Raw genomic sequence first — 56,641 nt, 5'->3', positions numbered from 1 at the left:
CGCCTCGGGCTCAAGCCCGGCTGGGTCACCGACCGCACCCACCAGGAGGCGCACGACATGGTGGCGCGGTTCGTGGCCTACCGGTCCGCCGCCGAGCGCGACTGGGAGCGCGTCGGGATCGAGTCCGACTTCCGGGTCGAGGTGGGGCGCGCCGTCGTGGCCGGGCGCGTCGACCGCATCGAGCGCGACGCCGAGGGCCGCCTGCGCATCGTCGACCTCAAGACCGGCAAGTCCAAGCCGACCAAGGCCGAGCTGGCCCAGCACGGCCAGCTCGGGGCCTACCAGGTGGCCGTCGAGGAAGGCGGGTTCCACGCGCTCGGAGACCGCAGTGCCGGGGCGGCGCTCGCCTTCATCGGCAAGGGAGGGCTCTCCGGGCTCAAGCCGAGCGTGCTGCCACAGCCACCGCTCGCGAGCAGCGACGACCCGACGTGGGCACGGACGCTCGTGCAGGAGACCGCCGAGGGGATGGGGGCGGCCGAGTTCCGGGCTGCGCAGGGCAAGGCCTGCGAGACCTGCCCGGTGCGGTCGTCGTGCCCCGTCCAGCCCGAGGGAGACGCCCTGTGACGACGACCGAGGCGCGCCCCGCGACGACGGTGGCGCACAGTGCGTTCGACATCGCGACGGCGCTCGAGATGCCGCCGCCCACGGCCGAGCAGGCCGCCGTCATCGAGGCGGGTGCCCGCCCGCTGCTCGTCGTCGCCGGCGCGGGCTCGGGCAAGACCGAGACGATGGCGGCGCGCGTCGTGTGGCTCGTCGCCAACGGCCTCGTCGACCCTGACCAGGTGCTCGGCCTGACCTTCACGCGCAAGGCCGCGGCCGAGCTCTCCCAGCGCATCGCCAAGCGCCTGCGAGGCCTCGAGCGGGCCGGCATCTGGACGCCGCCCGCCGACGACGGCACGGGCGCCGAGGTGCTCGGCGGCACGCCCACCGTCTCCACCTACCACGCGTATGCCGGCCGGCTCGTCCGCGAGCACGCCCTCCGGGTGGGCATCGAGCCGGAGTTCCGCATCCTCACCGAGGCCGGGGCGTGGCAGCTGGCTGCCGAGGCGGTGTCGCGCTGGGACGGTCCGATGGACGACGTCGTCAAGAGCGAGGCGACCGTCATCCAGGCCGTCATGGCGCTCGCCGGCGAGATGGCCGAGCACGTGCGCACGCCCGTCGACGTGATGGACCATCTTGACGCCGTGCTCGCGCGCCTCGACGCCCTGCCCGACGGCGAGGGCCGTGGGTCGCTCACCGCCGCGCGAGACGCGGTCGCCGTCCTGCGCGAGCGCCGCACGGTCCTGCCGATCGTCGAGGCCTTCCTCGCGCTCAAGCGCGAGCGCGAGTCCCTCGACTTCGCCGACCAGATGGCCATCGCGGCCCGGCTCACCCGTTCGGTGCCGGCCGTCGGCGAGATCGAGCGCGAGCGGTTCCGGGCCGTGCTGCTCGACGAGTTCCAGGACACGTCCGAGGCGCAGCTCGAGCTGCTCCGCTCGCTCTTCCACCACTCCGGGGTGGCGCTGACCGCCGTCGGCGACCCCAACCAGTCGATCTACGGCTGGCGCGGCGCGAGCGCGACCACCCTGCTGCGCTTCCCGTCCGAGTTCGGCGGCGACGAGGGCCCCGCCGACGTCCTGCCGCTGTCGACGAGCTGGCGCAACGACTCGCTCATCCTCGATGCGGCCAACGCCGTGGCCGCGCCGCTCGCGACCGAGCACGTGCAGCCGCTGCGGCCTCGGCCGGGCGCCGGGGGGGGCACGATCGAGGTGGCGCGGCTCGGGACCGCCGAGGAGGAGGCCGACCACCTCGCGGCCTGGATCGCCGCGCAGTGGTTCAGCCCGAGCGGCCGGCGCACCGGCCGCAGCGCGGCCGTGCTGTGCCGGCGACGCTCGACCTTCCCCGTCGTCCTCGAGGCGCTGCGCCGCCACCAGCTGCCCGTCGAGGTCGTCGGCCTCGGTGGCCTGCTCGTCACCCCCGAGGTCAGCGACCTCGTCGCCGCTCTGTGGGTGGTGCAGGACCCCAGCCGCGGCGACCAGCTGATGCGCCTGTTGACCGGGCCCGTCGTCCGTCTCGGCGCGGCCGACCTGGCCGGGCTGTGGGCGTGGGCGCGTGAGCTGCACCGGCGAACGCCCCGCGTCGGGGCCGCCACCTCGACCGCACCCGACCAGCCGGCGCCCGGCGGCCCCGGCGCAGTCGCCGCGCAGGGGAGCCCGGGATCCGGGCCCTCCGGAGGCCAGACACCCACGGGCGACGGCGCTCCGGCGGACGGCGTCGTGGCGGAGGTGGCGGGTGCCGCTGGCGGCACGGCGTCAGCCGATGACCGCCGGGGCTCCGACCTCGCGGCCGACAGTGCCGACACCGCCACGCTCGTCGAGGCCCTCGACGACCTGCCTCGCGCCGGGTGGACCGGACGCGACGGCGCCCGCATCGGCGACGAGGCACTGGCCCGGCTGCACGACCTCGGCGACGTCGTGCGGCGGCTCCGTCGGCTCACGGCGCTGCCCCTCGTCGACCTCGTCGCTGAGGCCGAGGTCGCGATCGGGCTCGACATCGAGGTGCTCTCGCGGCCCGAACACACGGCCTCGACCGCCCGCGTGCACCTCGACGCCTTCGCCGACGTCGCGGCGCGCTATGCCACGACCGCCGATCGACCCACCCTGTCCGGCTTCCTCAGCTGGCTCGACGCCGCCCGCGACCAGGAGCGCGGTCTCGACGCCGGGCACACCGAGTCCGACGCCGACGCCGTCCAGGTCCTGACCGTGCACGCGGCCAAGGGGCTCGAGTGGGACGTCGTCGCGGTCCCGACCCTCGTCGAGGGAGTCTTCCCCGCGCACGGCGCGACAGCGGTGGCGCCCGTCGCCGACAGCGAGCCCACGGCATACGCCTGCTCGGGGGAGGTCAAGGACAAGGGCTGGCTCATCGGGCTCGACTCGCTGCCCTACGACCTGCGCGGCGACCGAGCCGGCCTGCCGCACCTCGACTGGCGCGGGGTGCCCGACCGCAAGGCGCTGAGCGCCGCCATCGACGCGTTCGTGCTCGACGGTGGGCGTCATGCCGTGGCCGAGGAGCGGCGCCTCGCCTACGTCGCGCTGACGCGCGCACGGTCCGCGATGCTCCTGACGACCCACCTGTGGGGCTCGGCGAAGAAGACGCTGTCGGTGCCGTCACGCTTCATCACCGAGGTCGAGGAGACCCTGCCCGGATCCGTCGTGCGCACCGCCTGGGCGCCGGACCCCGAGCCGGTCGTCGACGACAAGGGCAAGGCGTCGGCACCGACCAACCCGCACCTGGCCGTCCCGATCTCACAGCTGTGGCCGCATGACCCGATGGGGGCGAGGCGCGCCGGCCTGCTCGACGCGCACCGACGGATCGCCGCCCTCGTGGACGCGGGTCCTACTGTGCCGCAAGGGGATCCGCGCGTCGACGACCTTCGCATTCTGCTCGCCGAGCAGGCGGCCCGGCGGTCTCGTGATGAGTCCGTCGTCGACGTCCCGCGCCACCTCTCGGCGTCCGCGGTCGTCTCGCTGGCCCGGGACGCGGAGGCGTTCGCGATGTCCCTCCGGCGTCCGATGCCGAGCCCGCCGGCCGTCGCCGCGCGGCAGGGCACGGCCTTCCACGCGTGGATCGAGGAGCACTACGCGCGCGCCGCGTTCGTCGACCTGCTCGACCTCCCAGGCAGCGCCGACGAGGGGGCAGCCGACGACGGCGACCTGGACGGGATGAAGGAGCGCTTCCTCGCCAGCGAGTGGGCCGACCGCATCCCCGAGGAGATCGAGATGTCGATCGAGACGGTCATCGACGGGATCGCCGTCCGCGGCCGGGTCGACGCCGTCTTCCCTCGCGACGACGGCGGTTGGACGGTCGTCGACTGGAAGACGGGCGCCAGGCCGACCGGGCGCGACGCGACCGTCCGCGCGCTCCAGCTCGCGGCGTATGCCGTCGCCTTCGCCCGGCTGCGCGGCGTCGACCCGTCGCTCGTCGACGCGGCGTTCTACTACGCGGGCGAAGGTGTCACGGTGCGTCCCGACCTCCCGGGCGAGGGCGTCCTCGTCGACCTGCTCCGCACCCTCCCCGACTAGCTCACTCGAGTGAGCGCCCCGTCCCACTCGAGTGGCCGCCCCGTCACACCGATCCGGTCCGTCCGTGTGGGACCGGTGGGGTGCCGGGGCCACTCGACGGGAGTGACGGGTGGGGTCTCGGGGCCACTCGACGACGCGGCCTGGGCCCGTCAGCTGCGCGCGTCGTGCGCGGGGTGCTCGGGACGGTGCTCGACCGGCACGAAGTCGGAGGCGCCCTCGTGGAGGTCGAGCACGCCGTCGGCGTCCTCGGGCAGGGCCTCGACCTCGTCGATCTCGAAGGTGGAGGCGTCGGCGTCCGCGGCCGTGAGCGGCACGGGCTGGGACTCCTCGACGGTCTCGTCGTGCCACGGTGACCGGTCCGGCTCGGCCGTCCCGTCGGGGACCGCTGGCATGTCGTCGGCGGCGACGGCGTCACCCGGTGCCGCATCGGCCGTCTCCGGCGACGTCGTGGGCGCCTCGGCGTCCCCGGCGGTCCAGTCATCGGGGGCCTCCGGCTCGTCGAGCAGCGAGGTCATCGAGATCGCCTGGGTCGCGCCGAGCATCGGGAAGGGCACGTGCGGCTGGGTCGCGTCCCACTCGGGCTCGGGCCGCTCGGGGTCGTCGGGGTCGAGGACCGCTGCGGCGCGCTCTCGCGCCTGTCGGGTGCGCTCGCTGCGCTCGGCGTCCTCCTGCGCGTGACGACGGTCGTCGTCCTCGACCTGGCCGTCGAGGGCGCGCAGCTCGTCGGCGGTGCGCTCGACGACGTCGAGCTGGCCCGAGGCGAGGGCCTGGAGCAGGGTCCGCAGCGGCGCCATCTCGGCCGCGAGCCGGGCCCGGCGCACGAGGTGCACGTCAGGTCGCTCGATGCGCGACTCGGCGTAGGCCTCGAGCACGGCATCGAGCGTCTCGGCCGGCGCGAGACTGGCGAGCTCGGCGAAGTCGTCCGCCGGGTCGCCGATGCGGCTGGCCTCCCAGGCCAGGACGCCACGCACGTGACCGCTCGACGAGTCGTCGTCGTCGTCGAACGACGCGAGGACGTTCTCGCCGGTGAAGGTGCCGTGGACCGTGCTCGGCGCGAAGCGCCACAGCGAGACGTCCTCGAGCGCGTGCTCCCACCGCGTGAGGAGCCCGGTGGGCACGTGCCCCGTCGCCGCGGCCCGGTCGAGCTCGGAGAGCTGGCGGCGGCGGTACGCCTCGGCGTCGTACGAGGGTCGCCCGGCCTCCTCGTAGAGCAGGTGCTCGACGTTGTGGATGTGCGCGAGGGTGCGACCCACCTCGGCCGTCAACGGGCCAGGACGGAGCCCCGCGAAGTCGAGGGGTCGACCGGGCACGCGCAGGTAGACGGCCGCTCGGCCCTCCGGCACCTGGGCGAGGCCGCGGACCATCGGCATGGCCACGTCGAGCCGGCGCCCGAGCAGGCCAGACAGGGCGGAGATGTCGTCGAGCATCGCGCCGGCCGCCGACGTGCACGGCGCCTTGACGACCCAGCGGCGGTCCTGGCTGTCCTGGACGTAGGCGATCTCGAAGTGGTCGCCGGGACGGCCCGGGACACCCTCCACCGTCACCGGGTCGAGGCCCGGCACGGCCGAGCTCGCCAGGGCGGCGAGGAAGAGCGGGCTGCGCGTCACGTGTCCACCGTAGGTCGAGCAGCGCGCCGAGCGTGGGAGGCGACGCCCGCGCCGGTCGGTTCGGTGCAGGCTCGACACCGGTGCGCCGGTGCCGGCTCGCCGCCCTAGGGTGGGTCGCGTGGCAGTGACCGACGAGACCCTGGCCGACCTCGCGCTCTCGCGCAGCTCACTGGACCGGGTGGCGCTCGAGCGTCGGCGGCCCGAGGTCCTCACCGAGCTGCTCGACGACCCGCAGACCCGGGTCGCCGAGGTCCGGGGTGACCGCATGCAGGTGTCGGCTCCAGACGGCGCAGAGGCGGCCGGTGACGACGGTCTGACGCTCGTCCTGCGCGCCCCCGAGCCCGAGGACCACGCCCGGCTCGGACTGCACCTCGGCCGCGACGGCGACGGGACGGCATACGTGGGCGTCGTCTCGACGGACGACGGGAGCGCGGCCGACGAGGACCGGCCGCCGGAAGGCTGGCTCACGCTGCGTCAGGCGGGCGAGGCGCTCGCACCCCGCGACGCAGGCGTCTTCACGACCGCGCTGGCACTGGCCAACTGGCACGCGACGCACCGCTTCTGCCCTCGCTGTGGCGCCCCGACCCATCCCCGCCAGGGTGGCTGGGTGCGGCGCTGCGAGCGCGAGGGCAGCGAGCACTATCCGCGCACCGACCCGGCGGTCATCATGTCGGTCGTCGACCCGGACGACCGGCTGCTGCTGGGGCGGGGGGCGCACTGGCCGGAGGGTCGTTTCTCGGTGCTCGCCGGCTTCGTCGAGCCGGGGGAGTCGTTCGAGTCCGCGGTCGCCCGCGAGGTCGCCGAGGAGGTCGGCATCTCCGTCGAGGCGGCGCACTACCTCGGCAACCAGCCGTGGCCGTTCCCCTCGTCGGTGATGATCGGATTCCAGGCGACGACGCGCGAGACCGAGCTGACGATCGACCCCGTCGAGATGGCCGAGGCGCGCTGGGTGAGCCGTGAGGAGTACCGCGACCTGCTCCGCGACGGCTCGATCCGCACGCCGAGCGGCATCTCGATCGCCAAGCGGATCATCGAGCACTGGCTCGGCCAGACGGTCGAGTCCGTCGTCGAGCCGGGCACGCGGACGAGCTTCTGAGCCCGGTGGGTTGTACCCGTCAGCCCGCGAGGCGCGAACGGACCTCGGCGAGCGAGGGGTTCGTCGCGGCCGAGCCGTCGGGGAAGACGACGGTCGGGACCGTGCGGTTGCCGCCGTTGACGTGCTCGACGAAGTCGACGTGCTCGGGATTGGCCTCGAGGTCGATCTCGGTGAACGGCACGCCCTCGCGGGTCAGCTGGCCCTTGAGGCGTGTGCAGTAGCCGCACCACGTGGTCGTGAACATCGTGATCGAGCCCTCGTCGGGCGTGACCTGCGTGGACTGGGGCATCGGTTCCTACTCGTGTCGCGACGTCGTGCGTGGTGGTGGGGACGGCTCCCACGGGCGTCGTCCCTCGGTGCAAGGATGACCCCATGGCCAAGCGCGGCGCAAAACGATCCCCGAGGATGGACCTCGACGTCTACGAGACCGAGGTCCGTCGGCTGCAGGCCGAGCTCGTCGCGTTCCAGGAGTGGGTGCGTTCGACGGGTCAGCGGGTCGTCGTCGTCTTCGAGGGGCGCGATGCCGCCGGCAAGGGATCGGCGATCAAGCGGATCACCGAGTACCTCAGCCCTCGCGTCGCCCGGATCGCGGCCCTCCCGGCCCCGACCGATCGCGAGAAGACACAGTGGTACTTCCAGCGCTACATCGCCCACCTGCCCGCGGCCGGAGAGGTCGTGCTCTTCGACCGGTCCTGGTACAACCGCGCCGGCGTCGAGCGGGTCATGGGCTTCTGCACCGACGAGCAGTACGCCCGGTTCCTCGAGCAGGCCCCGCTCTTCGAGCAGATGCTCGTCGATGACGGCGTCATCCTGCGCAAGTACTGGTTCAGCGTCTCCGACGTCGAGCAGGAGCGCCGGTTCCGCAGCCGCGCCAAGGACCCCATGCGCCAGTGGAAGCTCTCGCCGATGGACCTCGAGTCCATCACCCGGTGGGAGGACTACTCCGAGGCCAAGGACATCATGATGGCCGCGACGAGCACCGACTGGGCGCCGTGGCACGTCGTCGAGTCGGAGGACAAGCGGCGCTCGCGGGTCAACGTCATGCACCACCTGCTCAGCTCCATCCCGCACGCCGCGGTCGCGCCCGTCGTGCCGCCCGTCCCCAAGCGCCCCGCTCCGCGCGGCTACGAGCGCCCGCCGCAGCACGAGCAGAACTACGTGCCGGACCACGCCGCGAGCGTGCTGGCCGCCTCGAAGGGTGATCGCTCCTGAGCGCAGTACCGTCCGCCGACGAGATCCTCGCCGGGCTCGACCCGGAGCAACGCGAGGTCGCGATGGCCCCGCCGGGCCCCCTGTGCATCCTCGCGGGTGCGGGCACGGGCAAGACGCGCGCCATCACCCACCGCATCGCGTATGCCGTCCACTCGGGTGCGCAGCAGCCGCAGCGGGTGCTCGCGCTGACCTTCACGGCCCGCGCCGCCGGGGAGATGCGCACGCGCCTGCGCGGGCTCGGGGTGCAGGGCGTCCAGGCCCGCACCTTCCACGCCGCCGCGCTCCGGCAGCTGCACTTCTTCTGGCCGCAGGCCATCGGCGGCGCGGCCCCCGAGGTGATGAGCCACAAGGCGGCGGCCGTCGCCGAGGCGGCGAGCCGGCTGCGCATGCAGTTCGACCGCACGACCGTCCGCGACCTCGCCGCCGAGATCGAGTGGGCCAAGGTCAACCTCCTGACGCCGCAGTCGTATGCCGCCCGCGCCCGTGAGCAGCGACGCGAGCCCCCGGGCCTCGACCTCACCGCCATGGCCCGGCTCTTCGAGGCGTACGAGGACGTCAAGCAGCGTCGCGGCGTCATCGACTTCGAGGACGTCCTGCTCCTCACCGTCGGCATCCTCGACGAGCGCGAGGACATCGCCCGAACCGTCCGCGGCCAGTACCGCCAGTTCGTCGTCGACGAGTACCAGGACGTCAACGACCTCCAGCAGCGGCTCCTCGACCAGTGGCTGGGGGAGCGCAAGGACCTCTGCGTCGTCGGTGACCCCGCCCAGACGATCTACTCCTTCACTGGGGCCAGCCCGCGACACCTCGTCGGCTTCCCCCAGCGCTTCCCGGGGGCGCAGGTCGTGCGTCTCGTGCGCAACTACCGCTCCACACCGCAGATCGTCGGGCTCGCCAACACCATCGTCGCGTCCGGCACCCAGGCAGCGCGCGACGGGGCGGTGCGCCTCCTCGCACAGTCCGACCCGGGTCCCGCGCCCGAGCTGACGAGCTATCCCGACGACCCGGCCGAGGCTGCCGCCGTCGCTGACCGCATCCGCACGCTCGTCGCCGGCGGGCACCAGGCGGCCGAGATCGCCATCCTCTTCCGCACCAACGCCCAGTCCGAGGCCTTCGAGTCGGCTCTCACCGACGCCGGGGTGGCCTACCTCGTGCGGGGTGGCGACCGCTTCTTCGCTCGCAAGGAGGTGCGCGATGCGGTCCTGCTGCTGCGCGGCGCCGCCCGCAGCGACGACGGCGAGAAGCCGCTCGGCGAGATCACCCGCGACGTCATCACCGGCGCGGGTTGGTCGCATCAGCCCCCGTCGGGCAGCGGAGCCACCCGTGAGCGGTGGGAGTCGCTGACCGCGCTCGCGACGCTCGCCGACGACATCGCGGCAGCGGCCCCCGACGCCCGGCTGCCCGAGCTCGTCGCCGAGCTCGAGCGGCGGGCGGCCGAGCAGCACGCGCCGGCCGTGCAGGGCGTGACGCTCGCCAGCCTGCACGCCGCCAAGGGCCTGGAGTGGGACACCGTCTTCCTCGTCGGCGCCTCCGACGGCCTCATGCCCATCTCGATGGCCGAGGGTCCCGACGCCGTCGAGGAGGAGCGACGCCTGCTCTACGTCGGGCTCACGCGCGCCCGCAGACAGCTCTTCCTGTCGTGGTCCGGCGCGCGCACGCCGGGAGCCCGGGCCACGCGCCGCGTCTCGAGGTTCCTCGCGCCGGCGGCCGACATCCTCGGTCAGGGCGCCCGCAGCGAGGCGAGGTCGGGCGGGTCCAAGCGGTCCGCGCCGAAGGTGGCACCCCGCGCGCACTGCCGCGGCTGCGGCGCCGAGCTCGTGTCCGCGGCGCAGCGCAAGACCGGCCGCTGCGACGACTGTCCGCCCACCTACGACGAGGCGACGTTCGAGCGGCTGCGCACGTGGCGCCTTGCCGTCGCGCGCGAGGCGAGCGTGCCGGCATTCGTCGTCTTCACCGACGCGACGCTCACCGCGATCGCCGAGGACGCGCCCTCCGACGAGGGTCGTCTGTCGGTCATCAGCGGCGTCGGCGCGCGCAAGCTCGAGCAGTACGGCAGCGACGTCCTTGCCATCCTGGCCGGTGCCGACCCGCAAGAAATCATCGAAAGCCGTTCTGCGGCAAAGGAATCCGCGGGTTAGACGCAGTGGCCCAAAATAAGTTCGGAAAACTTCGTTAAATCAGTTGTTCGCCCGCGAGGCGCACGCGTACCCTTGACGAAGTCAAGCCCAGTGGTCTCGGTGGCCAGCTGGGGCCCGTGAGCAGAAGTGAGGAGGTCGGCCTGATGGACAACACCACGATGACGATGAGCGCAGTCTCCTGCGTCCTTTCCGTGCGTCTGCGGCCGACCACCGGCGATGTCCGCCTGGCGGCCACGCGCGCTCCGGAGCAGGGGACCACTGTGTCCATCGCCGCCGTCATGGGCGGCCGTGTCGCCGACTTCCGCGCCCCGATCCAGGGAGACGTCTCGGTCACCGGCCTCACGTCCGCCCCCGCCTACAAGACCCTCGATGTCGTTCGCTCCCGTTCTGGGAGGCCACCGGTCTGACAAGACCCGAAGCCTCACCTCCAGGCCGCGAACCCGACATCACCGGGTCCGCGGCCTTCGTGTTACCCGGGGGAGTTCCCCGGCCGAATGCCGCTCCCACACCGCACCAACCGACACCGACAGATGAGCACCCGACCGGGTGCCTGACAGATCAGGGACACAGATGACTCCCCGGATGCCGAGCAGCAGGACCGAGACCCGCACCACCGGTGCAGGCCTGCGGACCAAGCCAGACACGAGAGAGCAGGGGCACCCCGCCACGGGCGCCCAGGAGACGGAGGTGAGAACGATGCAGCTGAGCGAACTGATCGACATGAGAACCGAGGCGGAGCAGGTCGGCGAGACCATTCCGTGCCGCGACTACGACGCGGAGCTCTGGTTCGCCGAGCGACCCGAGGACGTCGAGTTCGCCAAGACGCTCTGCGGGCTCTGCCCGGCGCGCGTCCAGTGCCTCGCCGGCGCCCTCGAGCGCCAGGAGCCGTGGGGAGTCTGGGGCGGGCAGCTGCTCGTCCAGGGCGCCATCGTGGCTCGCAAGCGGCCACGCGGCCGTCCGCGCAAGCACCCCGTGGCTGCCTGAGCCTGCGTGACCACGCATGACCCAGACGCCCACGCCCACCACCAGCACTTTTCATCCCAGACCAGGAGATCGTCATGAACCAGCTCGAGATGCTGGCTCGCGACCGGATCAACCAGCGCAGTCAGCGCCAGGAACGCAGCGGCATCCGTCGCAGCGCCCGGCTGATCGCCCAGGAGATCCGCGCCAGTCGACGCCACAGCCAGAAGTGAACGACCGCGCCACGAGGCGCGTTGCAGGACAACTGAATCGAGTGAGCGAGCCGCGGGTGACGCGCACGTCACCCGCGGTTCCGCACGTTCGGGGCCGTTCGCCCCGCTCCTGAACCCCGTGCCCAGCCCCCTCCTTGCCCGGGCCGAGATCCCGCGTGGCGCCACGAACCACCCCCACGTCGGCGGATACTCGAAGAAGGAGAAGGGAGAACCCCGTGAACACCTCTACCGAAGCGGCGAGCGAACCAGTTACCAACGCCGCAGCCAGTGACGAGTCCCTCGTCTGCTCCGGGTGCGGCACGACCCCGCGGCCCGAGGACCAGTCGGCAGCCCGGCTCACGTGGAGCCGAGGCAGCGACGCCGGGCGCACGACCTGGACCTGCGAGCGATGCAGCCGCGAGAACCTCCGCTCGATCGAGAGCAAGCTCGACCCCGTCTGGTGGTGACGAGCAAGGCCGTGTGAGCGCGACCGTCCGGGCGATCGTCCGTCGATGGCGTGCGTCAGTCGGCGTCGCCCACGGGCGGTAGGTCCGCCCCGGGGAGCAGCTCGTCGACGATGGCGCGCCCGTGGACGGTGCCGCCGAGCTGGCTGAGCACGCCGATCCCGCCACCCCACACCCGGTGGATGAGGAGGTACTCGGGCGGCAGGTTGAGCTTGTAGGCGACGGCGTAGTTGGGCTGGCGCGGGTCGTTGATGTGCGCGAAGACGCCCCGGAGCCAGTCCCGGCTGAAGGTGAACGTGTCGGTGCGGAACGGCGCCATGAAGGGCTCGAGGTAGTCGAGGAGCCGCTGAGGGTCGAGGTCGATGTTGTCCTTGACGAAGCCGATCCCGCGCAGACCCTCGAGCACGTCCTCGGCGCTTCCCTCGAGGCCGGTGGTGAGCAGCGGCCCGATCTCGGGCGGCATGCCGTTCGGGAGCCGGTTCACGGCTCCGAAGTCGATGACGCCCAGGCGCCCGTCGGGCGTCATGCGGAAGTTGCCGGGGTGCGGGTCGGCGTGCAGCAGCCCGGCTCGGGCAGGCCCTGCGAGCAGGAAGCGCAGGTAGAGCTGCGAGGCGGTGTCGCGCTGCTCCTGGGTGCCCTCGGCGATGATCCGCGAGAGGGGGAGCCCGTCGAGCCACTCCGAGACGATGACGTGCTCGCGGCCGTCGACGACGTGCGGCACGGCGAAGTCGGGGTCGCCGTCGAAGGCGGCAGCGAAGGTCGCCTGGGACTCGGCCTCGAGGCGGTAGTCGAGCTCCTCGGCCATCCGGTCGCGCAGCTCGTCGAGGATCGGGCCGAGCTCGATGCCGGGCACCCAGCTCGCCGCGACCTTGGCGACCCGGCTGATCTGCCGGATGTCGCTCATCAGGGCGGCGCCGGCGCCCGGGTACTGGATCTTCACCGCGACGTCGCGACCGTCCTTCCAGACGGCCCGGTGCACCTGCCCGATCGATGCGGAGGCCACGGGGTGGTCGTCGAAGGACTCGAACCTGCTGCGCCACCGTGTGCCCATCTGGGCGCGGAGCACGCCGTGCACGGAGGTGGTCGGCATCGGCGGGGCGCTGTCCTGCAGCTTGGTCAGCATGGTCCGGTAGTGCACGGCGAGGTCCTCGGGCAGCGCGGCCTCGAAGATCGAGAGCGCCTGCCCGAACTTCATGGCGCCGCCCTTGAGCTCGCCGAGGACCTGGAAGAGCTGCTGCGCCGTGCGGGCCTGCAGCTCCGCGGCCACGATCTCCGCCGGGCGACCACCGAGCCGTTTGCCGAGGCCGAGGGCGGTCCGACCGGCGAAGCCGAGTGGCACCGAGGCGAGCTTGGCCGAGCGTACGACGGCCTTGCGTGGCAGGTCGGTCACGGCGCACCTCCTCGGGCGGGTCGACGGTCTCGTGCGGGCGCGAGTGGTCGGTCCGGCGCTGGTGAACGAGACAACATCGCGCGGCGGCGGATCGGGCCCACCCTCGACTCTATGTGTACCCGCCCGGGCAGGTGTGCCCGACCATCTGTCCAGCCTTGGCCCCGCGTCGGTCACGCCCCGCGGCGGAGCGACGCGTCCCCGGTGCCAGTCCACGCGCGGCCGGGGCCGCTCGTGCCGCCTGAGGCAAGGTGCGCAGGGCAGAGCGGGTGCGACGGCCAGCGTCGGTGGTCCATCCGCGGCCACGGTGGGCTCACCTCGACGGACACCCCGGGCGGGGGAGGGTGGCCCTCGAGGACCCCGTTCACGAGGAGGGTCACGCTGCCGACGACGAGATGGGACAGACCCGGAACGAGGCCGTCGTGCTCGCCCTCGGGCGACCCGGCCGGCGCGAGGGCCCGTGTCGGCGTCGCCTGGCTCATCAGCGTCGGCCACGCGTCGTCGCGGTCGGCCCGGTGCCGGTCGAGGCACCAGAGGCACGGCGCGCCGGGGGAGCCGTCGACGAGCGGACCGATCACCGTACGGGGCCCGGCCGGGGCCACGGGCAGGTGCGGGACGCCATGACGCAGCCAGAGGTCGCCACGACGAGGGTCGACGACGGGCGACCCCACGAGGACGACGAGGTCGGGCCGTGGGCGCAGCGGCGCGGCGACCGCTCTGTCGACCGCGGTCCGGCCGTGCACGACTGTCGTGCCGGCGTGCGCCAGTGCCTCGGCGATGTCGGTGGCGACGTGGCCACAGCCGTCGACGACGACCCGCCCGGGGGCGCTGGCGCGTGCAGCGGCACCGGAGCCGGACGAGGACACCCCCGCCGGGAGCCGGTCGGTGAGCACGCCGAGCTCGGCGACGAGCTCGAGCAGCGCACGCCATCGTGCGGGAGCGATGCCAGCGTCGGCCGCCACGCGCTCGGTCGAGACGAAGGGGAGGGCGCCGTCGAGACGGGCGAGCAGGGCGGCCTCGGTGTCGCTGACCCCCGTGACGACAGGACCGCCCGGGAGCACGCCGAACTGGACCTCGCCGCGTCGTCTCGTCAGCGGACGCAGCCAGACGGGCACGCGGGGGTGGGGTGGGACGGCAGCAGCGGACATCGGACCTCCAGACCCGGTGGCGCCACCAGCGTGCGCCACCCTCGGTCGTCAGGCTCGCAGCCGCCCGGGTGCGGCGGTGCTCGTCGTCCACAGCCCCTGACGGCGGCCCGAGGACCTGACGTCTCCGGTCGGGCGTCGGCGAGGCCTGAGCCGGCCCGCGGGCCGGCTCGTGGGGGGTACGCGCGAGGGGGCGGGACCGTGTGGTCCCGCCCCCTCGATCTGCGGCGTCAGCGACGCCGCCGCGACCTGGTCAGGCCTTGCCCAGAATGCGGTTCAGGTTCGTGCCACAGACGGGGCACTGTCCCTTGGCCATGCGACGACCGTTGTCAGAAACGACAACCTTGCCCTCGGCCTCGCGCTTCTCCTTGCACTTCACGCAGTAGAACTCGCCCTTGTAGGTCTCGTCAGCCATTGATGTCTCCTTGTAGATGGCACCCATCCGACGGGTGCCTCGACTCGTTCAACCCTAGAGCACGCTGAGCACGAAATCATGCTCATCCCCGCTTGGCGCGCCCGTCCGCGATGAGGTATGACGCGCGAGCGCGGCCGTGTCGGGCCCGTGCTCCGGGGCGTTGTCCCCACGCTGGCCTACCCTGCCCTCATGGCGACGGTGCGACGTGAGGTGGTGCACACGGTGGTCGACGGGGTGACCGTCGAGGTCCGCCGCAGCGCCAAGCGTCGCCGCACCGTGTCGGCCTACCGCCAGGAGGGGCGCCTCGTCGTCCTCGTCCCGGCGCGGATGAGCCGCGCCGAGGAAGGGGAGTGGGTGCGCACCATGGTCGCTCGGGTCGCCGCGTCCGAGCAGCGCCGCCAGCGCAGTGACGGCGACCTCGAGCAGCGCGCCCTCGCCCTGTCGCGCGAGCACCTCGGCGGGCGCGCCGTTCCGGCGAGCGTGCGGTGGGTCTCCAACCAGAACTCCCGCTGGGGTTCGTGCACCCCGGCCGAGGGCTCGATTCGCTTGTCCGACAAGCTCCGTGGCATGCCGGGCTGGGTCGTCGACTACGTCCTGCTCCACGAGCTGGCCCACCTGCTGCAGCCCGGGCACGGCCCGGAGTTCTGGGCCCTGCTGCAGGGCTACCCACGTCTCGAGCGGGCCCGCGGCTACCTCCAGGGCGTCTCGGCCGGCGCCGGCCTCGACCTCAGCGACGAGTGAGCCCGACCACGCGCCCCGCCTGACGGCGTACGACCGCGTATGCCGTGACGCCGGCTCGCGTCACGGGCGTCGGGTCAGCGGTGGCGCAGCCTCAGGCCGGCGTCCACGAGGGGGCGCAGGTCCTCTCGTGTCCCCTCGGGGAGGGCGTCCACCGGCCACCACCGGACGTCGAAGGACTCGGTGCTGACAGCCGACTCGGCCGACCTGGGGGTGCGCGCCGCGAAGCGGATGTCGAGGTGCTCACGGCACGTGCCGAAATCTCCGGAAAGAAGATGTCGATCGAGCTGCGCGATCTCCGGAAAGGCCGTGATGTCCGCAATGCCCGACTCCTCACGCGCCTCACGAGTGGCCGCGTGCCACACCGACGCGTCGCCGGGCTCGAAGTGTCCCCCGAACTGGAACCACGCCCGCGCCCGGCGGTGCAGGGTCAGCAGCGCGGCGTCGCCGTCGTCGTCGAGCACGATGACGCTGCCCGTGAGGTGTGCCGGCGGTCCGGCCTTGCTCATCGCCGCCGGATGGGCGTGGAGGTGGTCGAGGAACTCCCCGCGCAGGCGCTCCTGCCGCTCGTCCGGCGCAGCCCACGACTCCAGCCGTGCGACGGCGTCGTCGTGCAGCCGGCGCCAGGCGGCCGCGTTCGGCCCCTCGAGGGGCTCGCCGGACCCGCGCGGGTCCCGCGGCACCGGCGGGCGGTGCGCCCCCGTCACCGCTGAGGGCCGGCGCCGGTGTCGCCACTGGTGTCGCCACTGGTGTCGCCGTCGTCGTCGTCGGTGGCCGTGCCCGTGTCGGTGCCCGTGTCGGTGCCTGTATCGGTGCCGCTGTCGGTGCCGCTGTCGGTGCCGCTGTCGGTGCCGCGCTCGCGGTCGGCCTCCTCGAGGATGCCCTGGAGCACGGAGTCGAGGTCCGCGCCCAGGTTGTCGCCGCCCTTGGGCAGCGCGCCCGCCGCGGAGGTGCCGGTCGCCCGCTCGACGTAGCCGATCGGGTCGTCGAGGTCGGCCGACGTGGGGGCGAGGTCGGGGTGGGCCCAGCGGCCGTCGCGGAGGGTCGCCCCGCCGGCGCTCTCGAGCGCGGCCCAGAGGTTCGCGGCGTCGCGCAGCCGGCGCGGGCGCAGCTCGAGCCCGACGAGCCCGGCAAATGTCTTCTGAGCCGCTCCGCCCACCCGACGCCGGCGGATCGTCTCGGCCAGCGCCGCCGACAGCGGCAGGTGCCGGGCCGTCGTCCGGTCGGTCACGTGGTCGACCCAGCCCTCGGCCAGGGCGAGGAGCGTCTCGAGCCGGTCGAGGGCCGCGCGCTGGGCAGGGGTCGGCTGCGGCCGGAAGAGGTTGCCCTGCAGGGCCGTGCGCAGCGCCTCGGGGTCCGAGGGGTCGATCGTCGACAGGGCCGACTCGATGGCGTCGGTGTCGATCGTGATGTTGCGGGCGTAGTCGGAGACCGCCGAGAGCAGCTGTGGCCCGAGCCACGGCACCTCGGAGAAGAGGCGGACGCGGGCCGCCTCGCGGACCGCGAGGTAGAGGCGCACCTGCGCGATGTCGATCTCGAGCGACTCGGCGAGCTCGGCGACGTTGCCGGGAAGCAGGGCGACGACGCCCGGCTCGGTGAGGGGGAGGCCGACCTCGGTGCCGGTCACGACCTCGGTGGCGAGCGTGCCGACGGCCTGGCCGAGCTGGGCCGAGAACATCTGGCGGCTGAGGTTGCCGAGCATCGGCGCCCACTGCTCGACCATCTGCCGCGGGTCGAAGCCCTCCGGCAGCCCCTCGGGCAGGGCCTCGCCGAAAGCCTCCGGGCCGAGCTCGCCGACCTGCTTGCGCATCGCGTCGGACGTCGCGGCGGTGACGCCGTCGGAGACCGGCTCGATGAGCTCGAACCAGCGCGGCATCGTCGCCTCGACCCACTCGGCGCGGCTCAGGCCGGTCGCACGCCAGGCGGGGGAGGCCAACGTCGTCTGCTCGTCGAGCCACAGGGTCGCGACGGCGACGGCGTCGGCGACGGCCCGGGCAGCGGCCTCGTCGTGCACGTCGTTGCCCTGCGCGGCCATCACGTGCCGGCGGGCGACCTCGGTGGCCATGTCGCGCGAGCCCGTGGGTGACTCCTGGGCGGCCATGAAGGTGCCGAGCTGGGCCCGCATCGCCGCCTGCGTCGCGGGGTCGGTGGGGTCGACCCCCATGCTCTTCATGACCTCGGCCAGCTCGGGGTTGTCGGCGGCCTCGCCGAGCACCTTCTCGAGCATGGCCCCCAGGTCGGACGGGTCCATTCCGCCGAGGTCCGGCAGCCCGGGGAAGCCCTCACCGAAGCCGCCCCCGAAACCGCCCCCGAAGCCGCTGCCGAAGCCAGCCGGGCCGGCTCCCGAGCCGGGTGAGCCGCCGCCGGGCCGGTTCAGCGGCAGGCCGAAGGGGGACTCGCCGGGCGCCCGGCCCGCACCGGGCGGGCCGACCTGGTCGCCGGTGTTGCCCTGCTGGCCGGCGTCGCCCTGATTGGCGTCGCCCTGCTGGCCCGCGTCGCCCTGGTCCTCGCCGGACACGTCGTCCTTGTCGCTGTGGTTGTCGTCACCGCGTCCACGGTCGTCGGCCATGCCTGCTCATCCCCACTCGAACGGATCTCCTGCCGGCCGTCTGGCCGTACACCAAGACAACCACGGATCGACCTCGTTGGTTCCCCACCCCGGGCACGGGCGCGAGCACGGGCGCGGGCACGGGCGCGGGCGCGGAACGCGGGGGCCCGCGCGGCGGCATACGATTGCGGGCGTGACGGTCACCCTTGCCGAGATCCGTGAGACACCTCTGTCGGTCGACGAGGTGCTCACGAGCGTCTCCTCGCCCAAGGCGGGCGGCGTCTGCCTCTTCGTCGGCACCGTGCGCGACCACGACGGGCCCGCCGGCGACGTCGCCGAGCAGACCGCGGACAAGACGGTGTCCGCCCTCGACTACTCCGTGCACCCGCAGGCGGCCGAGGCGGCCCGTGCGCTCGCCGACCGTCTCGCGGCCGATGGACGCTCCGTGCGGCTGGCCGTCGTCCACCGGGTGGGTCACCTCGAGGTCGGTGACGTCGCTGTGGTCGTCGGCGTCAGCGCCGAGCACCGCGGCGAGGCGTTCGACGTCTGCCGCGAGCTCATCGACGAGTTCAAGGCGACGATCCCGATCTGGAAGCACCAGCGCTTCGCCGACGGCGCCGACGAGTGGGTCGGCCTGCCGTGAGGACGATCAAGCGCGTGCCGGAGCAGCCCACCGGTACCGACCTGCCCACTCGTGCCGAGGTGCTCGAGGGTGAGGACACCGGCAGGCTCACCCGCGGCAACAAGGCGGTCCTGGCGGCGTTCTTCGTCATCCTCGTCCTCATGGTCGTGGGGTCGGTCGTCCACCTGCCGTATGCCGTCATGAGCCCCGGGCCCACGCAGGACACCCTCGGCACGTCCGGCGCCCAGAACAAGCCGATCATCGCGATCTCGGGGTTGCCGACCTACCCGACCGACGGCGCGCTGCGCTTCACCACGGTCCGCGTCGAGGGCGGACCCGGCTACCCCGTCGACGCGTGGGACATCCTGCAGGCGTGGGTCGACCCCGCCCGAGACGTCTTCCCCGTCGACGACGTCTTCGACCCGCAGGTCACCCAGGAGCAGGTGGCCGAGGCGAACGCCGTCCAGATGGAGGGCTCGCAGGAGGAGGCCACGGCCGTCGCGCTGCGCGCGATCGGCAAGCAGGTGCCGACCCACGTCGCCATCGCCGGCATCACCGACTCGTCGAAGGCCAAGGGTCTGCTCAAGGTCGGCGACCGTCTCGTCAGCATCGACGGCGAGCCCGTGACGACGACGCAGGCCCTGCGCGACGCCCTCCAGAAGAAGAAGCCCGGCGAGAGCGTGTCCCTCACGGTCACGCGCGGCGGCAAGGAGGTGACGGTCGACGTCCCGACCGTCGAGGGCCAGGGTGGCCGCACGGCACTCGGGGTCCTCCTCGGGCTCGACCACGACTTCCCGGCCAAGGTCACCATCGATGCCGGCGCCATCGGCGGTCCGTCCGCGGGACTCATGTTCTCCCTCGGCATCTACGACAAGCTGACGCCCGGCCCGCTGGCCGGGGGTCACCAGGTCGCCGGCACCGGCACGATCGACGACGAGGGCAAGGTCGGCCCCATCGGCGGCATCCGCCAGAAGCTCGCCGGTGCCCGCTCGGACGGCGCCGCCTACTTCCTCGCCCCGGCCGACAACTGCAACGAGGTGGTGGGCCACGTGCCCGACGGTCTCGACGTCTTCAAGGTGGGCACGTTCGACGAGGCTCGCACCGCGGTCGAGGCCATCGCCAAGGGCCAGACGGGCTCGCTGCCCCGCTGCTGACGTCGCGGGAGTGAGCCCTCAGGCGGCTCAGTCCTCGAAGGTCGCCTTGAGGGCCTCGACGAGCCCGGGCGCGATGTCCTTGCCGGTCGCCACGGCGTCGTCCGAGTCGTGGTCGCGCTGGCGCAGCAGGCAGATCGAGGTGCCGTCGCGCAGGACGGCCACGACGAGCCGCACGTCCTTGCGGTCCGGATGGGCCGCGAGGTGGTCGACGGCGTCGTCGCCGCGGGAGGGCAGCTCGCGCTCGGCCTCCGGCGGCACGACCATGCGCTCGATCGCGAAGGCGCAGCCGTCGACCTCGTCGGGCCAGGCGAGCCGGCCGAGCAGCGTCTCGAGCGAGCTCGTCGTGGGCAGACCCTCCTGCTCGATGGCGGTCAGGGCGCCGTCAGCGAGGTCGGAGGGCCCCATCTGGTCGCGCAGCTGCGGCTCGCGCTCGAGCAGGTCAGCCGTGCGCACGAGCGCGAAGAGCCGGGCGGGCTGGTCCCAGCCAGAGGCCGCGACGTGCCGCTCGGTGTCGAGGGCGGCGATGGCGAGAGGGTCGATGACGGGCTGCGCGTTCACGCCCCCATGCTGCCGTATGCCGTCGGGTGGCCGGCGCTGACCCGGCGCTGACCCGGCGCCGGCCCGGCGCGGACCGGGCGCGGACCGGGCGCCGCCCTCGGGACGGGCCGCACGCATACGCCCTCGACGCTCGGGGTCTCGCGCCGGTCACGTTGCGGTATCGCGCAGCGGGTGCCGCACGAGCGCGGGTTATGGTTGCCGCAGGCGGCCTCAGGAGGCTGCCCACGGGTCCGCCCGACCACCTGCCCGCCCCAGCACCCAAGGCACTCCACGTGAGCGACAGCAACTTCGGCCCCCCGCCGGGCAACTTCAACGACGACGACTCGGGCTCGCCCCGACGTCCCGACGCGGCCACGCTGCCGCCCACCCGACGCCCGCTCGTCACGTCCCTCGTCGTGGCGGCCGCGCTGCTCGTGGTCATCGCCATCGCGGCGCAGTTCTGGACCGAGGTGCTGTGGTACCAGTCGGTCGGCTTCGCGGGGGTCTTCAGCACCCAGATCGTCACGAAGATCCTGCTGGGTCTCGTCGGTGGGCTGCTGACAGCAGCGATGGTGTGGTCGAGCATCCACTTCGCCTTCCGCAACCGTCCGATCTACGCCCCGTCGCCCGACACGCAGGCCATGGAGCACTACCGCCAGCTCGTCGAGCCGATGCGTCGCACCGCGACGATCGCGGCACCGCTCGCGGTCGGCCTCTTCGCCGGTCTGTCGGCAGCGACGCAGTGGGACACCTTCCTGCTGTGGCGCAACGGCAGCCCGTTCGGCACCACCGACCCCGAGTTCAGCCTCGACATCGGCTTCTTCGTCTTCGACCTGCCGTGGATCAACTTCGTCGTCGCGTTCCTGACGATGATCCTCGTCATCGGCTTCATCACGGCCGCCTTCACGCACTACCTCTACGGCGGCATCGTCGCCGGCAACAAGATGCGCTCGACCCAGGCCGCCCGCGTGCACCTGTCGGTCATCGCGGCCGCCCTCGTGCTCGTGCGCGCCGTCGCCTTCTGGGTCGACCGCTACAACCTCGCGACCGCGCAGTCGACGAAGATCACCGGCATCCAGTACACCGAGTCGCACGCGATCATCCCGACGAAAGGCATCCTCGCGCTGGCCGCCGTCATGTGCGCGATCATGTTCCTCACGACGATCTGGACGCGCTCGTGGCGCCTGCCGCTCGTCGGCGTCGCCGTGCTGGCGGTCATCGTCGTCGCGGTCGGTGGCATCTACCCGGCCCTCGTGCAGTCGCTCAAGGTGCGTCCGTCGGAGAAGTCTCTCGAGGTCCCGTACATCCAGCGCAACATCAACGCGACCCGGGCGGCCTACGGCTTCAGTGAGATCAACGTCGACTCGTACGACACGAAGACCGTCGCGGCGCCCGGCCAGCTGCGTGGCGACGCGGCCACGGTGCCGGGCATCCGACTCATCGACCCCAACGTCGTGGGCCCCACGTTCAAGCAGCTCGAGGCGAGCAAGGGCTACTACCAGTTCGCCGACGTGCTCGACGTCGACCGCTACCAGATCGAGGGCAAGTCCCAGGACACCGTCATCGCAGCCCGCGAGCTCGACCTCAGCGGCGTGCCCGACGGCCAGCGCAACTGGCTCAACGACCACACCGTCTACACCCACGGCTACGGCGTCGTCGCGGCCAAGGGCAACACGCGGGAACCCGACGGTCGTCCGACCTTCATCGAGTCGCAGATCGGCACCGAGGGTGCGCTCGGGAAGTACGAGCCGCGCATCTACTTCGGTGAGAACTCGCCGGAGTACTCCATCGTCGGCGGCAACAAGCAGGAGTTCGACTACCCGGACCCCCAGGGCACCGGGCAGATCAACTACACGTACGCCGGCGTGGGTGGCGTGCAGCTCGACGCCGTCCGGCGCCTCGCGTATGCCGTGAAGTACCGCGAGATCAACTTCCTCCTCTCCGACGCGGTGACCAACGACTCGCGCGTCCTCGACCACCGAACGCCGCGTGAGCGCGTGCAGCGGGTCGCGCCGTGGCTGACGCTCGACGGCAACGCCTACCCCGCGGTCGTCGACGGTCGGGTCCAGTGGATCCTCGACGGCTACACGACGTCGGCGAACTACCCGTACTCCCAGACGACGACGCTCGACACGGCGACCGAGGACGCCGTGACGAGCACCCGCAACTCGGTGCGTGCCGTGCAGGCCGGCCAGGTCAACTACGTCCGCAACTCCGTCAAGGCGACGGTGGACGCCTACGACGGCACGGTGACGCTCTACCAGTGGGACGAGCAGGACCCGGTGCTCAAGGCGTGGATGTCGATCTTCCCGGGCACGGTCAAGCCGCTCAGCGACATCAAGGGCTCGCTCATGGCGCACCTGCGCTACCCGGAGGACCTCTTCAAGGTGCAGCGCACGCTGCTGGAGAAGTACCACGACCAGGACGCAGCGTCGTTCTACGGCGGCCAGAACTTCTGGCGCGTGCCCGACGACCCGACGCAGCCCGCCGACAACCTGCTCCAGCCGCCGTACTACCTCTCGCTCGCGATGCCCGACCAGTCGAGCCCGGCGTTCTCGCTGACCTCGACCTTCATGCCGACCGGTGACCGCAACGTGCTCTCGGGCTTCCTCGCCGTGGACGGCGACGCGGGCAGCCAGGACGGCAAGAAGTCGTCGGCCTACGGCAAGATGCGCCTTCTCGAGACGACGGGTGGGTCGGTCAACGGCCCCGGTCAGGTCTACAACGACATGCGGACCTCGACCGTCACCTCCAACGACGCGTCGCTCGGTCGCCAGCTGACCCTGGCGCAGTTCATCTCGACGACCTCGTCGACCGGGGCCAGCGTCATCTTCGGCAACCAGCTGACCCTGCCGGTCGGTGGGGGACTGCTCTACGTCCAGCCGATCTACGTCCAGGCCCGATCGAGCGGCTCGGGTACCTACCCGCGCCTCTCGGCCGTGGCGGTCGCCTTCGGCGACAAGATCGCCTGGGCCGGCTCGCTCGATGCGGCTCTCAACGACCTCTTCGGTGGTTCGTCGGGTGCGCAGGCCGGTGACACCGGCACGACTCCGACTCCCACCCCGACTCCGACACCCACGCCGGGCAGCACGGCGACGCCGACGCCGACGCCGTCGACCGCGACGCCCGGGAGCCCGGACGCGGCGGCGCTGTCGAAGGCGCTCAAGGACGCCCAGGCGGCGTACGTCGAGGGCGAGGCTGCTCTCAAGCGGGGTGACTTCGCCGCCTACGGTCAGGCGCAGGCCAAGCTCAAGGAGGCGCTGACGCGCGCGGTCGAGGCCTCACCGCGGTCGGCGCCGACCGCGACACCCTGACCGACCGATCTCGATCACGACCTGTGGCAGCACGCGAATCGCGTGCTGCCACAGGTCGTTCCGGCGTCGACCACGGTGGATCTGAGCACGACCGGACCCCGATTTGGTCCTGCGCGAGGTTTCGCGTAACGTTGCTCTTGCCGACGCGGGGTGGAGCAGCTCGGTAGCTCGCCGGGCTCATAACCCGGAGGTCGCAGGTTCAAATCCTGCCCCCGCTACTGATCGCGTCAGCGACACGAAGGGCCCCAGAGTGATCTGGGGCCCTTCGTCGTTCCCCGGCGAGCCACTGGCGCAACGACCTGCCGTCGCGGCAGGCTGGGCTCGAGGCGCCGCGTCCGGTGGCGCACGCTGAGGGGAGCCGGCCGTGGTGGAGGAGACAGCCCGGGAGCGGGCCACGCGGCTCATCGCCCGGGGCAACCCGGCCGGACTGCTCTACGGGGCCATCATCACCGGCGCTGTCATGAGCGCGACCGCGAACCACGCGCCGTCGACGGGGCGCGTCGTCCTCGCGGCGGTCTTCGTCCTCGTCGTCTATTGGCTCGCCGACGTCTACGTGCGCGCCTTCTCCGACCAGTTCACGCACGTCGGGTCGCCGTTGCCACGGCGGATGGTGGCCGCCGTACGCCACGAGTCGCGCGTGCTCATGGGCGGTGTACCGGCGATCGTGGTCGTCCTCGTCGCCTCCCTGCTCGGGGCCGATACCGCGCTCGCGGTCAACCTCGCCCTGTGGCTCACCGTCATCGAGCTCGGGGCGGTCGGCTATCTCGGGGCTCGCGCCGCGGGCTCGAGCCCGCGCAGGGCCGTCCGGGAGTCGCTCGCAGCGGCCCTGCTCGGCGTCGTCATGGTCGTCTCCAAGACGTTCCTGCACTGAGCGTCGCCCCGGGCCGTCGCCCTCGGCCGTCGCCGGGCCAGCACGTCGCCCCAGCCAGCCTCGAGGTTCAGGACGTCCGAACGAGAGACCCCAGGGACCTCAGGTAGCGGCCCGCGACGAGACGCTGCGCCCGGCGCCCGACGGGGCCGCTGAGGCGCGCCAGGGCGCCGTCCGGGCGTGAGAACGCGCGCACCGTGAAGGTGACCGCGCCGTCCTCCCCGAGCGACACGACGAACGACTCCTCGCCCGCCTCCGGGTGTCCGGGGAGCGTGCCGTAGGCGAAACCGCGACGCCGCGGTCCCTCGACGACGTCGACGACGCGTACGGGTGCCCGGAGGGACAGCGGCCCGGGGCCGAGGCGCAGGTCGGCGACGACGGCGGGCAGCACGAGCGGGCTCGAGGCGACCACGCGCACGCCGGCGCCGCGCTGGACGGCCCACCCGAGCAGCGCCTCCGTCGCACGGTCGAGGGCGTCCGGGCCGTGACCGACGACGGCGCGCCGTCGCAGGTGCCCGTAACCCGCCGGGAGGGGGCCCTTGCGCAGGCTCGCACCCACCTCCGGATAGGTCAGCGGCGCCAGCGCCAGCTCGGCGAGGCGGTCGCCGGCGAGAAGAAGGGGCCCGTCCATGCGCCCAGCATGCCCGATCGTCGCGGTCGTGCGACCAGGACGGCTCATCCACAGGAGGTCCGCGCGTCGCCCGGCATCCCGCTCGTGGCGTGCACAATGAGCCCGTGCTGCTGACCATCACGACGACGGCGACGGGGACCACGGTCGCGAGCGACCTCGGCTACCTGCTGCACAAGCACCCGGACCGTGTGCAGTCCTTCGAGCTGCCGGTCGGCACGGCACACGTCTTCTACCCCGAGTCGGACGAGCGGCGGTGCACCGCAGCGTTGCTGCTCGAGGTCGACCCCGTCGGCATCGTCCGGGGCAAACGTTTCGGCGGCGACGGATTCGCGCTCGCCCAGTACGTCAACGACCGTCCGTATGCCGCGTCGTCGATGCTCGCGGTGGCGCTCGGCAAGGTGTGGGGCACGGCGCTCAAGGGACGCTGCCCGGCCCGACCGGACCTCGAGGGCGCCGCCCTCCCGCTCACCGTCGCCGTGCCGGCGCTGCCCTGCTCGGGCGGCGTGGACCTCGTCCGGCGGCTCTTCGCGCCCCTCGGCTGGCAGGTCCGGGCCGACGCCGTCGCCCTCGACCCCGAGGTGCCGCGGTGGGGCGACTCGCGCTACGCCGACGTGACGCTGACGGGCACCATGCCGCTCGCCGACGCCCTGAGCCACCTCTACGTGCTCCTGCCGGTGCTCGACGGCGCGAAGCACTACTGGGTCAGCACCGACGAGGTCGACAAGCTCGTCCGGAACGCCGGCGCGTGGCTGGGCAGCCACCCGGAGCGCGACCTCGTCACCCGTCGCTACCTCAAGCACCAGCGCGAGTTCGTCGCGGAGGCCACCGAGCGCCTCGACGCGCTCGACGACGTCGCCGCCGAGTCGCTGCAGCCCGAGCCGACCACCGGCGGTGACGGTGACGATGTCGAGCCGGCGACCCCGCTCGTCCGACTCCGGTCCGCCGCCGTCCTCGCCGCCCTGCGCGACACGGCCTCGCACCGCGTCGTCGACCTCGGCTGCGGCGAGGGCGCGCTGCTGCGCGAGCTGCTGGCCGACCCCGCGTTCACCGAGGTCGTCGGCGTCGACGTCGCGCCCGGTGCCCTCGAACGTGCCGAGCGGCGCCTCGCGCTGGAGCGGATGCCCGACAGCGTCCGTGCGCGCCTGACGCTGCGCCAGTCGTCGGCCACCTACCGCGACCGCGCGCTCGAGGGCTTCGACGCCGTCGTCCTCATGGAGGTGGTCGAGCACCTCGACCCCGATCGGCTGCCGGCCCTCGAGCGCAGCGTCTTCGGCCACGCACGCCCGGCGGCGGTCGTCGTGACCACGCCGAACGCCGAGTTCAACGTGCGCTACGAGCGTCTCGCGGCCGGCGCGATGCGACACCCCGACCACCGGTTCGAGTGGACCCGGGCCGAGTTCGGGCGGTGGGCCTGGGCCGTCGCCGAGACCCACGGGTACGCCGTCGAGCTGCGTCCCGTGGGCGAGGTGGACCCGGAGGTCGGGTCACCCACCCAGCTCGCGCTCTTCCGCCGCGTGGACCTCCCTCCGGACTCCGCGGCCGACGCCGACCTGACGAGCGAAGGTGGTGCGGCATGACGACGATCGCGATCCCGGAGCTCGCCCTCGTCGCCCTCGTCGGGGCGTCCGGGTCGGGCAAGTCGACGTTCGCGGCACAGCACTTCGGCCGCTTCGAGGTCATCTCGAGCGACTTCTGCCGCGGGCTCGTGTCCGACGACGAGAACGACCAGGCGGCCTCGAAGGACGCCTTCGACGTGCTCGCCTACATCGCCGGCAAGAGACTCGCCGCCGGACGGCTCACGGTCGTCGACGCGACCAACGTCTCGAAGGACGCTCGGCGCCAGCTCGTCGAGCTCGCCAAGGCGCACGACGTGCTGCCCGTCGCCGTCGTCCTCGACGTGCCGGTGGCCGTCGCCGTCGAGCGCAACCGCGAGCGGCCCGACCGCGACTTCGGCGCCCACGTCGTCAGACGGCACCACGACCAGCTCCGTCGGTCACTCAAAGGCCTTGGGAGAGAAGGCTTCCGCAAGGTCCACGTGCTGAACGGCGTCGACGAGATCGCTTCGGTCGAGGTCATCCGCGAGCGACTGCTCAACGACCGTCGCGACGAGCACGGCCCGTTCGACGTCATCGGCGACGTGCACGGCTGCCGGGTCGAGCTGGAGCAGCTGCTCGACCGGCTCGGCTACGCGATGGTCCGCGACGACGGGGGGCGAGCCATCGACGCCGAGCACCCCGAGGGCCGCCGTGCCGTGTTCGTCGGCGACCTCGTCGACCGGGGTCCCGACACCCCGGGGGTGCTGCGCCTCGCCATGGGCATGACGGCGGCGGGGCACGCCCTCGCGGTCCCGGGCAACCACGAGCACAAGCTCGTCCGCGCGCTCGACGGCGCCCGCGTCCAGGTGAGCCACGGGCTCGAGACGACGCTCGCCCAGCTCGAGCAGGAGCCCGCCGAGTTCCGCGCGGCCGTGCGTGACTGGTGCTACGGCCTGGTGTCGCACCTCGTGCTCGACGACGGCCGGCTCGTGGTCGCCCACGCGGGGCTCAAGGAGGCCTACCACGGACGGGCCTCGGGGCGGGTCCGGTCGTTCGCCCTCTACGGCGACACGACGGGGGAGACCGACGAGTTCGGGCTGCCCGTCCGCTACCCGTGGGCGCGCGACTACCGCGGCCGGGCGATGGTCCTCTACGGCCACACGCCGACTCCCGACCCCGAGTGGGTCAACAACACGATGTGCCTCGACACCGGGTGCGCCTTCGGCGGTCACCTCACGGCACTGCGCTACCCGGAGAAGGAGGTCGTGCAGGTCACCGCCGAGCAGGTCTGGTACGCACCGTCCAAGCCGTTCCCGGTCGCCGGCGGGGGCACCGGAGCCGCGGGCGACGCCCGCGCCGGTCAGGCCCGTGGCGACGACGACCTCGACCTCACGGACGTCCTCGGGCGCCGCGTCGTCGAGACGGGCCACCACGGGCGCATCTCGATCCGCGGCGAGAACGCCGCCGGCGCTCTCGAGGTGATGAGCCGCTTCGCCGTGCACCCGCGCTGGCTCGGCTACCTGCCGCCGACCATGGCGCCGGTTGCGACGTCGCGGCGCCCCGACCTGCTCGAGCACCCCGACGAGGCCTTCGCCGCCTACGCCGAGGCCGGTGTGGGTGAGGTCGTGTGCGAGGAGAAGCACATGGGCTCGCGAGCCGTCGTGCTCGTGTGCCGCGACGCCGCCACGGCAGCCCGGCGCTTCGGGGCCCGGTCGGGCGAGACCGGGGTCGTGCACACCCGCACGGGTCGGTCGTTCCTCGACGGCCCGCTCACCGAGTCCCTCCTCGCGCGGGTGCGGACGGCCGTGGGGGAGGCCGGGCTCTGGGACGAGCTCGGGACCGACTGGCTCCTGCTCGACGCCGAGCTCCTGCCGTGGTCGCTCAAGGCCGAGGCGCTGCTGCGCGAGCAGTACGCGTCCGTCGGCGCGGCGGCACGCGCCGCGCTGCCCGCCGCCGTCGACGTGCTCGAGCGGGCTGCCGGCCGCGGTCTCGACGTCGCCGCCCTGCTCGGTCGCACCACGGCGCGGCGGGCCAACGCCGAGGCGTTCACGGCGGCATACCGCCGGTACTGCTGGGACGTCGACGGTCTCGAGGGCGTGCGGCTCGCGCCCTTCCAGCTGCTCGCGGGCGAGGGCAGCACGTGGCACGACCGCGGGCACCGGTGGCACCTCGACCGCATCGACCGCCTCGTCGACGCCGACCCGACGACCTTCCGCACGACGCGCCGTCTCGTCGTCGACACCGCCGACCCGTCGTCGGTCGCGGCCGGGGTGCGGTGGTGGGAGGACCTCACCGCCTCGGGTGGCGAGGGCATGGTCGTCAAGCCGGCTGCCGGCATGCTGCGCACCCGCGCGGGTCTCGTTCAGCCGGGCCTCAAGGTGCGCGGCCGGGAGTACCTCCGCATCATCTACGGACCCGACTACACGGTGCCGCACCACCTCGAGCGGCTCCGGGAACGCAACCTCGGGCACAAGCGGTCCCTCGCCCTGCGCGAGTACGCGCTCGGGCTCGAGTCCCTGGAGCGACTGGCCCGGGGCGAGCCGCTGTGGCGCGTCCACGAGCCCGTCTTCGCCGTGCTCGCCCTCGAGTCGGAACCGGTCGACCCCCGTCTCTGACGCATTCCCCCGCCACGCCGGGCACACGTCCGTGACATTCGCTGTCTCGGGGTCCGGCGCGCAGGAGGTGCGTCATGACAACGAGCACGCGTCAGACAGCCGTGCGTCGGGCGGTCCCACGTGGCTCGGGACAGGGGCCGCCCCGGGGTGCGCGCCCGGCTCTCCGCCGCGGCTGCGATGCTCGTGCTCATGCTCATGGTCGGGTCGGTGGTGCTGTCGGCGCAGTCGTCGACCGCAGCCACGACATCGGGCCGCGCGATGTGGGTGTGGTCGTGGACCGACGCGGGGGCCGTGGTCCAGCTCGCCCAGTCGCGTGGCATCGGGACGCTCTTCGTGGGCGTGCCGCCCGACCTCGCGACGAGCCCCGCGCTGCCGACGGTGCGCGCCCTCGTGACCCGGGCCAGGGCGGCTGGACTGCGCGTCGATGCGCTCGGCGGCGACCCCGGCTGGGTCGACGACGCTCCGTGGGCCGTTGACCACTGGGTCAGGCCCACCATCGCGACGGGCCTGTTCACCGGCCTCCACGTCGACGTCGAGCCGTGGACGACGCCGGCCTGGACCACACGGCAGTCGACGACCGTGTCGAGGTACCTCACCCTGCTCGACCTTCTCGTGGCCGCCAGTGGTGGCCGCCCCCTCGAGGCGGACATCCCCTTCTGGTTCGGCCACGTCACAGCCGGCAGGAAGTCGACCCTCGACACGGAGACGATGCGTCGCGTCTCGGCGGTGACGATCATGGCCTACCGCAACACGGCCGCCGGCCCCGACGGCACCCTCGCCATCGCCGCCGGCGAGCTCAGGACCGCAGCGGCGCTCGGCAGGCCCATCCGGATCGGCCAGGAGACGAACGACCTCGGGGCCGACCCCGCCGAGGTCAAGCAGACCTTCTACGGCCAGACCCTGACACGGATGAACGACCAGCTCGCCCAGGTCGACTCGGGTGCCTCGGCCTACGCGACGTACGCCGGCGTCGCGGTCCACGACGCGACGGGGTATGCCGCGATGGCGCCGTGACGGCGGACAACGCTGCGAGGGTGCGGTGACCAGGGACCGGACGCGGCGGCATACGCGAGCGGTCCACGTCGTTGTCCGGGTGACGTCGCCCGTCGGGCGGCCCGGGCAGCAGGAGGCACCATGAAGGCCATCGTCATCGACCGGTTCGGCGGACCCGAGGAGCTGCACGAGGCGCAGCGGCCCGACCCGCAGCCGGCCCCCGGTCAGGTCCGGGTCCGGGTCGAGGCGGTCGGGGTCAACCCCGCCGACGGCAAGGCCCGCAGCGGCCTCATGGCCCCGCCCGACACGACGTTCCCGCTCGTGCTCGGTCTCGAGGCGGCCGGTGTCGTCGACGCGCTGGGGGACGGCGTCACCGACGTCGCCGTGGGCGACCGGGTCGTCGGGTTCGCGGAGGGCGGTGCCTACGCCGAGCTCGCCGTGCTGAGCACGTATGCCGTCCTGCCCGACGCGCTCGACGCCACCGTCGCCGTGTCGCTGCCCGTCGCGGGCGAGACGTCCCGACGCGTCCTGCGCCTCCTGGGCGTGCAGCCCGGCGAGACGCTGCTCGTGCACGGGGCCAGCGGGGTGGTCGGCGAGGTCGCGACCCAGCTCGCCGTCGCGGGCGGTGCCACCGTCATCGGCACGGCCTCGGCCGCCAACCAGGAGCGTGTCGCGGCCCTCGGCGCCACGCCGACGACGTACGGCGACGGCTGGCTCGACCGCGTGCGCGCCCTGGCGCCGAACGGGGTGGACGCCGTGCTCGACGCGAGCGGCGCCGGTGTGCTCGACCAGTCGGTCGAGCTCCTCGGCAGCCCCGACCGGCTCGTCACGATCGCCGACCCGGCCGCCTTCACCACGGGCGTCACCTTCAGCGGCACGTCCCAGCGTTCGGCGGAGGAGCTCGCCGACCTCGTGGCCCAGCGGGCGTCCGGTGCCGTCACGACGACCATCTCGCGCGTGTTGCCGCTCGCCGAGGCGTCCGAGGCGCAGGCGCTGAGCGACAGCGGTCGCGCCGGCGGCAAGCTCGTGCTCGTCCCCTGACCTCGGGCGCCCTCCGCCTCAGCGAGAGAGGCTGCGGACGGGCAGCTCGAACCACCTGAGGTGGTCGAAGTCGACGTTGACGTGCGCCTCGTCGCACCGCTCCGGCGTCGCGGCGGCGAGGACCGCACGCGCGTCGGCGAGGTGTCCGGCGAGTGCGTCCTCGCCAGCCCTCTCGAGCTGCGCGGGGTAGGTCAGGTGGCCCTGCTCGAAGCTCACCTGGTGCAGCCGCAGCGGGGGTTCGACAGGCCCGTCCTGGTGGCGCCAGAGCCCTGTCGCTGGCTCGAAGTCGTAGTCGCCGAGCAGTCGCCAGCCGTCGCGGGCCACGAGGCGGACGGCCTCGATGACGTAGTCGGCGACGACGTCGGAGATGAAGTAGTTGAAGTTGACCCGCACCCAGCCCGGCTTGATGCCCTCGCAGCCGCGCCCGATCTCGCGCTCGAACTCGTGCGAGCGCTCGAGGTCGATGCCCAGGAGATAGTGGCCGTAGGGCCCCGCGCACGAGCAGCCGCCGCGGGCCTGGATGCCGAAGAGGTCGTTGAGCACGGCGACGACGAAGTTGTGGTGGAGGTAGCGCTCGCCCTGCGCGTGGACGACGAACGACACGATCGACAGGCGCTCGGCCTCGAGGTTGCCGAGGATCTCGATGGCGGGCTCGTCGCGCCAGGCCGTGACCGCGCGCTGGAGGAAGTGGTCCTCGCGGGCGCGGATGGTCTCCACGCCGACGGCCTCCTTGAGCTTGAAGACGAGCCCGGCGCGGATGGCCTCGATGATGGCGGGTGTGCCGCCCTCCTCCCGGTGCGCGGGGTCGGTGAGGTAGTCGTGGGCGTCGGGGTTGACGTAGGCGACGGTCCCGCCCCCGGGCACGTCCGGCACCCGGTTGGTCATGAGGTCGCGGCGCACGACGAGGACGCCGGGCGTGCTCGGGCCGCCGATGAACTTGTGCGGGCTGAGGAAGATGGCGTCCTTGTATGCCATCGGGTCGGCGACGCCCCGGCCGCCCCGGCCGTACATCTCGATGTCGACGTACGGCGCGGCCGCGGCGTAGTCCCAGAACGCGAGCGCGCCGTGCGCGTGGAGCAGGGAGGAGATCGCGTCGGTGTCGGTGACGATGCCGGTGACGTTGCTCGCGGCAGAGAACGAGCCGATGAGCAGGGGCCGGTCGGCGTGCTCGACGAGACGCTCGCGGAGCACCTCGATGTCGACGTGCCCGTCGAGGTCCTGTGGGATGACGATGACGTCGGCGACGCACTCGCGCCACATCACCTCGTTGGAGTGGTGCTCGTAGGGCCCGATGAAGATGACCGGCCGCTGGTCGGCGGGCACGAGATCGCTGGCGTGCCAACGGTCCTCGAAGTTCGACGGGATGCGCAGGCCGAGGATGCCGACGAGCCTGTCGATGGCCCCGGTGCAGCCCGAACCGGCGAAGACGACGACCGTCTCGTCGTCACCACCCACGGCGTCGCGGATGGTGCGCCGGGCGTCCTCGCGCAGTCGCGTCGTCTGCAGCCCGGTACCCGAGCTCTCGGTGTGGGTGTTGGCGTAGCGGGGGAGCACCTCGTCGCGGATGAAGTCCTCGATGAAGGTCAGGCCGCGGCCCGACGCGGTGTAGTCCGCGTAGGTGACGCGGCGCGGGCCGTAGGGGCCGTGCATCACCTGGTCGTCGCCGATGACGCTCGCGCGGATCGTGGTCAGCAGGTCGTTCTCCGGGGCTCCAGCCATGACCCAAGCATACCGCATGGTGATGCTAGCCGAGAAGAGCATAACTATTAGTTATCTGAGATGGCGAGTGTGGCGAGGGTGCGGTTATGTGAGCGGCACGACGCACACGACCGTCCCGGTGCCGCCCTGCGACACGGCACTCGTGAACGCGCGCGTCGAGCCGTGATCGGCGCAGATGCGGCGGACCGAGGAGTCGTCGGTGAACGCTTCTCGCTGCACGAAGACGACCCTGCCCAGAGCGGACGGGTCCGAGCAGTCGACGGCCCGCACGTCTCGGGCCGGGTCCGCAGTGACGCACTGGCCCGTTGAGATGTCTTGGGCGGCATCGTCGGAGGTCACGGCGCGGAAGACCAGAAAGGCCAGGACCGCAAGCAGCAACGGGCCGAAGCGCCGGAGGCTCGAGGCGTGTGCAGGCTTCGGCATGGAGCCGTCCTGTGGCGAGTCGGTCAACGTGAGGACTCCAGTCGTGGCGGGGTGGTGGCGGCGGGAGGTGCCTCCGCATTCTGCACGCACTCGACGCCCAGGTGTTGCGTTCACGACTCGTCACCTCCCGCGCTCCGTCGCATAGGGTCGATCCGTGACAGCGATCTCCTACCCGCTCGCGGAGCACACGCTCGCCAACGGCCTGCGCGTCATCGTCAGCGAGGACCACACGGTGCCCAACGTCGCGGTGAACCTGTGGGTCGGCGTCGGCTCCCGCCACGAGACCCCCGGACGCACCGGCTTCGCTCACCTCTTCGAGCACCTGATGTTCCAGGGCAGCCGCGCCGTCGCGTCGGGCGAGCACTTCTCGGCCCTCATGGACGAGGGTGCGCGGCTCAACGCCACGACGTGGTTCGACCGCACGAACTACTTCGAGACGGTGCCGACCGGTGCACTCGAGCTCGCGCTGTGGCTCGAGGCCGATCGGCACGGCCACCTCCTCGACGCCGTGACGCAGGAGAACCTCGACAACCAGCGCGACGTCGTCAAGGAGGAGAAGCGCCAGCGCTACGACAACGTGCCCTACGGCTCGGCGCTCATCGACATCTACGCGACCGCGTTCCCCGAGGACCACCCCTACCACCACCCGACGATCGGGTCGATGGAAGACCTCGACGCCGCGACGCTCGAGGACGTCCGCGCCTTCTTCCGCGCGCACTACGGGCCCAACAACACCGTCCTGACCCTCGTCGGCGACGTGACCCCGGAGGAGGGCTTCGCCGCTGCCGAGACGTACTTCGGCGGCCTCCCGGCCATCGAGCTGCACCCGCGGGAGCGGCACGCGCAGCTGCCACCGCTCTCCGAGCCGGTCCGGCTCGACCGCGTCGGTGACGTCCCCAACGACCGGATCTACGTCTCCTTCCGGCTCCCCGTCGACACGACTCCCGACTACCTCGCCTGCCAGGTCGCCGTCGACGTGCTCGGCGGCCTGGCGAGCTCTCGGCTCGTGCGCCGTCTCGTCCGCACCGACGAGACCGCCGTGGCCGTGGGTGGCTGGACGATGGGACTCGTCGACGGCGTCGGCCTCGGCACCATCACCGTGGACGTGTCCGCAGGCGCCGACGTCGAGAAGGTCGAGGCCGCGGTGTGCGAGGAGATCCGCCGCTTCATCGAGGAGGGGCCGGATGACGCCGAGCTCGAGTCGGTCATCGCCGACACCGAACGCTCGTGGCTGAGCGCGCTCGCGAGCATCGAGGAGCGCGCCGACCACATCAGCCACCACGCGCTGCTCACGGGCGACCCGGCATACGTCAACACCTTCGTCGAGCGCATCCGCGCGGTGACCGCAGAGCAGGCCCGCGCCGCCGCGGCGGCGTGGCTCGACCCCGCGTCGCGGGCGGTCGTGCGCTACCTCGCCGACACGAGCAAGGACGCCGACCAGCACGACGACACCGACCGCACCGACAAGGACTCGGAGGAGGCCGCATGACCGCCGTCGCCCGCCCCGTCGTCGCGCCGCCCGAGCCGTGGGACTTCCCCGAGGGCAGCGCCCACGACCTGCCCAACGGCCTGCGCCTGCTCACCTACGACGTCCCCGGCCAGTACGTCGTCTCGGTGCGCCTCGGCCTGCCCGTGTCGCTCCGGGACGAGCCGCGCGAGCGCGAGGGCGTGGCCTCGATCATGTCCCGCACCCTCGACGAGGGCACCGCAGAGCACACGGCCGAGGAGTTCGCCCGGCTGCTCGAGCGCAAGGGTGTCAGCTTCGGGGCGGGGATGGCGGACGCCGGTCTCTCCCTCGACCTCGACGTCGTCAAGGGCAACCTCGAGCCCGCGCTCGACCTGCTCCGTCAGATCCTCACCGAGCCGGCCTTCCCGCAGACCGAGGTCGCCCGCCAGGTGCGCACCCGTCTCGCCGAGATCGAGCAGGAGCGCTCGGTCGCCGCGCACCGCGCCGGGCTCGAGTTCGTCCGCACGTTCTACGCCTCCGACGACCGCTCGTCCAGGCCCACGGGCGGCACGCGCGAGACCGTCTCGTCGATCACGCGAGACGACGTCGTGGACTTCCATGCGGAGCACGTCGTCGCCGCCGGCGGCACGGTGGTCGTCGCCGGGGACCTCGACGGGCTCGACGTGCCGGCCCTCGTCGAGGCCGCCCTCGGTGGGTGGGCCCACGGTCCGCGGGACCGGGAGCGCTACCTCCAGCACGCCGCCGCCCTCGCGCCCGACCGCGGTCGCATCGTCCTCGTGTCCCGCCCGGGCTCGGTGCAGACCGAGTTCGTCATCGGCGCGCCTGGACCCGACCGCTCCGTCGAGGGTGGCTGGGCGCCCTACCCCGTGCTCGGCTTCGTCCTGGGAGGCTCTCCGAACGCTCGCATCGACGCCGTCCTGCGCGAGGAGAAGGGCTACACCTACGGCATCCGGTCGAGCTTCCGCCCGCGGCGTCGCGGCGGTGTGTTCCTCACGTCCGGCTCCGTGCGCGCCGACTCGACCGCGGAATCACTGAGGCTCCTCGTCGAGATCCTCGAGAGCGGCCGGGACGGGTTCAGCGACAAGGAGATCCGCTCCGGTGTCGACTTCATCTCCAAGACTGCGCCGGGTCGCTACGCCACCGCTGACTCCATCGCCGACGAGGCGGTGGGCATGGCTCTCGACGGTCGCACCACCGCGTTCACGACCGACAACCTCCGCGACCTCGCGACCGTCGACCGCAGCCGGGTCGAGGCGGCCTACGCCCGCTTCGCCGAAGGAGCCGGCATCGGCAGTGGCGAACCCGGAGCCGGGTGGACGATCGTCGTCGTCGGAGACGCCGCAGCCCACCTGCCAGCCATCGAGGCCCTCGGCCTCGGCGACGTCACCGTAGTCACCGACGCCTGACCCCGAAACGACCTCGCGTTCGAGGTGATGCCGACCCCCGGGTGCGTCTCGGCATCACCTCGAACCGGGGAGTGTGTGTCGGCTGTTTAGAGCGGGCGCTCCATGACGTAGTCGTCCTCGTAGACACCGCCGACGAGGAAGCGCTTGGTGCCGACTCGGTCGAAGCCGCTCTTGCCGTAGAAGCGCTGGGCGCGCTCGTTCTGCTGGTTGACGCCCAGCCACACGCCGGCGGCGCCGGAGTCGCGTGCCCAGTCCAGGGATCGGCTCATGAGCAGCGCCGCAGCGCCCGTGCCATGAGCCTGCGGCAGGACGTAGATCTTGGACAGCTCGACGGTCGGGCGGAGCCGGATCGCGGCGCTGACGTCCTCGTCCTGTGGGTCGCCGGCGACGAGCATCGCGTACCCCAGTGCGGTCCCGTCGCGCTCGGCCAGGAGGACGTGGCGGTGGGCGTCGGTGACGTAGTCGGTGAAGCGGGCGGGGGAGAGGACCTCCTCGACGAACGCCTCGACACGGTCACGCGTCATCGACGGCGGACACGCGAGCACGAACGTCGCTGCGGCGACCTCGGCCAGCGCTGGCACGTCAGCCTCGCGGGCAGGGCGGACCGATGCGACGGGGACCGCCGGGGCGGGTACGGAGGAGTCGGCGGGGTCGGCGGAGTCGGCGGGGTCGGCGGGGTCGGCGGAGTCGGTGCTCATGCCGAAAGGCTATGCCGGACAGCGCAGCCCGCCCAGAGCACCCCGCCCAGAGCACCCCGCCCAGTGCATCCCGACCAGGGCGGCCTCAGGCAGGCGTGGTGCCGATGCGCGAGAGCACCTCGTCGTGCAGCAGGCCGTTGGTCGCGAGCGCGTTGCCGCTCCAGCAGCCGTCCTTGCCGTCGAGTCCGGTGAACCGCCCACCGGCCTCCTGCACGATCGCGACGAGCGCGGCCATGTCGTGGACGGCGAGCTCGGGCTCGGCCGCGATGTCGGCGGCACCCTCGGCCACGAGCATGTAGGACCAGAAGTCGCCGTAGGCACGGGTCCGCCAGCAGTCGTCCATGAGGTCGAGGAAGTCGTCACGCCGGCCGCGCACCCGCCAGCCGGCGAGCGAGGAGTACGACAGCGACGCGTCACCGAGCCGTCCGACCTGGGACACCGAGATGCGCTTGGCCGACGACAGGGAGCGGCCGCTCCAAGCGCCTGAGCCGGTCGCGGCCCACCAGCGACGCTGCAGGGCCGGCGCGGCGACGAGGCCCAGCACCGGGACGTTGTCGACGACGAGGCCGATGAGCGTGGCCCACACGGGCACGCCGCGGACGAAGTTCTTCGTGCCGTCGATGGGGTCGATGATCCACCGCCGCGGACCGTGCCCGGTCGTGTCGAACTCCTCGCCCTCGACGGCGTCACGCGGTCGGGTGCGCTTGAGCTGCAGCCGGACGAGCTCCTCGGCGGCCCGGTCGGCGTCGGTGACGGGCGTGAGGTCCGGCTTGCTCTCGACGACGAGGTCGGCGGCACGGAAGCGTGCCATCGTCACCCTCTCGACGGCATCCGCGAGGACATGGGCCAGACGAAGGTCGTCGTCGTAGGAGGTCACCGGCTCAACCTAGCGGGATCGGTCCGAGCAGGGGCGATGAGCCCGACGACGAAGGTCGCTGCGGCTCAGTGCTCCTCGGTCGTGCTCCGGCTGCTGAGCAGGCGACGCAGCGACTCGAGACGTGACGCGCCGGCCGGTCCGGCGTGACCGTCGGCCACCCAGGCGTCGAGCGCGCACTCCTCCTCGTCGTGCGTGCAGCCGCGGGGGCAGTTGTCGGTGCCCTCGGCGAGGTCGGGGAAGTGGTCGATGATGTGGTCGACGTCGATGTGGGCGAGTCCGAACGACCGGATGCCCGGCGTGTCGATGACCCAGCCGTCGTCGGAGCCGTCGGCACCGTGCAGCCGCAGTGCCACGGCGTTCGTCGAGGTGTGGCGCCCGCGGCCGGTCGTGTCGTTGACGACGCCGGTGGCGCGCAGGGCGCCGGGGACGAGGCCGTTGACGAGAGTGCTCTTGCCGACGCCGGAGTGCCCGACGAGGACGGAGACCTTGCCGGAGAGCCTGGCGCGGAGGTCCTCGAGGCCGGAGAAGTCGCCGTCCTTCCACGACGTCACGACGTGCTCGACCTCGAGCGGCGTGTAGTGCGCGAGGAAGTCGCTCGGGTCGACGAGATCGGCCTTCGTCAGCGCCAGCAGCGGCTCGAGGTCCGCGTCGTAGGCCGCGACGAGGCAGCGGTCGACCATGCGCGGCCGCGGCTCGGGGTCGGCCAGGGCCGTCACGATGACGAGCTGGTCGGCGTTGGCCACGATGATCCGCTCGTAGGGGTCCGTGTCGTCGGCCGTGCGTCGCAGCACCGACCGACGCTCCTCGATGCGCACGATGCGGGCGAGCGCGTCCGGACCGCCTGCCAGGTCGCCGACGAGCGCGACGTCGTCACCGACGACGACCCTCGTGCGGCCGATCTCACGGGCCTTCATGGCCGTGACGACGCGCTCGGGCTCCTTCTTGCCGAGCGAACCCATGGGGATGAGGCACGTGTAGCGGCCACGGTCGACGCCGATGACCATGGCGACGACGGCGTCCGCGTGGGCGGGCCGCTCCTTCGTGCGGGGCCGGGACCCCTTGCGACTGGGGCGGACCCGGATGTCTCCCTCGTCGAGGTCCCGCCAGCTCATCGAGTGAGCACCACCGGGCGTGAGCCGTCGAGCATGCCCTGCCACAGCCCGACGAAGTCGGGCAGCGTCTTGCGGGTCGTGTCGATGTCCTCGACGTGCACGCCGGGCACGCGCAGTCCGATGATCGCGCCTGCGGTGGCCATGCGATGGTCGTGGTAGGTGCGGAACCGGCCACCGTGCAAGGGTGCCGGCGAGATGCGCAGCCCGTCGTCGGTCTCGGTGACGTGCGACCCGACCCGACCGAGCTCTGCCGTGAGGGCCGCGAGACGGTCGGTCTCGTGGCCGCGGATGTGGGCCACGCCCCGGATCCACGTCGGCGTCGACGCGAGCGCCGCGAGTGCAGCCACCGTCGGGGTCAGCTCCGCGGCGTCGTGCAGGTCGATGTCGATGCCGACGAGCTCACCGCTGCCGACGACCGTGAGTCCCGAGCGGTCGAGGCGCACGTCGGCGCCCATGGTGTCGAGGATCTCGCGGAGGAGGTCGCCGGCCTGGGTCGTGTGCTGGGGCCATCCGGGCACCCGCACCGTCCCGCCGACGACGAGCGCCGCCGCGACGAAGGGCCCGGCGTTGGACAGGTCCGGCTCGACCGACACGTCGAGGGCGTTGATCTCCGAAGGCTCGACACGCCAGGTGTCGGGCTCGCTGTCGTCGACGATCGCGCCCGCGTCGCGCAGCGTCTCGACCGTCATGAGAATGTGCGGCTCGCTGGGCACCGGCTTGCCGTCGTGGTGCACCGTGACGCCCTCGTCGTAGCGTGCCCCGGCGAGGAGCAACGCCGAGATGAACTGCGACGAGGCCGACGCGTCCATCGTCACCGACCCGCCCGGCACCCGTCCGCGCCCGTGGACCGTGACCGGCAGGTGCCCCTCGTGGTCGTCGACCTCGACCCCGAGCGCGCGCAGCGCATCGGTGACCGGCCCCATCGGGCGCACCCGCGCCTGGGGGTCGCCGTCGAGCCGGACCGGTCCGTCGGCGAGCGCCGCCACGGCGGGCAGGAAGCGCATCACGGTGCCCGCCAGGCCGCAGTCGACCGTCACGTCACCGCTCAGCGTCTCGGGCGGCGTCACCACCCAGTCGAGCACGCTGTCGACCGCACCGACCCCACCGCTGCCGGACTCACCTTCCGGCTGGACGTCGTCGATGCGTACGCCCAGGGCGCGCAGCGCGTCGGCCATGAGGAGCGTGTCACGCGAGCGCAGGGGCGCCCGCAGCCGTGAACGGTCGCTGGCCAGTGCGGCGAGCACGAGGTAGCGGTTGGTCAGGGACTTGCTGCCCGGCAGGACGACCGTGGCATCGAGCGGTCCGGGCGCGAGCGGCGCCGCCCAGTCGGGCTCCTCGGTCAGAGTGGCGCCGTCGGTGGCGCCGTCCCTCACGGGCATGGGGTGGGGCGATGGATCAGCGGGACTCAACTCAGCTCACGACGTCCTGGGCTCGATGGGCGAGCAGGCGCGCCTCACGCTTGGCGGCCCGCTGGGCGTGACGGGCCTCGCGGCGCGTCGTCTTCGTGGCGTGCTGGGCGCGCCAGGCCAGGCCCGGCTTGCCCTCGGTGTCGACGGCGGCGAGGAGCAGGCCGCCGAGCAGACCGACGTTCTTGAGGAAGAGGCTGCGGCTCTGCGCCTTGCGGGTGGGGTCGGTCTCCTCCCAGAAGGCGTGCTCGATCGCCGTCGTCGGCACGACCGAGGCGGCGAGCACCGTCGAGGCGAGCCGCGGCATCCGACCGGTGGCGAGCAGGAGCCCCCCGCCGAGCAGGGCGGCGCCGTTGACCCGGACGAAGAGGTCGGGGTCCTTCGCGGCGACCTCGGCCCCCGGCACCTGGCCCGGCACCTTCTGGAGCAGGTGGGCGGCCTGGCCGGTGCGCGCAGCCGGGTGGCGGAGCGCCTCCACGCCGGCGGCGACGAAGACGGATGCGAGCAGCGGGCGGGCGAGACGACGGACGATCATGCGTTTTCCTCCTCTGGCCGCGACCCGTTCGAACGCGTCGTGACCATCGTGGACCTGTGGGCACCTACGGTATCGACATACCCGGGGCGCAGGACGTGCCGCCCACGCCGGCCCTCGGGGTCGTCGCGGTCGTGACGGACGGGTATGCCGTCACGATCCATGTCGTCGGCCACCCGGCATACGCTGTGGCGCATGTGCGGGAGGTATGCCGCGAGCGCGCGGCCCGACGAGCTCATCGAGGCCTTCGACGTCGACGAGGACCACACCGACGAGCCCGCGCGCAGCGTGCTCAAGAACCCCCAGAGCCCGCCGGCCGGCGAGCCCGACTGGAACATGGCCCCGTCCAAGCAGGCGCCGGTCGTCCTGACCCGGAGGCCGCGCGGCACCGGAGGCACCGACGGCGCAGACGAGGAGGCCGTCCCCGCCCGGCAGCTCCGGATGCTCACGTGGGGTCTGGTGCCGGCGTGGTCCAAGGACGTCTCGACGGGTCTGCGCATGACCAACGCGCGCGCGGAGTCGGTGCTCGGCAAGGGTGCCTTCGCCAAGGCCGCCCTCTCGCGCCGCTGCCTCGTGCCGGCCGACGGGTGGTACGAGTGGCAGGTCTCGCCGACCGCGGTCGACGCCAAGGGCAAGCCGCGCAAGCAGCCCTTCTTCATCCACCGCGCCGACGGCGGCCCCGTCGCCTTCGCCGGGCTCTACGAGTTCTGGCGCGACCGCGAGCTGCCCGAGGGCGACCCGGCGGCGTGGTTGACGACCTTCACGATCATCACGACCGCCGCCGACCCCGGCATGGACCGCATCCACGACCGCCAGCCCCTCGTCCTCGAGCCCGCCCAGTGGGAGCACTGGCTCGATCCCGACGAGAAGGACCCGGGCTACGTCCAGGGCGTCCTCGAGTTCGCCGCGCCCGGACGCTTCGAGGCGCACCCGGTCAGCCGTGCGGTGGGTGCGACGCGCAACAACGGTCCCGCCCTCGTCGAGCCCGTCCCCGAGTCCGAGCTCGAGGGTGTCGTAGACCCGATGACCGGTGAGGTGGTCGGCGCGTGAGCGCACCGGCCCGTGAGGCGGTTCGCGAGATCGAGACGCCCGGCGGGCCCGGACGCGCCCACATCCAGCGACCCGCACGCCCACGCGGCACCGTCGTCCTCGGCCACGGCGCCGGGGGAGGGCTCGGAGCGATCGACCTCGCGATCGCCCGCGAGGTGCTCGTCGGCGCGGGCTGGGCGGTCGTGCTCGTCGAGCAGCCGTGGCTCGTGGCCGGTCGCAAGGTGGCCGGTCGCCCGCCCACGCTCGACGTCGCCTGGGTGCCGATCGTCGAGGCGCTCATGACCGGCCGGGGCCGCCTGCCGCGCCCCCTCGTCGTCGGCGGCCGCAGTGCGGGCGCGCGCGTGGCGTGCCGCACGGCCGGACCGCTCGAGGCCGATGCCGGCCTCCTGCTCAGCTTCCCCCTCCACCTGCCGGGTCAGCCGGAGAAGCTGCGCGCCCACGAGCTCGCGCTCGCGCCAGAGCCGTCATGGGTGGTTCAGGGCACCCACGACACGTTCGGCACGCCCGACGAGGTGCGCGCGCACCTGCCGGTGGGCACGACGCTCGTCGAGGTCCCCGGCGCGCACAGCTTCCCGAAGGGCTCGCGCAGCGCCCTCACCGAGGCCCTTGGCACGATCGCGGGAATGCTGCCCGGCTAGGTGTCGTTGCACGGAGCATGGTCACCTGCCCCACCCGTGAGCCCGAGAGCGTCGCGACCGTGCCGACCGAGCACGGTCTGCTGACGCAGCCCACCGGTCTAGGCTGGGAGGCGATGGCAAAGGACAAGAAGACCGATCCGAGCGCTGCCCTGCGGCTGACGGACCCGAGCACCGACACGAGCGCGACGACCCGCGGGTCGGCGACTGCACCGTCCGCCGACCCCGACGACCTCGCGCGCGCCGACGCGACCGTCGACGTCGCGAGCGAGAGCGAGCACGATCGTCGAGCGCGCTTCGAGCGCGAGGCGATGCCCCTGCTCGACCAGCTCTACAGCGCTGCTCTGCGCACGACGCGCAACCCGAGCGACGCCGAGGACCTCGTGCAGGAGACGTTCGCCAAGGCGTACGCCGCGTTCCACCAGTACAAGCCGGGCACGAACCTCAAGGCGTGGATGTACCGCATCCTCACCAACACGTACATCAACAGCTACCGCAAGAAGCAGCGCCAGCCCCTCGAGTCCGACTCGGCCGAGATCGAGGACTACCAGCTGGCGCGGGCCGAGTCGCACACGTCGGTCGGCCTCCGGTCCGCCGAGGCCGAGGCGCTCGACCACCTCCCCGACAGCGACGTCAAGCGCGCCCTGCAGGCGATCCCCGAGGAGTTCCGCCTCGCGGTCTACTTCGCCGACGTCGAGGGCTACGCCTACAAGGAGATCGCCGAGATCATGGACACCCCCATCGGCACCGTCATGAGCCGCCTGCACCGCGGCCGCCGTCAGCTGCGCGAGCTCCTCTCGGAGTATGCCGCCGACCGCGGTTTCGCTGCGGCCGGCACCTCCGAGGGTGCCGCGATGGGTGCGGGGATCGCTGCTGGCACGGAAGGAAGCCGGTCATGAACGACCACACGACGGGTGGACAGGGTGCGTCGGACAGCGCGATGACGCGCACCGACTGCTCCGAGGCGTTGCTGAGGGTCTACGAGTACCTCGACGGCGAGCTGGGCCCCGACGAGTGCGCCAAGATCCAGGCGCACCTCGACGAGTGCGGGCCGTGCCTCAAGGAGTACGACCTCGACACGACCCTCAAGTCCCTCATCAAGCGTTCGTGCGAGTGCGAGCAGGCGCCGGAGGCGCTGCGCCTGACCATCATGTCGCGCATCTCGATGACCATGATCCAGGTCGACCGCGGCTGATCAGCGGCCCACGACGTCACGTCGGGTCCCACGGAGACGACGAAGGCCCGCCCCGAGCTGCTCGGGTGCGGGCCTCTGACGTCTGCGGCTCAGGCGTTGGGCTTGCGGCCGTGGTTGGCGGCGTTGCCCTTGCGGGAGCGGCGCTTGCGGGCGCGCTTGCTCATCGTCGGCTCCTAATGGGTCGTACAGTGGTCTCGGGCCCCGGTGCGGGACACGAAGACCTGATTCTTCCACATCCTGCGCGAGTGGCCAATTTGGTCGCAGGGATGCCCTGCAAACCTTAAAATCTTCGTATAGATCCGGCATGGATACGCCGGATCTGCTTCCGTGCGCCCGCGCGCGCAAGGCATCCTGAGCATCGAGGGAAACCTCTGTTGTTCTGTGCTGCCGCAGCAACGCCCCTCCATGGCGCACGCATCCGGAACATCCACTTATGAAGGAGCCCCCACATGTTCGCTGCCCTCCTGTCGGCACTTGCGTCCAACGACTACGCCACGCGCGCGCTCATCTCGCTCAGCAGCATCTGGGGATGGGGCGGCTGAGCCGAAGAACCGGTGAACGGCGTCACGGACGCAGTGCGTCCGTGGCGCCGTTTCGCACTACCGTGAACGATGTGAGCACGGTCCCCATCGCGAGCAGTCGATCGCAGTGGTTGCCCGCCTACCTTGCCCTCGTCGTCGCGACTTCCGTCGCGACCGGAGTGGCGTCCTGGATGTTCCTGCCGCGGCCCGAACTGGGGCCCCTGCTGCTTCTCTGCCTGATGGGCATCCTCAGCTTCCAGATCCGCGAGCCCGACGTCGGTCTGCGCATCAGCTTCTCCTTCCTCTCGATCATCCTGCTGGCCTCCGCCGCGATCGTGGGCGCGTTCGGGGCCTGGCTCGTGGGCAGCGTCTCGATGCTCATCGACCGGCGACAGCGCAGATGGACTGCAACGATGTTCAACGCCGCCATGAGCGGGTTCGTCGGCGCGGCCGGAGCGATGGTCTACGCCATGCTCGGTGGCGTCGAGGGGAGCGGGACGGTCGGTCTGAGCACCGTCGCGCTCGCCCGGGACCTCGGGTGGCCGTTGTTCGCCGCCGACGTCGTGGCGTGCCTCCTCAACGCTGCCCTTCTGTCCGGTGTCATCCACTTCGACCAGGGCATCCCCTTCGGCGTCCAGGTGCGACGCGTGCTCAGCGGGTCCGGAGTCGCCTTCGTGGGCTACGGCATCATCGGGCTGCTCTTCGTCATCCTCTGGTACCCCGCGGGGCTGGGCGCCTTCAGCGCCCTCCTCGTGCTCGCCCCGCTGCTCGCCGCCCGCTGGGCCTTCATCCAGTACGGCGAGGAGCTCCGCTCGCACGAGCGGACCATCGACACGCTGGTCACCGCGCTCGGCACCAAGGAGCCCGCCGCCGTGGACCGGAGCCGGCGCGCCGCCGTGCTCGCCGAGTGGATCGCCGAGGAGCTCGGCCTGACACCGGGCCAGATCGGCACGGTGCGGTATGCCGCGACGCTCCACGAGATCGGCCACCTGGGGGTGGCCACCCGGTTGCTGCGCCGGTCCCCGGCCTCGCTGAGCCCCACCGAGCGGCGGGTCATCGACGGCCACTGCGTCGTCGGCGCCCGGATGATCGAGGGCATCGATTTCCTCGAGGACGCCCGGTCCGGCATCCGCCACCAGCACGAGCGCTTCGACGGGACCGGCCGACCCGACGGACGCGCGGGCCAGGACATCCCCATCGCCGCGCGCATCGTCGCCGTCACGACCGCGATCGACGACGTCATCCGGGAACCCGGTGCCGCCCCGGTCGTCTCGATCGCCGAGGTTGCGAGGCGACTGCGTGGCGACCCCGGTCGCTTCGACCCGGACGTCGTCGCGGCCGCCGTCATCGCGCTGGACAAGCACGGCTGGCCGGCCGGCTCGCCGGCGCCGGTGGCCTCGTGAAGGGCGCCCTGAGGCGGGAGCCCCTGGCCGGGATCTTCGGCGTCCTGGGGCTGCTCGTGACCGTCGTCGTCGCGGTCCAGAGCGGCGACGTGCCCGCGCTGCACGACTCCGCGACGATCTGGGTCGTCGTCGCCTTCGCCGTCATGATCGTGCTCGGCGAGTGGTTCCACATCTCGGCGCCGGGCTTCAGGGGAGCGGCCCCCATCGCGCTGGCGGCCGCCTTCGGACTCGCCCTGACGACCGACCTGCCAGGCAAGGTCCACCTGCCGTACGGCGCGCCCTTCGCCCTCGCGGTGACGGCTACGGCCATGGCGCTCGGGACCACGGTGCGCGTCGCGGCGCGTCGAGACACGAGCCTCGTCGACACGGCCGGACGGTTCGTCGCCATCGTCGTCGCCACGCTCGTCTTCCGTGTCGCGGTGCTCGGACAGGCGCCGGGGTCACCGGCCCGCCAGACGCTCGGCACGCCTGAGCAGCGTGCCGCGCTGCTGCTCGGGATCTGCCTGCTGGCCCTCGTCACGGATGCCCTGTTCACCTCCCTGCTCCGTGGGCTGTCGGCCGGCGCGAACGTGCGTCGGACGTTCATCGAGGAGTTCCGCTCGTCGTTCGCGCTGTCGATCGCGGTCGCGGTCACCGGCGTCCTGATCGCGCTCGCCGCCCCGCCCCTCGGCATCGTGGCACTGCCACTCTTCCTCATCCCGCTCGTCCTGACGCTCTTCGCGTTCCGGCGCTACGTCAGCATCCGCGCCACCTACCTCCAGAGCATCCGGACGCTCTCGCGACTCACCGACGCCGCGGGCTACACCCCGTCCGGGCACTCCGAGCGCGTGGCGGCCCTGTCGGTCCAGGTCGGCCGCGAGCTGGGCCTGTCGGAGCGCGAGCTGCTCGACCTCGAGTACGCCGCGCTGCTCCACGACATCGGACAGGTGGCTCTCGTCGAGCCGATCCCCGGTGGCGCCACCGTCCTCGCGGCGCCGGCCGACCAGCGGCGCATCGAGGCCGACACCGTCGCCATCGTCCGAGAGACCGGCGTCTTCGAGGGGGTCGCGCGGATCCTCGAGCACCAGACGACGCCCTACCGCCAGGTGCGCGAGCTCGGCGAGGAGATCCCCCTGACGAGCCGCATCGTCAAGGTCGTCAACGCCTACGAGGACCTCACGGCCGGCGCCCGCAGCGCTCGGGCGCGCGAGGCGGCCATCGAACGCATCTACCTCGGCCTCGGCTACGAGTACGACCCGCGCGTCGTCGACGCCCTCCTGAAGTCCCTCGGCTCCTCGGCCCACGCCTGAGACAGGGGTCACACCGCGCCGGAGGCCCTTGGGTCGGTCCGTGTCGCCGTGCCATGATGGCGACTTCGGGCAACCCCCGTCGCGAGAACGAAACCTGCAGGCCAGACCCCCGGCACTGTCCACCAGTGAGGGCGCCTGCCCTCTTCGTCTCCATGCGAACGAGGTGTTCCAGCATGAGTGCGTTGCCCACCAGCCAGCTCTTCGACCCCAGCGACCCGGTCTTCCGGGCCCACGTGGGCGGGAAGCTCGGGGTACACGCCACGTCGGAGCTGCGCGATGCTGCCGACCTCTCCCTCCTCTACACGCCGGGGGTCGCCCAGGTCTCTCTCGCCATCGCGGCCGACCCGACGCTGGCCGCCGTCTACACGAGCCGACGCAACACCGTCGCCGTCGTCAGCGACGGCACCGCCGTCCTCGGGCTCGGCGACGTCGGACCGCTGGCCGCCATGCCCGTGATGGAGGGCAAAGCGGTGCTCTTCAAGCACTTCGCCGACGTCGACGCCGTCCCCGTGTGCATGGAGACCGGCAGCGTCGACGAGATCGTCGACGCGGTGGCGCGGATCGCACCGACGTACGGCGGCATCAACCTCGAGGACATCTCGGCGCCGCGGTGCTTCGAGATCGAGCGCCGGCTCCAGGACCGTCTCGACATCCCGGTCTTCCACGACGACCAGCACGGCACGGCGATCGTGGCCCTGGCCGCCCTGCTCAACGCGGTCAGGGTCGTCGACAAGGACCTCGCCGACCTCACGGTCGTCGTCTCCGGCGCCGGTGCCGCCGGTGTCGCCGTGAGCCGGATCCTCGTGTCGGCCGGCGTGGGCGACGTGGTCGTCGTCGACTCCCGTGGCGTGCTCGGTCCCGACCGTGACGACCTGGCCACCCACAAGCGCGAGCTCCGGGAGGTGACCAACCGGCACGGGGTGACCGGCGCCATCGGCGACGCGCTCTCCGGGGCCGACGTCCTCATCGGCGTCTCCGGGGGCACGGTCGCCGAGCGCGACCTCCTGCGGATGGCACCGCGCGCGATCATCTTCGCGCTCGCCAACCCCGACCCCGAGGTGCACCCGCTCGTCGCCGCCCGCTTCGCCGAGGTGGTCGCGACCGGCCGCTCCGACTTCCCGAACCAGATCAACAACGTCCTCGCCTTCCCGGGCATCTTCCGCGGTGCGCTCGACTCCGGGGCCCGCCGGATCACCGAGGAGATGAAGCTGGCGGCAGCGCACGCCATCGCCGGGCTCGTCGACGCGCCGACGGCAGACCGGATCGTGCCCAGCGTGTTCGACGAGCGCGTGGCGCCGGCCGTGGCCGAGGCCGTCTCGGGCCGGGTCCTCGGGGGAGTGCGCTAGCCGGCCGACCGTGACGACGCTCCCGGCCCGGACGGGCCGGGAGCGTCGTCGTCGGCCGGGTCGGTGAGTCCTCTGGCCGCGAGGGCCTCCCCCGTCGAGCGTGCGAAGGCGACGACGTGCACGACCGTCGGCACGACGACGGCCCGTGGGTCGCGGTCGAGGCCTCGGGCGCGGGCCGACTCGCGCACGCTGGAGAACGACCCGGCCACCCAGGGCACCGAGCGCACGACGACGCCGAGGGTGAGGGCCACGACCTCGGGGTCGACGACGCGGCGCAGCGGGCGGGCCGCCCGCACCACGCCGTCGAGCAGGTCGGTGACCGGGGTCGTCGCCGTGAGGATGCCCGCCGCGACGAACGCGTTGACGATGCCGAGGACGACGCGGACGGCATACGCGAGGTCGTGCGACCACCACTGGAAGGCCAGCAGGACGACGAGGACGGGGAGGAGGCCACGCATCGACCGCACGAGGCGGCGGGACGGCAGGCGCGCTGCCAGCACGACCCCGGCCAGGACGACGGTCGTGACGGCGAGCGGCCACACCGACTGCGCGAACCACGGCGTCGCCCCGACGACGAGGACGCCGACGAGCTTGAGCCACAAAGGCATTCGATGGACCACCGAGGTGCCGGGGACGTGCGCCGTGAAGAGGCCGGGACCGTTCACGGCGCGTCGGACAGTGCGAGGTAGCGCTCCACGGCCGTCCCCGGCTCACCGTCGAAGACGATGCGCCCCTCGTCGACGACGAGGGTCCGGTCGGCGTGGAGGGCGAGGTCGAGGTCATGGGTCGCGAGGACGACGGACTGGGGGAGCGAGTCGAGCAGGGAGCGCAACCGGAGGGTGTTGCGTCGGTCGAGGAGCGTCGTCGGCTCGTCGAGGACGAGCAGACCCGGTTCGGTGGCGAGGACGACGGCGAGGGCCATGAGCTGACGCTCACCCCCGGACAGGTCGTAGACGCTCTGGTCGGCGAGGTGGGCCAGTCCGAAGCGCTCGAGCACCCGCTCGGCGGCGGCCCGGCGGTCGGTGCGCGACCGGTGCAGCCGCCGCAGGGAGAGCTCGACGTCCTCGCGCCCCGTGGGCATGACGAGCTGGGAGATCGGGTCGGTGAAGGCGAACGCGACGCGCCGGCGCACGCGGGCCCCGTGACGCACCGTGTCGAGGGCGTCGACGGTGACGGTGCCCGACGTCGGGGTGACGAGGCCGTTGAGGAGGCGCAGCAACGTCGACTTGCCCGACCCGTTGGCGCCGATGACCGTCACCCGCGACTCGGCCAGGACGAGGTCGACGGGCCCGAGGATGGTGCGCGTCCGCTGCCCGGGCGAACCGTCGACGGGCACGGTCACCGTCGCGGCCTCGAGGCGGACCTCCGTCACGGACGGGTCACGCGCGGGGGCGCCGCGGGCGCACGAGGACGTCCGGGAAGGCGCGGTGCACGGCGACGGCGGCGACGACCGCGACGACGTCCTTGACGAGGTCGCCCGGGAGGAAGGGCAGGTCCGCGCTGATCGCGGCCGACAGCGGCAGCCGGAGGTTGACCATGAGCCCGACGACCCCGAGCGCGTGGACGACCGCGACGGTCGTCGCGAAGGAGGCGAGCAGGAGCACTGGCACCCAGAGCGACCGGTTGGTGCGGCGGACGACCACGCGGGCGGCGACGCCCACGACGAGCGCCGCGACGAGGAACGACACGAGGTAGCCGGCCGTCGGTCCGCTCAGCACCTGCAGGCCGGACTGACCCCGGCTGAAGACCGGCAGCCCGACGAAGCCGAGCAGCAGGTAGAGCGCCACGGCGAGTCCGCCGCGGAGGGGCCCGAGCACGAGCCCGGTGAGCACGACGGCGAGGGTCTGCAGCGTGATCGGCACCCCGAACCCGCCCACGGGGATGCCGGGCACGACGGCGGCCGCGACGAGGAGCGCCGTGAAGACGGCGACGAGAGCGACCGACTGCGCGTCGACGCCGTGGGTCTGCTGACCGGCGCCGCGACCGCCGGCCCGGGAGGCCTGGCCGGTCGTGGTGGCGCTCGACTCGACACGGTCCCGGGTCGCCGTCGTCGTCTGCGCGGGATCGTGGCGCACGGGGGTGTTGTCGGTCACGGGCAGGACCCTACCGGGGCGCCGTTCGGCCTCCGGTCACTATGGTGCTGGAATGCTCGCTGCCTACGCCGCCGGTCAGTCCGCCTCCGACCCGCTCTCCGGTCTCGTCGTCGGGGACCGCCCCGATCCGGAGGCCCGGCCGGGCTGGACCGTCGTCGACCTGCGCGCCGCCGCGCTCAACCACCACGACGTGTGGTCGCTGCGTGGCGTCGGCCTCGCGGCGGACCGGCTGCCGATGGTCCTCGGCTGCGACGGCGCCGGGGTCGACGCCGACGGAAACGAGGTCATCGTCCACGCCGTCGTCCCCTCGGAGGGCTGGCGCGGCGACGAGACCCTCGACCCGCGACGCACCCTCCTGTCAGAGCTGCACGACGGCACCCTCGCCGAGAAGGTCCTCGTCCCCGAGGGCAACGTCGTGCCGAAGCCGGCGTCGATGTCGTGGGAGACGGCTGCCTGTCTCTCGACGGCGTGGCTCACGGCATACCGCATGCTCTTCACCAACTCCGGCGTGCGGCCGGGCGGCACGGTGCTCGTCCAGGGCGCCGGTGGCGGTGTCGCCACGGCGCTCATCCAGCTCGGCTCGGCCGCCGGCTACCGGATGTGGGCCACCTCCCGCGACGAGGCCCGGGGTCAGCGGGCCCTCGAGATCGGCGCCGACCGCGTCTTCGGCTCGGGCGAGCGGCTGCCCGACCGCGTCGACGCCGTCATGGAGACCGTCGGCGCCGCGACGTGGTCGCACTCGGTCAACTCGCTCCGCCCCGGCGGGACGATCGTCATCTCCGGGGCGACGTCCGGCGACGCCCCGGCGAAGGCCGAGCTGACGAAGATCTTCTTCAAGCAGCTGCGCGTCGTCGGCTCGACGATGGGCACCCGCGAGGAGCTCGGGCAGCTGGCCCGCCTCGTCGAGCAGGCACGCATCGAGCCGGTCGTCGACTCGGTCCTGCCACTCGCCCGGGCCCGTGACGGCTTCGCACGGATGGTCGACGGCGACGTCTTCGGCAAGGTCGTCTTCACCGTCGGGTGACGTCCGCGGGCTCGTCCCGCCCTGCCCCCGGCGGTCAGGACCCGTGCGCGCCCGAGACGTGCACGACCGCCGACAGGCCGTCCGCCGACGGCGAGCCGGCATCGCCGACCAGCCACTCGCACCACAGCGCGGCCCGCAGCCGGGCGACGAGCTGTCCGAGCTCGTAGGGGCTGTCGGCGCCGAGGGTGACCGAGAGGCGGCCCACGTCGGCGGTGCCCGACTCGACGCCGTGAAGCGCAGCGCGAACCGCCCGGGACACCGCGTCGAGGCGGGTGGCGGTGCCGGCGGGGGCGATGCCTACGGCAACGGCCTCCGGGCTGCCCGGCTCGATGCCCAGGGCTGCCCGCACGGCCTCGACGCGTCCGTAGCCGAACCAGTCGCCCGGGCCGGTGCGCACGAGGTCGCGTCCACGGGGGTGGGACTCGAGGGGCTCGTCGACGAGGATCCCCGGCACCCCCCGCAGCACGGCGGCGGGCACGGCGGACACCTTGCCCTTCGCGAGGTCTGCCGCGGCGGCGATCTCGTCGGCGACCGCGCGGGTCGTCACCTCGAGCGGCTTGCCGTCGGCGTCGGTGCCCCCGCGCAGGTCGTCGAGGACGCGCAGCCCGTGGGCGCCGAGGGCGAAGTCGACCTGTCCGACGCGCCAGGCACGTCCGGCGGTGTCGCTCAGGACCACCCCGACCCGGACGCCGTGCCGCGCGACGAGGGCGTCATGGACCTGCTGACAGATGCCGTCGGGGTCGTGGGGGAGCAGCAGCCACCCGCCACGTGCCCCTGTGTTGGAGCCGTCGACACCCGCCGCCGCCATGATGGGTCCGGCCTTGGCGCGGACGATCCGCGTGACGCGGTCGCCCACCGAACGCTCGGCGACGACGTACTCGGTCTCGCCGTGCACGACGCGGTCCTTGTCGGGATCGTGCGTCACGAGACCGAGGGCCTTGCTCGCGATCTTGCTCGAGACGACGACGACGTCGCCGTCGGCGAGCCGGACGCCCGCGTGGTCGAGACCGACCTGGAGCACATCGGCGAGGTCGTCCCCCTCGCGCACCTCGGGTATGCCGGTGAGCGGGGTGATCGTGATCGGCGCGGTCACGCCCGGGCTCGCTCCGTGCGCAGCCGCAGACCGAGGTCGAGGGCCGCCCCGGCCATGTCGGCGGCTGCCTCGACCGAGCTCATGAGCAGCGGGCGGCGCAGGACCTCGAGACCGCGGCGTGCCGGCATGGGGTCGTCCTCGTCGACGAGCCAGCCGTCGAGGAAGTCGGCGTAGAGCCCGGCGACGCCGGCGCTCGACTCCTCGACCCCGATCGTGCGCAGGCACACGTCGGCGTGGCCCCGCACCGGACGCCCCCCGACGAGGGGGGAGACCCCGACGACCGGCGCGCGGGTGCCGCGCAGCGCGTCACGCACACCCGGGACGCCGAGGATGATGCCGATCGAGACGACGGGGTTGCTCGGCGGCAGGATGACGACGTCGGCCTCGCGGATCGCGTCGAGCACGCCGGGAGCCGGCGTGGCTCGGTCGAGGCCGGCCACGACGAACCGGTCGGCAGCGAGCTCTGCGCGGTGGCGCACCCACCACTCCTGGAAGTGGATGGCCCGCTGCTCGCCGTCCTGCTCGACGACGACGTGCGTCTCGACGGGGGTGTCGGTCATCGGCAGGAGGCGTACGCCGAGCTCACCGAGCCCCCAGCGGGCCGAGAGCCGCTTGACGACGCCGCTCAGCGGCATACCCTGGCCGAGCAGCTGTGAGCGGTAGACGTGGGTGCCGAAGTCCTTGTCTCCCAAGGTGAACCACTGTGGCTCGGCGCCGAGCGCGGCGAGCTCCTCGGCGAGGTGGTGCGACTCGTCGGCGCGCCCCCAGCCCTGCCCCTCGTGGATGCCTCCGCCCAGGGTGTAGAGCAGCGTGTCGATGTCGGGGCACACCCGCAGGCCGAAGAGCGTGATGTCGTCGCCGGTGTTGCCGATGACCGTCAGCTCGAGCGGATCGGGGCGGTCGGGATCGGCGACCAGTGGGTAGGTCTGTCGGGCGTGGTGGAGCAGGCCCCGGAGGAACCGGGCGCCGCCGACTCCTCCGGCCAGGGCGGTGATGCGCATGCGCCGATCCTCTCAGCAGTCTGCTCCCGTCCCGTCGTGCGGGGTCGGCCCGGACATGTCGAACCTGCGAATATCACCAACGGGCTTGACGTAGGGCATATGACACGCATGTAATTTCATTGTTGTATTCGGTCGGGGTTGGATCGCTGGGAATCTTGGACGCATTTGTCCGGAACCTCCGGAGAACGGTGCCGCTCGGTGCGACAGTGCTGACACAAAGTGCAGTCAGGGTCGAGGAGGGGTCATGCACGAGTTGATGGTTGTTTGGTCGGACACGGGCGAGCAGGAGGGTGAGCTCTCCTGGCAGGAGCGCTCGCTCTGCGCCCAGACCGACCCGGAGGCGTTCTTCCCTGAGAAGGGCGGCTCCACCCGCGAGGCCAAGAAGGTCTGCGTGGGATGCGAGGTGCGATCCGAGTGCCTCGAGTACGCCCTGTCCAATGACGAGAGATTCGGCATCTGGGGCGGACTGTCCGAGCGAGAGCGCCGCAAGCTGAAGAAGCGCGCGGTCTGATCGTGAGGTTCCAGCCCGGCACCTCGCTGGTGTCCGGGTGCAGGTAGCCGCTGTGCCCGACGAGCTCGCCGAAGACCTGAGCACCCCCGCTGGCGCGGGGAGTGCGTCGTCCGTGTCGTTGTCCGCCCCTCCCTCCACCGGGCATCGACCGAACGGAACGGTCGACGCGATCGTCGTCGTGCACAACGGAGCTGCGTGGCTGGCGCAGTGTCTCGACGGCCTGGCCGCCCAGACACTGCCGCCAGCGCGGCTCGTCATCGTCGACGTCGCGAGCAGCGACACGTCGAACGCCATCGCGCGCGCCCACTCCGGCGTGCGTCGGGCGATCCCCTCCGTCGAGATCGTGCGTCTCGACGGCCGCGTACCGATCGGTCGCGCCATCGACGCCGGTGTCGCGTCGCTCCCCGTCGGCGCCGACGCGTCCACGAGCTGGGTCTGGGTGCTCCACGACGACACCGTGCCGCGTGCCAACGCGCTCGCCCAGCTGCTCCAGGCCGGGCTCCGCTCGAAGTCCGTCGGGGTGGCCGGGCCCAAGATCGTCGCCTGGGACGACCCGCGACGCCTCGTCGAGATGGGCATCCAGATCACCCGCACGGGCCGCCGCCTGGCCTCGCCCGCCCGCGGGGAGGCCGACCAGGGCCAGTACGACCACCGCGCGGACGTCCTCGCGGTGAGCACGAGCGGCATGCTCGTGCGACGCTCCGCCTACGACGACATCGGTGGCTTCGACCCCGCGTTCGTCGAGCACGGAGCCGACCTCGACCTCGGCTGGCGGGCGCAGCTCGCCGGCCACCGCGTCATCGTCGTGCCGGGTGCGGTCGTGCGGGACGCGTCCGCCGGCATCGACGGTGAGCGACCGGGTGTCCCCAGCCCTCGTGAGCTCGAACGCCGCGGGCGCCGGGCCGCCCGACAGGTCACGCTGGCCCGCTGCTCGCCGCTGGCCGCACCGTTCCTCGCCGTCTGGATGGCGCTGTCCGCCCTCGTGTCGTCCGTGACCCTGCTCGTGGCCAAGCGCCCGAGGCAGGCGTGGCGCGAGCTGACCGACGTCAGCGCGCTGCTCCACCCGTTCGCGACCCTCGGCGCCCGCTGGCGTGGACGCCGGACCAAGCGGTTGCGCCGGGACCACCTCGGCACGCTCTTCGTCGCACCGGCCGTGGCCGCTCGCACCACCATCGACCACATCCAGGACGCCATCACCCCCGAGCGCACCCGCGCGCGGCGCGAGGCGGCCGTCACCACCGAGACCGGCCCCGTCGCCGACGACTCCGAGTCGCTCGACCACCTGCCGGCATCGCTGCCGCGTCGCATCGTCTCGCACCCCGGGTTCCTCGCCGTCCTCGCCGTGCTCGTCGCGACGACGGCCGCCTGGCGCGACGCCATCCGGGCCGGGGCGCTCTCACCCACGAACGCCGGCGTGGCCGGCGGCGAGCTGCGACCCGTGTCGACCGACGCCTCTGGCCTGTGGCACGCGTTCCGCGACGCCTGGCACGGCGCCGGACTCGGCACCGGCGCCGAGTCCGGCCCCCATCTCGCCGTGCTCTCCGCCCTCACCTGGCTCGCCGAGCGGGTCCCCGGCGTCGCCGAGAGCCGGTCGAGCGCCGGGGTGACCATCGCCTGGCTGCTCTTCCTCACGCCGGTGCTCGCGACGTGGTCGGCCTATCTCGCCGGACGCGTCGTCACCTCCTCGCGGGTCGCCCGGGCGCTGGGTGCCCTGGCCTGGGGCACGGCCGGCGTCGCCGCGACCGGCATCGCGCAGGGTCGGGTCGGCGTGGCCGTCGTCCACGTCCTGCTGCCCTTCGTCCTCGCCGGCTTCTGCCTCGCGGCCCGCCGCGACGGCACCTTCACCGCCTCCTTCGCGACGGCGCTCGCGACGGCGGTGGTCGGGGCCTTCGCGCCGCCGCTGCTCGCGCTCTCGGTCGTCGCGGCCCTGCTGCTCCTGGTCCTCGGCCCGGGCCTGCGCCGGGCCCGCGCTCTCGTCCTGCTCGTCGTGCCCACCGCGCTCCTCGGACCGTGGGTGGCCCAGTTCGTCGAGGACGCACGGCTGCTCCTCTCCGGTCCCGGCCTCGTCACGACCGTCGACGACCGCGGCCCGTCGGGGGTGCTTGCGCACGTCCTCGGCGAGCCCGGGGCGACCAGCTGGGCCGTGTGGCTCGGTGCGCCGCTCGTCCTGCTCGGGGTCCTCGGGCTGGCGACGCGGGGACGCAGCCGCGCCGAGTCCGTCGGTCTGCTCGTCGGTGGGGTGCTCGCGCTGCTCGGGCTCGCCGCCGCCCTCGTGTCCGGGCGGGTCGTCCTCGGCTCGGCCGAGACCGGGGTCGGGCAGTCCGCCACGGCACACCTCTGGGCGGGCGTCGGCGTGCAGCTCTGGCTGGCCGGCCTGCTCGTCGGGGTGCTGGCGGGCAGCAGGCCCGTGCTCGAGTCGCTGGCCCGTCCGGGTCGTCGCTGGGGGTTCGCCGCAGCCGTCGCCGCCGCGGCGCTCGCCGTCGTCCCGGTCCTGGCCGGCGCCGCCTCCTGGGGCGTCCAAGGGATCGGCCACACGCTCTCGGTGG

Annotated in this window: 52 protein-coding genes and 1 tRNA gene (2 of these 53 running past the window's edge); 31 read left to right on the top strand and 22 right to left on the bottom strand. The window is 72.8% G+C overall.

Annotated elements, in window-relative coordinates; translation table 11 throughout:
* Together AB4Z14_RS10115 and AB4Z14_RS10110 are read left to right on the top strand one after the other, a co-directional pair.
* Positions 1-564, top strand: partial view of an ATP-dependent helicase gene (locus AB4Z14_RS10115; RefSeq protein WP_442275081.1) — the 3' end only. The gene continues 2,673 nt to the left of window position 1, outside the view; 564 of the gene's 3,237 nt are visible here — the last part of the coding sequence; its start codon lies off the left edge, out of view; it ends in the stop codon at positions 562-564.
* Positions 561-4,061 carry an ATP-dependent helicase gene (locus AB4Z14_RS10110; RefSeq protein WP_442275080.1) on the top strand — a complete coding sequence of 1,167 codons (3,501 nt, stop codon included), beginning with the start codon at positions 561-563 and terminating at the stop codon, positions 4,059-4,061. Before AB4Z14_RS10115 ends, AB4Z14_RS10110 begins: the two co-directional genes overlap by 4 nt.
* Before the next feature lie 149 nt (positions 4,062-4,210).
* Here AB4Z14_RS10110 and AB4Z14_RS10105 read toward each other — a convergent pair whose 3' ends face one another.
* Positions 4,211-5,668, bottom strand: coding sequence for a phosphotransferase (locus AB4Z14_RS10105; RefSeq protein ID WP_442275079.1), 1,458 nt, complete (start codon positions 5,666-5,668; stop codon positions 4,211-4,213).
* Positions 5,669-5,786: 118 nt separating this feature from the next.
* Between AB4Z14_RS10105 and nudC the strand changes: the two genes are divergently transcribed.
* Positions 5,787-6,764, top strand: coding sequence for an NAD(+) diphosphatase (nudC, locus tag AB4Z14_RS10100; protein ID WP_442275078.1), 978 nt, complete (start codon positions 5,787-5,789; stop codon positions 6,762-6,764).
* Positions 6,765-6,783: 19 nt separating this feature from the next.
* Here the strand turns inward: nudC and AB4Z14_RS10095 are convergent, their stop codons facing one another.
* A complete protein-coding gene (locus AB4Z14_RS10095) occupies positions 6,784-7,053 on the bottom strand; it encodes a mycoredoxin (protein WP_020143062.1) in 270 nt (89 codons plus the stop codon).
* A gap of 83 nt (positions 7,054-7,136) precedes the next feature.
* Between AB4Z14_RS10095 and ppk2 the strand changes: the two genes are divergently transcribed.
* The 6 genes from ppk2 to AB4Z14_RS10065 all read left to right on the top strand — a co-directional run bounded on the left by ppk2 (position 7,137) and on the right by AB4Z14_RS10065 (position 11,753).
* Positions 7,137-7,976, top strand: a complete 840-nt coding sequence (ppk2, locus tag AB4Z14_RS10090) for a polyphosphate kinase 2 (RefSeq protein ID WP_442275077.1) — start codon at positions 7,137-7,139, stop codon at positions 7,974-7,976.
* A gap of 23 nt (positions 7,977-7,999) precedes the next feature.
* Positions 8,000-10,114, top strand: a complete 2,115-nt coding sequence (locus tag AB4Z14_RS10085) for an ATP-dependent DNA helicase UvrD2 (protein ID WP_442275378.1) — start codon at positions 8,000-8,002, stop codon at positions 10,112-10,114.
* Positions 10,115-10,257: 143 nt separating this feature from the next.
* Positions 10,258-10,521 (top strand): hypothetical protein, encoded by a 264-nt coding sequence (locus tag AB4Z14_RS10080; RefSeq protein WP_056824147.1) that lies wholly within the window; start codon positions 10,258-10,260, stop codon positions 10,519-10,521.
* Between the two features lie 289 nt (positions 10,522-10,810).
* Entirely contained in the window at positions 10,811-11,098 is a 288-nt protein-coding gene (locus AB4Z14_RS10075) for a WhiB family transcriptional regulator (RefSeq protein WP_020143058.1), read from the top strand.
* A 74-nt stretch (positions 11,099-11,172) separates the two neighbouring features.
* Positions 11,173-11,307 carry a hypothetical protein gene (locus AB4Z14_RS10070; RefSeq protein ID WP_278247775.1) on the top strand — a complete coding sequence of 45 codons (135 nt, stop codon included), beginning with the start codon at positions 11,173-11,175 and terminating at the stop codon, positions 11,305-11,307.
* A 215-nt stretch (positions 11,308-11,522) separates the two neighbouring features.
* The gene (locus AB4Z14_RS10065; RefSeq protein WP_442275076.1) at positions 11,523-11,753 is read left to right on the top strand and encodes a hypothetical protein; all 231 of its coding nucleotides are present in this window, start codon (positions 11,523-11,525) and stop codon (positions 11,751-11,753) included.
* 55 nt (positions 11,754-11,808) lie between these two features.
* On the opposite strand, the gene AB4Z14_RS10060 is transcribed toward AB4Z14_RS10065, so the two are convergent.
* The 3 genes from AB4Z14_RS10060 to AB4Z14_RS10050 all read right to left on the bottom strand — a co-directional run bounded on the left by AB4Z14_RS10060 (position 11,809) and on the right by AB4Z14_RS10050 (position 14,697).
* Positions 11,809-13,140: an ABC1 kinase family protein gene (locus AB4Z14_RS10060; protein WP_442275075.1), complete on the bottom strand. Its 1,332-nt coding sequence runs from the start codon at positions 13,138-13,140 to the stop codon at positions 11,809-11,811.
* Between the two features lie 170 nt (positions 13,141-13,310).
* Entirely contained in the window at positions 13,311-14,285 is a 975-nt protein-coding gene (locus tag AB4Z14_RS10055; protein ID WP_442275074.1) for a hypothetical protein, read from the bottom strand.
* A 250-nt stretch (positions 14,286-14,535) separates the two neighbouring features.
* Complete coding sequence (locus tag AB4Z14_RS10050; RefSeq protein ID WP_020143053.1) at positions 14,536-14,697, bottom strand: DUF5679 domain-containing protein; 162 nt, start codon at positions 14,695-14,697, stop codon at positions 14,536-14,538.
* A 189-nt stretch (positions 14,698-14,886) separates the two neighbouring features.
* Between AB4Z14_RS10050 and AB4Z14_RS10045 the strand changes: the two genes are divergently transcribed.
* On the top strand, positions 14,887-15,438 hold the full coding sequence (locus tag AB4Z14_RS10045) for a YgjP-like metallopeptidase domain-containing protein (protein WP_442275073.1): 552 nt from the start codon (positions 14,887-14,889) through the stop codon (positions 15,436-15,438).
* Positions 15,439-15,512: 74 nt separating this feature from the next.
* Here AB4Z14_RS10045 and AB4Z14_RS10040 read toward each other — a convergent pair whose 3' ends face one another.
* Together AB4Z14_RS10040 and AB4Z14_RS10035 are read right to left on the bottom strand one after the other, a co-directional pair.
* Entirely contained in the window at positions 15,513-16,118 is a 606-nt protein-coding gene (locus tag AB4Z14_RS10040) for an NUDIX hydrolase (protein ID WP_442275072.1), read from the bottom strand.
* Between the two features lie 20 nt (positions 16,119-16,138).
* Entirely contained in the window at positions 16,139-18,004 is a 1,866-nt protein-coding gene (locus tag AB4Z14_RS10035) for a zinc-dependent metalloprotease (protein WP_442275071.1), read from the bottom strand.
* A 172-nt stretch (positions 18,005-18,176) separates the two neighbouring features.
* Here AB4Z14_RS10035 and AB4Z14_RS10030 point away from each other — a divergent pair, with 172 nt between their 5' ends.
* Both AB4Z14_RS10030 and AB4Z14_RS10025 read left to right on the top strand, forming a co-directional pair.
* Positions 18,177-18,626 carry a molybdenum cofactor biosynthesis protein MoaE gene (locus AB4Z14_RS10030; RefSeq protein WP_442275070.1) on the top strand — a complete coding sequence of 150 codons (450 nt, stop codon included), beginning with the start codon at positions 18,177-18,179 and terminating at the stop codon, positions 18,624-18,626.
* A gap of 14 nt (positions 18,627-18,640) precedes the next feature.
* Positions 18,641-19,759: a YlbL family protein gene (locus AB4Z14_RS10025; protein ID WP_442275069.1), complete on the top strand. Its 1,119-nt coding sequence runs from the start codon at positions 18,641-18,643 to the stop codon at positions 19,757-19,759.
* A gap of 27 nt (positions 19,760-19,786) precedes the next feature.
* Here AB4Z14_RS10025 and AB4Z14_RS10020 read toward each other — a convergent pair whose 3' ends face one another.
* On the bottom strand, positions 19,787-20,317 hold the full coding sequence (locus tag AB4Z14_RS10020) for a PPA1309 family protein (protein WP_082588521.1): 531 nt from the start codon (positions 20,315-20,317) through the stop codon (positions 19,787-19,789).
* A 272-nt stretch (positions 20,318-20,589) separates the two neighbouring features.
* Between AB4Z14_RS10020 and AB4Z14_RS10015 the strand changes: the two genes are divergently transcribed.
* The 3 genes from AB4Z14_RS10015 to AB4Z14_RS10005 all read left to right on the top strand — a co-directional run bounded on the left by AB4Z14_RS10015 (position 20,590) and on the right by AB4Z14_RS10005 (position 24,481).
* Positions 20,590-23,610: a UPF0182 family membrane protein gene (locus AB4Z14_RS10015; RefSeq protein WP_442275068.1), complete on the top strand. Its 3,021-nt coding sequence runs from the start codon at positions 20,590-20,592 to the stop codon at positions 23,608-23,610.
* Positions 23,611-23,754: 144 nt separating this feature from the next.
* A tRNA-Met gene (locus tag AB4Z14_RS10010) sits at positions 23,755-23,828 on the top strand.
* Positions 23,829-23,974: 146 nt separating this feature from the next.
* Positions 23,975-24,481, top strand: a complete 507-nt coding sequence (locus tag AB4Z14_RS10005) for a hypothetical protein (RefSeq protein WP_442275067.1) — start codon at positions 23,975-23,977, stop codon at positions 24,479-24,481.
* Between the two features lie 67 nt (positions 24,482-24,548).
* Here the strand turns inward: AB4Z14_RS10005 and AB4Z14_RS10000 are convergent, their stop codons facing one another.
* Positions 24,549-25,109: a DUF1990 family protein gene (locus AB4Z14_RS10000; RefSeq protein ID WP_442275066.1), complete on the bottom strand. Its 561-nt coding sequence runs from the start codon at positions 25,107-25,109 to the stop codon at positions 24,549-24,551.
* A gap of 104 nt (positions 25,110-25,213) precedes the next feature.
* Between AB4Z14_RS10000 and AB4Z14_RS09995 the strand changes: the two genes are divergently transcribed.
* The 4 genes from AB4Z14_RS09995 to AB4Z14_RS09980 all read left to right on the top strand — a co-directional run bounded on the left by AB4Z14_RS09995 (position 25,214) and on the right by AB4Z14_RS09980 (position 31,293).
* Positions 25,214-26,686 (top strand): 3' terminal RNA ribose 2'-O-methyltransferase Hen1, encoded by a 1,473-nt coding sequence (locus AB4Z14_RS09995; protein WP_442275065.1) that lies wholly within the window; start codon positions 25,214-25,216, stop codon positions 26,684-26,686.
* Entirely contained in the window at positions 26,683-29,259 is a 2,577-nt protein-coding gene (locus AB4Z14_RS09990; protein ID WP_442275064.1) for a polynucleotide kinase-phosphatase, read from the top strand. Before AB4Z14_RS09995 ends, AB4Z14_RS09990 begins: the two co-directional genes overlap by 4 nt.
* 120 nt (positions 29,260-29,379) lie before the next feature.
* Positions 29,380-30,273 (top strand): hypothetical protein, encoded by an 894-nt coding sequence (locus AB4Z14_RS09985; RefSeq protein WP_442275063.1) that lies wholly within the window; start codon positions 29,380-29,382, stop codon positions 30,271-30,273.
* Between the two features lie 120 nt (positions 30,274-30,393).
* On the top strand, positions 30,394-31,293 hold the full coding sequence (locus AB4Z14_RS09980; RefSeq protein WP_442275062.1) for a quinone oxidoreductase family protein: 900 nt from the start codon (positions 30,394-30,396) through the stop codon (positions 31,291-31,293).
* Between the two features lie 18 nt (positions 31,294-31,311).
* Here the strand turns inward: AB4Z14_RS09980 and AB4Z14_RS09975 are convergent, their stop codons facing one another.
* Positions 31,312-33,012: an aminotransferase class V-fold PLP-dependent enzyme gene (locus AB4Z14_RS09975; protein WP_442275061.1), complete on the bottom strand. Its 1,701-nt coding sequence runs from the start codon at positions 33,010-33,012 to the stop codon at positions 31,312-31,314.
* Positions 33,013-33,096: 84 nt separating this feature from the next.
* The gene (locus tag AB4Z14_RS09970) at positions 33,097-33,435 is read right to left on the bottom strand and encodes a hypothetical protein (RefSeq protein WP_156415375.1); all 339 of its coding nucleotides are present in this window, start codon (positions 33,433-33,435) and stop codon (positions 33,097-33,099) included.
* 154 nt (positions 33,436-33,589) lie between these two features.
* Between AB4Z14_RS09970 and AB4Z14_RS09965 the strand changes: the two genes are divergently transcribed.
* Complete coding sequence (locus AB4Z14_RS09965; protein WP_442275060.1) at positions 33,590-34,924, top strand: M16 family metallopeptidase; 1,335 nt, start codon at positions 33,590-33,592, stop codon at positions 34,922-34,924.
* Entirely contained in the window at positions 34,921-36,309 is a 1,389-nt protein-coding gene (locus AB4Z14_RS09960; protein ID WP_442275059.1) for a M16 family metallopeptidase, read from the top strand. Before AB4Z14_RS09965 ends, AB4Z14_RS09960 begins: the two co-directional genes overlap by 4 nt.
* A gap of 86 nt (positions 36,310-36,395) precedes the next feature.
* Here AB4Z14_RS09960 and AB4Z14_RS09955 read toward each other — a convergent pair whose 3' ends face one another.
* From AB4Z14_RS09955 to AB4Z14_RS09935, 5 genes are all read right to left on the bottom strand, one after another.
* Positions 36,396-37,007 (bottom strand): GNAT family N-acetyltransferase, encoded by a 612-nt coding sequence (locus AB4Z14_RS09955; protein WP_442275058.1) that lies wholly within the window; start codon positions 37,005-37,007, stop codon positions 36,396-36,398.
* Positions 37,008-37,092: 85 nt separating this feature from the next.
* Entirely contained in the window at positions 37,093-37,884 is a 792-nt protein-coding gene (hisN, locus tag AB4Z14_RS09950; protein WP_056824182.1) for a histidinol-phosphatase, read from the bottom strand.
* Positions 37,885-37,949: 65 nt separating this feature from the next.
* The gene (gene rsgA, locus AB4Z14_RS09945) at positions 37,950-38,996 is read right to left on the bottom strand and encodes a ribosome small subunit-dependent GTPase A (RefSeq protein ID WP_442275057.1); all 1,047 of its coding nucleotides are present in this window, start codon (positions 38,994-38,996) and stop codon (positions 37,950-37,952) included.
* A complete protein-coding gene (aroA, locus tag AB4Z14_RS09940) occupies positions 38,993-40,375 on the bottom strand; it encodes a 3-phosphoshikimate 1-carboxyvinyltransferase (protein ID WP_442275056.1) in 1,383 nt (460 codons plus the stop codon). Before aroA ends, rsgA begins: the two co-directional genes overlap by 4 nt.
* A 31-nt stretch (positions 40,376-40,406) precedes the next feature.
* A complete protein-coding gene (locus tag AB4Z14_RS09935) occupies positions 40,407-40,937 on the bottom strand; it encodes a DoxX family membrane protein (protein WP_442275055.1) in 531 nt (176 codons plus the stop codon).
* A gap of 192 nt (positions 40,938-41,129) precedes the next feature.
* Here AB4Z14_RS09935 and AB4Z14_RS09930 point away from each other — a divergent pair, with 192 nt between their 5' ends.
* The 4 genes from AB4Z14_RS09930 to rsrA are packed head-to-tail and all read left to right on the top strand — an operon-like array spanning position 41,130 to position 43,814.
* The gene (locus AB4Z14_RS09930; protein ID WP_442275377.1) at positions 41,130-41,984 is read left to right on the top strand and encodes an SOS response-associated peptidase; all 855 of its coding nucleotides are present in this window, start codon (positions 41,130-41,132) and stop codon (positions 41,982-41,984) included.
* Positions 41,981-42,622, top strand: coding sequence for an alpha/beta hydrolase family protein (locus AB4Z14_RS09925; protein ID WP_442275054.1), 642 nt, complete (start codon positions 41,981-41,983; stop codon positions 42,620-42,622). The genes AB4Z14_RS09930 and AB4Z14_RS09925 overlap by 4 nt, the downstream gene beginning before the upstream one ends.
* A gap of 17 nt (positions 42,623-42,639) precedes the next feature.
* Positions 42,640-43,518 carry a sigma-70 family RNA polymerase sigma factor gene (locus AB4Z14_RS09920; RefSeq protein WP_442275053.1) on the top strand — a complete coding sequence of 293 codons (879 nt, stop codon included), beginning with the start codon at positions 42,640-42,642 and terminating at the stop codon, positions 43,516-43,518.
* The gene (gene rsrA / locus AB4Z14_RS09915) at positions 43,515-43,814 is read left to right on the top strand and encodes a mycothiol system anti-sigma-R factor (RefSeq protein WP_056770661.1); all 300 of its coding nucleotides are present in this window, start codon (positions 43,515-43,517) and stop codon (positions 43,812-43,814) included. The genes AB4Z14_RS09920 and rsrA overlap by 4 nt, the downstream gene beginning before the upstream one ends.
* Before the next feature lie 89 nt (positions 43,815-43,903).
* On the opposite strand, the gene AB4Z14_RS09910 is transcribed toward rsrA, so the two are convergent.
* Positions 43,904-43,978 carry a 50S ribosomal protein bL37 gene (locus AB4Z14_RS09910; protein WP_369791897.1) on the bottom strand — a complete coding sequence of 25 codons (75 nt, stop codon included), beginning with the start codon at positions 43,976-43,978 and terminating at the stop codon, positions 43,904-43,906.
* Positions 43,979-44,427: 449 nt separating this feature from the next.
* Here AB4Z14_RS09910 and AB4Z14_RS09905 point away from each other — a divergent pair, with 449 nt between their 5' ends.
* From AB4Z14_RS09905 to AB4Z14_RS09895, 3 genes are all read left to right on the top strand, one after another.
* Entirely contained in the window at positions 44,428-45,738 is a 1,311-nt protein-coding gene (locus AB4Z14_RS09905) for an HD-GYP domain-containing protein (protein WP_442275052.1), read from the top strand.
* Positions 45,735-47,027 (top strand): HD-GYP domain-containing protein, encoded by a 1,293-nt coding sequence (locus AB4Z14_RS09900; RefSeq protein ID WP_442275051.1) that lies wholly within the window; start codon positions 45,735-45,737, stop codon positions 47,025-47,027. The genes AB4Z14_RS09905 and AB4Z14_RS09900 overlap by 4 nt, the downstream gene beginning before the upstream one ends.
* 173 nt (positions 47,028-47,200) lie before the next feature.
* Entirely contained in the window at positions 47,201-48,373 is a 1,173-nt protein-coding gene (locus AB4Z14_RS09895; protein WP_442275050.1) for an NAD(P)-dependent malic enzyme, read from the top strand.
* Here the strand turns inward: AB4Z14_RS09895 and AB4Z14_RS09890 are convergent.
* Genes AB4Z14_RS09890 through AB4Z14_RS09880 form a run of 3 tightly spaced genes read right to left on the bottom strand, consistent with a single transcriptional unit; the run spans position 48,370 to position 50,466 of the window.
* Complete coding sequence (locus tag AB4Z14_RS09890; RefSeq protein ID WP_442275049.1) at positions 48,370-49,038, bottom strand: energy-coupling factor transporter transmembrane component T family protein; 669 nt, start codon at positions 49,036-49,038, stop codon at positions 48,370-48,372. The two genes, AB4Z14_RS09895 and AB4Z14_RS09890, sit on opposite strands and share 4 nt — an antisense overlap.
* Positions 49,035-49,745: an energy-coupling factor ABC transporter ATP-binding protein gene (locus tag AB4Z14_RS09885; RefSeq protein ID WP_442275048.1), complete on the bottom strand. Its 711-nt coding sequence runs from the start codon at positions 49,743-49,745 to the stop codon at positions 49,035-49,037. Before AB4Z14_RS09885 ends, AB4Z14_RS09890 begins: the two co-directional genes overlap by 4 nt.
* Positions 49,746-49,752: 7 nt before the next feature.
* The gene (locus tag AB4Z14_RS09880) at positions 49,753-50,466 is read right to left on the bottom strand and encodes a biotin transporter BioY (protein WP_442275047.1); all 714 of its coding nucleotides are present in this window, start codon (positions 50,464-50,466) and stop codon (positions 49,753-49,755) included.
* Between the two features lie 52 nt (positions 50,467-50,518).
* On the opposite strand from AB4Z14_RS09880, the gene AB4Z14_RS09875 reads away from it, so the two are divergent.
* A complete protein-coding gene (locus AB4Z14_RS09875) occupies positions 50,519-51,490 on the top strand; it encodes a zinc-binding dehydrogenase (RefSeq protein WP_442275046.1) in 972 nt (323 codons plus the stop codon).
* 34 nt (positions 51,491-51,524) lie between these two features.
* Here the strand turns inward: AB4Z14_RS09875 and AB4Z14_RS09870 are convergent, their stop codons facing one another.
* Together AB4Z14_RS09870 and cofD are read right to left on the bottom strand one after the other, a co-directional pair.
* Positions 51,525-52,583, bottom strand: coding sequence for a coenzyme F420-0:L-glutamate ligase (locus tag AB4Z14_RS09870; RefSeq protein WP_442275045.1), 1,059 nt, complete (start codon positions 52,581-52,583; stop codon positions 51,525-51,527).
* The gene (cofD, locus tag AB4Z14_RS09865) at positions 52,580-53,584 is read right to left on the bottom strand and encodes a 2-phospho-L-lactate transferase (RefSeq protein WP_442275044.1); all 1,005 of its coding nucleotides are present in this window, start codon (positions 53,582-53,584) and stop codon (positions 52,580-52,582) included. Before cofD ends, AB4Z14_RS09870 begins: the two co-directional genes overlap by 4 nt.
* Before the next feature lie 244 nt (positions 53,585-53,828).
* Between cofD and AB4Z14_RS09860 the strand changes: the two genes are divergently transcribed.
* Both AB4Z14_RS09860 and AB4Z14_RS09855 read left to right on the top strand, forming a co-directional pair.
* Positions 53,829-54,095: a WhiB family transcriptional regulator gene (locus tag AB4Z14_RS09860; protein ID WP_020143018.1), complete on the top strand. Its 267-nt coding sequence runs from the start codon at positions 53,829-53,831 to the stop codon at positions 54,093-54,095.
* A gap of 178 nt (positions 54,096-54,273) precedes the next feature.
* Positions 54,274-56,641 carry the 5' portion of a glycosyltransferase family 2 protein gene (locus tag AB4Z14_RS09855; protein ID WP_442275043.1) on the top strand. 761 nt of this gene lie beyond the right edge of the window, so the window shows 2,368 of its 3,129 coding nt (coding positions 1-2,368); it begins with the start codon at positions 54,274-54,276; the stop codon falls past the right edge of the window.

The organism is Terrabacter sp. 2TAF16 (genome assembly GCF_052115065.1).
Taxonomy (GTDB): Bacteria; Actinomycetota; Actinomycetes; order Actinomycetales; family Dermatophilaceae; genus Terrabacter.
The sequence above is the reverse complement of the archived record's forward strand: the minus strand, read 5'-3'. Positions and strand labels throughout refer to the sequence as shown.

Coding starts and splice junctions, on each gene's coding strand:
- AB4Z14_RS10095 (WP_020143062.1), bottom strand. CDS start 7,053: ATGCCCCAGTCCACGCAGGTCACGCCCGACGAGGGCTCGATCACGATG.
- ppk2 (WP_442275077.1), top strand. CDS start 7,137: ATGGCCAAGCGCGGCGCAAAACGATCCCCGAGGATGGACCTCGACGTC.
- AB4Z14_RS10080 (WP_056824147.1), top strand. CDS start 10,258: ATGGACAACACCACGATGACGATGAGCGCAGTCTCCTGCGTCCTTTCC.
- AB4Z14_RS10075 (WP_020143058.1), top strand. CDS start 10,811: ATGCAGCTGAGCGAACTGATCGACATGAGAACCGAGGCGGAGCAGGTC.
- AB4Z14_RS10070 (WP_278247775.1), top strand. CDS start 11,173: ATGAACCAGCTCGAGATGCTGGCTCGCGACCGGATCAACCAGCGCAGT.
- AB4Z14_RS10055 (WP_442275074.1), bottom strand. CDS start 14,285: ATGTCCGCTGCTGCCGTCCCACCCCACCCCCGCGTGCCCGTCTGGCTG.
- AB4Z14_RS10050 (WP_020143053.1), bottom strand. CDS start 14,697: ATGGCTGACGAGACCTACAAGGGCGAGTTCTACTGCGTGAAGTGCAAG.
- AB4Z14_RS10045 (WP_442275073.1), top strand. CDS start 14,887: ATGGCGACGGTGCGACGTGAGGTGGTGCACACGGTGGTCGACGGGGTG.
- AB4Z14_RS10035 (WP_442275071.1), bottom strand. CDS start 18,004: ATGGCCGACGACCGTGGACGCGGTGACGACAACCACAGCGACAAGGAC.
- AB4Z14_RS10000 (WP_442275066.1), bottom strand. CDS start 25,109: ATGGACGGGCCCCTTCTTCTCGCCGGCGACCGCCTCGCCGAGCTGGCG.
- AB4Z14_RS09990 (WP_442275064.1), top strand. CDS start 26,683: ATGACGACGATCGCGATCCCGGAGCTCGCCCTCGTCGCCCTCGTCGGG.
- AB4Z14_RS09980 (WP_442275062.1), top strand. CDS start 30,394: ATGAAGGCCATCGTCATCGACCGGTTCGGCGGACCCGAGGAGCTGCAC.
- AB4Z14_RS09975 (WP_442275061.1), bottom strand. CDS start 33,012: ATGGCTGGAGCCCCGGAGAACGACCTGCTGACCACGATCCGCGCGAGC.
- AB4Z14_RS09970 (WP_156415375.1), bottom strand. CDS start 33,435: ATGCCGAAGCCTGCACACGCCTCGAGCCTCCGGCGCTTCGGCCCGTTG.
- AB4Z14_RS09960 (WP_442275059.1), top strand. CDS start 34,921: ATGACCGCCGTCGCCCGCCCCGTCGTCGCGCCGCCCGAGCCGTGGGAC.
- AB4Z14_RS09955 (WP_442275058.1), bottom strand. CDS start 37,007: ATGAGCACCGACTCCGCCGACCCCGCCGACCCCGCCGACTCCGCCGAC.
- rsgA (WP_442275057.1), bottom strand. CDS start 38,996: ATGAGCTGGCGGGACCTCGACGAGGGAGACATCCGGGTCCGCCCCAGT.
- aroA (WP_442275056.1), bottom strand. CDS start 40,375: ATGCCCGTGAGGGACGGCGCCACCGACGGCGCCACTCTGACCGAGGAG.
- AB4Z14_RS09935 (WP_442275055.1), bottom strand. CDS start 40,937: ATGATCGTCCGTCGTCTCGCCCGCCCGCTGCTCGCATCCGTCTTCGTC.
- AB4Z14_RS09930 (WP_442275377.1), top strand. CDS start 41,130: ATGTGCGGGAGGTATGCCGCGAGCGCGCGGCCCGACGAGCTCATCGAG.
- AB4Z14_RS09920 (WP_442275053.1), top strand. CDS start 42,640: ATGGTCACCTGCCCCACCCGTGAGCCCGAGAGCGTCGCGACCGTGCCG.
- rsrA (WP_056770661.1), top strand. CDS start 43,515: ATGAACGACCACACGACGGGTGGACAGGGTGCGTCGGACAGCGCGATG.
- AB4Z14_RS09895 (WP_442275050.1), top strand. CDS start 47,201: ATGAGTGCGTTGCCCACCAGCCAGCTCTTCGACCCCAGCGACCCGGTC.
- AB4Z14_RS09875 (WP_442275046.1), top strand. CDS start 50,519: ATGCTCGCTGCCTACGCCGCCGGTCAGTCCGCCTCCGACCCGCTCTCC.
- cofD (WP_442275044.1), bottom strand. CDS start 53,584: ATGCGCATCACCGCCCTGGCCGGAGGAGTCGGCGGCGCCCGGTTCCTC.
- AB4Z14_RS09860 (WP_020143018.1), top strand. CDS start 53,829: ATGCACGAGTTGATGGTTGTTTGGTCGGACACGGGCGAGCAGGAGGGT.